Origin of the sequence: Granulicatella sp. zg-ZJ, from assembly GCF_010892355.1 — a bacterium.
GTDB lineage: Bacteria > Bacillota > Bacilli > Lactobacillales > Aerococcaceae > WM01.
Window position 1 is genome coordinate 1 of the sequence record NZ_WNJY01000012.1, and the last position, 55,943, is coordinate 55,943.

41 protein-coding genes and 2 pseudogenes are annotated in these 55,943 nt (G+C 33.8%); 5 read left to right on the plus strand and 38 right to left on the minus strand.

Annotated features, from left to right (window positions below; genetic code table 11):
* The 11 genes from GMA11_RS04685 to gmk form a co-directional block, all read right to left on the minus strand.
* Positions 1 to 616, minus strand: a 616-nt coding sequence (locus tag GMA11_RS04685) for a helix-turn-helix domain-containing protein (RefSeq protein ID WP_163546065.1), incomplete at its 3' end; no start/stop codon positions are given.
* A gap of 119 nt (positions 617 to 735) precedes the next feature.
* Positions 736 to 1,695 carry an ABC transporter permease gene (locus GMA11_RS04690; RefSeq protein ID WP_163546066.1) on the minus strand — a complete coding sequence of 320 codons (960 nt, stop codon included), beginning with the start codon at positions 1,693 to 1,695 and terminating at the stop codon, positions 736 to 738.
* Positions 1,696 to 1,699: 4 nt separating this feature from the next.
* Positions 1,700 to 2,767, minus strand: a complete 1,068-nt coding sequence (locus GMA11_RS04695; protein WP_163546067.1) for an ABC transporter permease — start codon at positions 2,765 to 2,767, stop codon at positions 1,700 to 1,702.
* Positions 2,760 to 4,316: an ABC transporter ATP-binding protein gene (locus tag GMA11_RS04700; RefSeq protein ID WP_163546068.1), complete on the minus strand. Its 1,557-nt coding sequence runs from the start codon at positions 4,314 to 4,316 to the stop codon at positions 2,760 to 2,762. Before GMA11_RS04700 ends, GMA11_RS04695 begins: the two co-directional genes overlap by 8 nt.
* Positions 4,317 to 4,405: 89 nt before the next feature.
* Positions 4,406 to 5,512 (minus strand): BMP family protein, encoded by a 1,107-nt coding sequence (locus tag GMA11_RS04705; protein ID WP_163546069.1) that lies wholly within the window; start codon positions 5,510 to 5,512, stop codon positions 4,406 to 4,408.
* Positions 5,513 to 5,829: 317 nt separating this feature from the next.
* Positions 5,830 to 6,273 carry a hypothetical protein gene (locus GMA11_RS04710; RefSeq protein WP_163546070.1) on the minus strand — a complete coding sequence of 148 codons (444 nt, stop codon included), beginning with the start codon at positions 6,271 to 6,273 and terminating at the stop codon, positions 5,830 to 5,832.
* 59 nt (positions 6,274 to 6,332) lie between these two features.
* Positions 6,333 to 7,100 carry an SDR family oxidoreductase gene (locus GMA11_RS04715; RefSeq protein WP_163546071.1) on the minus strand — a complete coding sequence of 256 codons (768 nt, stop codon included), beginning with the start codon at positions 7,098 to 7,100 and terminating at the stop codon, positions 6,333 to 6,335.
* The gene (gene rnz / locus GMA11_RS04720; RefSeq protein ID WP_163546072.1) at positions 7,093 to 8,025 is read right to left on the minus strand and encodes a ribonuclease Z; all 933 of its coding nucleotides are present in this window, start codon (positions 8,023 to 8,025) and stop codon (positions 7,093 to 7,095) included. The genes GMA11_RS04715 and rnz overlap by 8 nt, the downstream gene beginning before the upstream one ends.
* Positions 8,026 to 8,054: 29 nt before the next feature.
* Positions 8,055 to 9,362, minus strand: coding sequence for a GTPase ObgE (obgE, locus tag GMA11_RS04725; RefSeq protein ID WP_163546073.1), 1,308 nt, complete (start codon positions 9,360 to 9,362; stop codon positions 8,055 to 8,057).
* 110 nt (positions 9,363 to 9,472) lie between these two features.
* Positions 9,473 to 9,688, minus strand: a complete 216-nt coding sequence (rpoZ, locus tag GMA11_RS04730; RefSeq protein WP_163546074.1) for a DNA-directed RNA polymerase subunit omega — start codon at positions 9,686 to 9,688, stop codon at positions 9,473 to 9,475.
* A 17-nt stretch (positions 9,689 to 9,705) separates the two neighbouring features.
* Positions 9,706 to 10,311, minus strand: a complete 606-nt coding sequence (gene gmk / locus GMA11_RS04735) for a guanylate kinase (protein WP_163546075.1) — start codon at positions 10,309 to 10,311, stop codon at positions 9,706 to 9,708.
* 180 nt (positions 10,312 to 10,491) lie between these two features.
* Here gmk and relB point away from each other — a divergent pair, with 180 nt between their 5' ends.
* On the plus strand, positions 10,492 to 10,716 hold the full coding sequence (relB, locus tag GMA11_RS04740; RefSeq protein ID WP_163546076.1) for a type II toxin-antitoxin system RelB family antitoxin: 225 nt from the start codon (positions 10,492 to 10,494) through the stop codon (positions 10,714 to 10,716).
* Positions 10,716 to 10,979, plus strand: a complete 264-nt coding sequence (locus tag GMA11_RS04745) for a type II toxin-antitoxin system RelE/ParE family toxin (protein ID WP_163546077.1) — start codon at positions 10,716 to 10,718, stop codon at positions 10,977 to 10,979. Before relB ends, GMA11_RS04745 begins: the two co-directional genes overlap by 1 nt.
* 67 nt (positions 10,980 to 11,046) lie before the next feature.
* Here the strand turns inward: GMA11_RS04745 and GMA11_RS04750 are convergent, their stop codons facing one another.
* The 18 genes and pseudogenes from GMA11_RS04750 to uvrB form a co-directional block, all read right to left on the minus strand.
* On the minus strand, positions 11,047 to 11,673 hold the full coding sequence (locus GMA11_RS04750; protein WP_163546078.1) for a V-type ATP synthase subunit D: 627 nt from the start codon (positions 11,671 to 11,673) through the stop codon (positions 11,047 to 11,049).
* A gap of 4 nt (positions 11,674 to 11,677) precedes the next feature.
* Positions 11,678 to 13,051, minus strand: a complete 1,374-nt coding sequence (locus tag GMA11_RS04755; RefSeq protein ID WP_163546079.1) for a V-type ATP synthase subunit B — start codon at positions 13,049 to 13,051, stop codon at positions 11,678 to 11,680.
* Positions 13,044 to 14,828, minus strand: coding sequence for a V-type ATP synthase subunit A (locus tag GMA11_RS04760; protein ID WP_163546080.1), 1,785 nt, complete (start codon positions 14,826 to 14,828; stop codon positions 13,044 to 13,046). The genes GMA11_RS04755 and GMA11_RS04760 overlap by 8 nt, the downstream gene beginning before the upstream one ends.
* An 833-nt stretch (positions 14,829 to 15,661) precedes the next feature.
* Positions 15,662 to 15,973, minus strand: a complete 312-nt coding sequence (locus GMA11_RS04765; protein ID WP_163546081.1) for a V-type ATP synthase subunit F — start codon at positions 15,971 to 15,973, stop codon at positions 15,662 to 15,664.
* A complete protein-coding gene (locus tag GMA11_RS04770; RefSeq protein WP_163546082.1) occupies positions 15,963 to 16,949 on the minus strand; it encodes a V-type ATPase subunit in 987 nt (328 codons plus the stop codon). Before GMA11_RS04770 ends, GMA11_RS04765 begins: the two co-directional genes overlap by 11 nt.
* Positions 16,950 to 16,965: 16 nt before the next feature.
* A complete protein-coding gene (locus GMA11_RS04775; RefSeq protein WP_163546083.1) occupies positions 16,966 to 17,529 on the minus strand; it encodes a hypothetical protein in 564 nt (187 codons plus the stop codon).
* 11 nt (positions 17,530 to 17,540) lie between these two features.
* Complete coding sequence (locus tag GMA11_RS04780; RefSeq protein WP_163546084.1) at positions 17,541 to 18,011, minus strand: V-type ATP synthase subunit K; 471 nt, start codon at positions 18,009 to 18,011, stop codon at positions 17,541 to 17,543.
* Position 18,012: 1 nt separating this feature from the next.
* Positions 18,013 to 19,929, minus strand: a complete 1,917-nt coding sequence (locus GMA11_RS04785) for a V-type ATP synthase subunit I (protein ID WP_163546085.1) — start codon at positions 19,927 to 19,929, stop codon at positions 18,013 to 18,015.
* Complete coding sequence (locus GMA11_RS04790) at positions 19,916 to 20,242, minus strand: hypothetical protein (RefSeq protein WP_163546086.1); 327 nt, start codon at positions 20,240 to 20,242, stop codon at positions 19,916 to 19,918. The genes GMA11_RS04785 and GMA11_RS04790 overlap by 14 nt, the downstream gene beginning before the upstream one ends.
* A gap of 124 nt (positions 20,243 to 20,366) precedes the next feature.
* Positions 20,367 to 20,777 (minus strand): OsmC family protein, encoded by a 411-nt coding sequence (locus GMA11_RS04795; RefSeq protein WP_163546087.1) that lies wholly within the window; start codon positions 20,775 to 20,777, stop codon positions 20,367 to 20,369.
* A gap of 145 nt (positions 20,778 to 20,922) precedes the next feature.
* The gene (locus GMA11_RS04800; RefSeq protein WP_163546088.1) at positions 20,923 to 25,734 is read right to left on the minus strand and encodes a discoidin domain-containing protein; all 4,812 of its coding nucleotides are present in this window, start codon (positions 25,732 to 25,734) and stop codon (positions 20,923 to 20,925) included.
* 13 nt (positions 25,735 to 25,747) lie between these two features.
* Positions 25,748 to 27,511, minus strand: a complete 1,764-nt coding sequence (locus tag GMA11_RS04805; RefSeq protein WP_370516574.1) for a discoidin domain-containing protein — start codon at positions 27,509 to 27,511, stop codon at positions 25,748 to 25,750.
* Positions 27,512 to 27,903: 392 nt separating this feature from the next.
* Positions 27,904 to 30,228 (minus strand): annotated as a pseudogene (locus tag GMA11_RS09500) (glycoside hydrolase family 20 zincin-like fold domain-containing protein).
* Positions 30,229 to 30,692: 464 nt separating this feature from the next.
* Entirely contained in the window at positions 30,693 to 31,502 is an 810-nt protein-coding gene (locus GMA11_RS09505) for an LPXTG cell wall anchor domain-containing protein (protein WP_163546105.1), read from the minus strand.
* A gap of 27 nt (positions 31,503 to 31,529) precedes the next feature.
* Positions 31,530 to 36,209: pseudogene (locus GMA11_RS04820) on the minus strand (endo-alpha-N-acetylgalactosaminidase family protein); the annotation flags it as partial.
* A 356-nt stretch (positions 36,210 to 36,565) separates the two neighbouring features.
* Entirely contained in the window at positions 36,566 to 36,796 is a 231-nt protein-coding gene (gene nrdH / locus GMA11_RS04825; protein ID WP_163546091.1) for a glutaredoxin-like protein NrdH, read from the minus strand.
* A gap of 95 nt (positions 36,797 to 36,891) precedes the next feature.
* Positions 36,892 to 37,539: a YitT family protein gene (locus GMA11_RS04830; RefSeq protein WP_163546092.1), complete on the minus strand. Its 648-nt coding sequence runs from the start codon at positions 37,537 to 37,539 to the stop codon at positions 36,892 to 36,894.
* On the minus strand, positions 37,536 to 39,518 hold the full coding sequence (gene uvrB / locus GMA11_RS04835) for an excinuclease ABC subunit UvrB (RefSeq protein WP_163546093.1): 1,983 nt from the start codon (positions 39,516 to 39,518) through the stop codon (positions 37,536 to 37,538). Before uvrB ends, GMA11_RS04830 begins: the two co-directional genes overlap by 4 nt.
* A 148-nt stretch (positions 39,519 to 39,666) precedes the next feature.
* Here uvrB and def point away from each other — a divergent pair, with 148 nt between their 5' ends.
* The gene (def, locus tag GMA11_RS04840) at positions 39,667 to 40,227 is read left to right on the plus strand and encodes a peptide deformylase (RefSeq protein ID WP_163546094.1); all 561 of its coding nucleotides are present in this window, start codon (positions 39,667 to 39,669) and stop codon (positions 40,225 to 40,227) included.
* A gap of 192 nt (positions 40,228 to 40,419) precedes the next feature.
* Here the strand turns inward: def and GMA11_RS04845 are convergent, their stop codons facing one another.
* The 5 genes from GMA11_RS04845 to glgB are packed head-to-tail and all read right to left on the minus strand — an operon-like array spanning position 40,420 to position 48,383.
* A complete protein-coding gene (locus GMA11_RS04845; RefSeq protein WP_163546095.1) occupies positions 40,420 to 42,819 on the minus strand; it encodes a glycogen/starch/alpha-glucan phosphorylase in 2,400 nt (799 codons plus the stop codon).
* Positions 42,820 to 42,832: 13 nt separating this feature from the next.
* Positions 42,833 to 44,260: a glycogen synthase GlgA gene (glgA, locus tag GMA11_RS04850; RefSeq protein WP_163546096.1), complete on the minus strand. Its 1,428-nt coding sequence runs from the start codon at positions 44,258 to 44,260 to the stop codon at positions 42,833 to 42,835.
* Positions 44,261 to 44,269: 9 nt separating this feature from the next.
* Positions 44,270 to 45,319, minus strand: a complete 1,050-nt coding sequence (locus GMA11_RS04855) for a glucose-1-phosphate adenylyltransferase subunit GlgD (protein WP_163546097.1) — start codon at positions 45,317 to 45,319, stop codon at positions 44,270 to 44,272.
* The gene (locus GMA11_RS04860) at positions 45,319 to 46,449 is read right to left on the minus strand and encodes a glucose-1-phosphate adenylyltransferase (RefSeq protein WP_163546098.1); all 1,131 of its coding nucleotides are present in this window, start codon (positions 46,447 to 46,449) and stop codon (positions 45,319 to 45,321) included. The genes GMA11_RS04855 and GMA11_RS04860 overlap by 1 nt, the downstream gene beginning before the upstream one ends.
* Positions 46,446 to 48,383: a 1,4-alpha-glucan branching protein GlgB gene (gene glgB, locus GMA11_RS04865; RefSeq protein WP_163546106.1), complete on the minus strand. Its 1,938-nt coding sequence runs from the start codon at positions 48,381 to 48,383 to the stop codon at positions 46,446 to 46,448. The genes GMA11_RS04860 and glgB overlap by 4 nt, the downstream gene beginning before the upstream one ends.
* Before the next feature lie 344 nt (positions 48,384 to 48,727).
* Here glgB and GMA11_RS04870 point away from each other — a divergent pair, with 344 nt between their 5' ends.
* Positions 48,728 to 49,309, plus strand: a complete 582-nt coding sequence (locus GMA11_RS04870; protein WP_163546099.1) for a hypothetical protein — start codon at positions 48,728 to 48,730, stop codon at positions 49,307 to 49,309.
* 38 nt (positions 49,310 to 49,347) lie between these two features.
* On the opposite strand, the gene pulA is transcribed toward GMA11_RS04870, so the two are convergent.
* The 4 genes from pulA to gndA all read right to left on the minus strand — a co-directional run bounded on the left by pulA (position 49,348) and on the right by gndA (position 54,870).
* Positions 49,348 to 51,351, minus strand: a complete 2,004-nt coding sequence (gene pulA, locus GMA11_RS04875) for a type I pullulanase (protein WP_163546100.1) — start codon at positions 51,349 to 51,351, stop codon at positions 49,348 to 49,350.
* A gap of 95 nt (positions 51,352 to 51,446) precedes the next feature.
* Positions 51,447 to 52,400, minus strand: coding sequence for a class 1b ribonucleoside-diphosphate reductase subunit beta (nrdF, locus tag GMA11_RS04880; protein ID WP_163546101.1), 954 nt, complete (start codon positions 52,398 to 52,400; stop codon positions 51,447 to 51,449).
* 113 nt (positions 52,401 to 52,513) lie between these two features.
* Positions 52,514 to 53,125, minus strand: a complete 612-nt coding sequence (locus GMA11_RS04885; RefSeq protein WP_163546102.1) for a class I SAM-dependent methyltransferase — start codon at positions 53,123 to 53,125, stop codon at positions 52,514 to 52,516.
* 311 nt (positions 53,126 to 53,436) lie between these two features.
* Entirely contained in the window at positions 53,437 to 54,870 is a 1,434-nt protein-coding gene (gene gndA / locus GMA11_RS04890; RefSeq protein WP_163546103.1) for an NADP-dependent phosphogluconate dehydrogenase, read from the minus strand.
* 141 nt (positions 54,871 to 55,011) lie between these two features.
* Here gndA and yaaA point away from each other — a divergent pair, with 141 nt between their 5' ends.
* On the plus strand, positions 55,012 to 55,725 hold the full coding sequence (gene yaaA, locus GMA11_RS04895) for a peroxide stress protein YaaA (RefSeq protein WP_163546104.1): 714 nt from the start codon (positions 55,012 to 55,014) through the stop codon (positions 55,723 to 55,725).
* The last annotated feature ends 218 nt before the right edge of the window (positions 55,726 to 55,943 follow it).

A 55,943-nucleotide genomic window follows, 5' to 3' on the forward strand; every position in this document is an offset into this window, starting at 1 on the left:
CAAAGTAGTCTAATAGCGTGCTGGATTTACGGTCGTGTACAACGTCAATCAGTTGATGAGTCAGTGCATCACAATAGATAAAACTCATGGCACTATCAGAAGATTTTACTGACTTGAATTCATCAAAACATAGGTGTTGAGGTAATTGCGTGTTGTGATTTACTTTTAAAGTAGATGAGACTTTATCTACAATACGTCTGACCGTATGTACAGATACATTGTGTTGTTTAGCGATGTACGTTTCTGAAATGGTTTCTGCTAAAGTGTCCATTATCTTTTGTTTTAAACGGTTCGTGATAAAACAATACTTATCCACAATAGGTGTTTCAGCTGTAAATGATGATTGACAGGATTTACAATAAAAACGTTGTTTAGTGAGTGATAAATAGGCGTTTAGTCCTGAAATTTGGCATAAAGACAGTCGTGATTGACGTGTTCCATTTTTTACAATGCCATTGGTTGCGTGACAATTTGGGCAACAATCTGGTGTATAGGTTAATTTACCGTATAAGACTAATGATTTTTTATGTCGAATGACATATTCTGATATGTTTTCATGATCAAATGTGATGTTTTTATCCTTTAATTGTAGTAAGATTTCTGTTATATTAGACATAGGAAATTTCTCCTTATTATTTGGTCGTACTTTTAATTTAAGAGAAAATTGCCTTTTTGTCTACATAAAATTAGGGTTGGTGGCTTATGCCATCAACCCTAAAAATTATACAGCCTTTATTATTTCGATTTAATATAATTTTTTCCGATTGCGGCAGGTGCTTCAGATTTACCAATGAATAACACTAATACAATGATAGTAACAATGTATGGTGTGATTTTCAAATAAATAGACGGAATATCTGAAATGACTGGAATAGCTGTTCCTACAATACTTAAACTTTGTGCTAAGCCAAAGAATAGTGATGAAAACATAGCACCAATTGGATTCCACTTACCGAAAATCATGGCTGCCATTGCCATAAATCCTTGTCCAGCAATAGTTGCTGCCGAAAAGTTTCTTGTGATAGATTGTGATACAACAGCACCGCCAATACCTCCTAAAAAACCAGAAAGTAAAACAGCATAGTATTTCATAGAGGATACATGAATACCTAATGTATCTGCAGCTTGTGGATACTCCCCTACTGCTCTTAGTCGTAAACCAAATCTTGTTTTAAATAAAATAAACCAAGAAACACATGCTACTAAAATAGCAATATAGGCAACGACATACGTATTTTTAAAGAAAATAGGTCCGATAACAGGTATATCTTCTAAAATCGGGAATGAAAATAATCCAAATGATTCTGTGATAATATCTGTTTGTCCTTTATCTTCATATAAAAGTCTTGTTAGCACAACACATAATGCTGGTGCAATTAAGTTTAAGACTGTTCCAGAAATAACGTGATCGGCTCTTAAATTTACTGTAGCAATAGCATGAATAATCGCAAATAATAATCCTGCTATTCCTCCGACTAATAGTCCAATCCACGGCGTAGCTGCACCGAATGATTCAGCACACTCTAAATTAAAGACAATAGAAGCAAAAGAGCCAACAACCATAATTCCTTCTAATCCAACGTTCACAACACCGCTACGTTCGGAGAATGTTCCACCTAAAGCTGTAAAAATTAGAGGTGACGCATACAATAAAGTAGATCCAACAATCAATGTCAATATTTGTGTAATAGTCATATTATTATGCCTCCTCGCTTTGTTTCCATTTTATTTTATCAAGTATAAAACGAATAATATAGTTTGCACCAACGAAGAAAATAATAATAGCTGTAATAACAGTTACTAATTCAGCAGGTACATTTGTCATTAAAGACATTTCTGAACTTCCTGATTCAAAAATACCGAATAATGCTGCTGATAAAATAATACCTAGTGGATTCCCTAATGCCAATAAGGAAACGGACATACCTGTAAATCCAATCGCAGGAGAAACACCATTTTGTAAGAAGATGTTTTCAAATTGCCCTAAGCCCTCCATAACACCTGCAAGACCTGCAAGACATCCACTAATAAACATCGCACGAATAATATTTTTCTTTGCATTCATACCTGCATATTCAGCAGCAAATGGGTTTAATCCAACAGCACGTAATTCTAATCCTAATGTTGTACGTTTTAACATAATATGTACCAAAAGTGCCATGAAAACAGAAATAATGATACCTAAATGAACTGTTGAATTATCCGTTAATTCTGTTAAGACATCCCAACGTAAACTTGCCGCTTGCGGAATGGTGTTTGTTTTATCAGCTGCTGGGTTTGTCATTACATTACGAATTAAGAAGTCATTTACGTATAAAATAACATAGTTTAACATAATAGTTGTTATCACTTCACTAGCATTGAAATAAGCTTTTAAAATACCAGCAATACCAGCCCATACAGCGCCAGCAATCATACCTGTTACAATACATAGTGGCAATAGCATATATTGAGGTAATGTTGGGAATGATAAGGCAACCCAAACAGATGTCAACCAACCAGCTAATGCTTGTCCAGACAATCCAATATTAAAGAATCCTGCTTTATAAGCAACAGAAAATCCTAATGCTGTTAAAATAAGTGGAGCCATAGAACGTAATGTTTGTCCTATTCCATAAGATGTACCTAATGCTCCTCCAAATAGATATTGATAAGCTTCAATAGGATCTTTTCCAATCAATGCAATAATAATTGCACCAAATACCAAACCTAGTAAAACGGATAAAAATGGTACAAGTAGGTTTTGAAATTTTTTATGACTATTCATGAGAACCTCCTCCTACTTCTTTGTCTGCTTTTTCAACAGATGAACCTGCAATCAACAATCCTAATTCTCTTACAGTGGTTTCTTCTGGTTTTACAATCGCTACAATTCTACCGTCATACATAACAGCAATTCTATCTGCAACGTTCATAATTTCATCTAATTCAAAACTCATTAACAACACTGCTTTGCCATGTGTACGTTGACTAATCAAACGTTTATGAATAAATTCGATTGCACCAACGTCTAATCCACGAGTTGGTTGTGCTGCAATCAATAAGTCCGGGTTTCTATCAATTTCACGTGCAATAATTGCTTTTTGTTGATTTCCTCCAGATAAAGCAGATGCATTCACTTTTTCACTAGGTGTACGTACGTCAAACTCATTGATTAAGTGCATAGCGTACGTTGAAATAATTTTATCGTTTAAAAAACCACGTTTACTAAATGGTTTTTGATAATAAGTTTGAAGAATAATATTTTCTTCTACCGTCATGTCCAATACTAATCCGTGTTTATGTCTATCTTCTGGAATATGACCTAAACCAGTTTCCGTAATTTGTCTTGGTGTGTGATTTGTAATATCTTTACCATTCAACATTACGGTTCCTTGTGTTGATTTTGTTAATCCAGCAATAGCTTGAATAAGTTCTGTTTGTCCATTACCGTCAACACCTGCAATACCGACAACTTCTCCAGCGTGAATTGTTAAGTCAACACCTTTCACGATTGGTAAGCCACGAGATTCATTAACATGTAAATTTTTAATTTCTAAAACAGGGTGTTGTGGGTTAGCAGGTGCTTTATCTGTTTTAAAGGAAACAGCACGCCCTACCATCATATCTGCCAATTCTTGAGAAGACACTTTATCCACATCAACAGTATCAATATGTTCTCCACGACGAATAACAGTACATTTATCTGCCACGGCACGAATTTCATCTAATTTATGCGTAATGATAACAACAGATTTTCCCTCTGCTGCTAAACCTTTAATAATTTTAATCAGTTCATCAATCTCTTGAGGTGTCAAAACAGCGGTCGGCTCATCAAAAATCAAAATATCTGCACCACGGTACAATGTTTTTAAAATTTCAACACGTTGTTCCATACCTACTGTAATATCTCTTACAAGAGCGTCTGGATTGATATCTAAATTATATTGTTTTGATAATGCCAAAATTTCTTCACGTGCTTTTTTTATATTCACAACACCGGCTTGTGTTGGCTCAGTTCCTAAAATAATATTTTCTGTTACTGTGAATTTTTTTACCAACATGAAATGCTGATGCACCATACCGATTTTTAATTTTGTTGCTTTTGTTGGAGAGGTAATTTTAACAGTTTCACCATTGATGAGGATTTCTCCGCTTGTTGGTTGTAATAATCCACATAACATATTCATAAGTGTCGATTTACCCGCACCATTTTCACCTAATAAAGCATGGATTTCACCTTTTTTAACTTTTAAGTTAATATTTTTATTGGCTGTGAAATCACCAAACTTCTTTGTTATGTTTCGCATCTCAATAACATAGTTTGATTCGGACATTTATGTCATTCCTTTCAACTTTTCACCTTTTATAAAAAGACCCACTCAACACACAATATTGAGTGGGTGTTACTATTATTTATATAAGATTATTTTTTTAAAAATTCATCTAATTCTGCTTCAGTAGCAGGTGCTTTTACTTTGCCATCAATGATATCTTGTTTAGCTTTTTTCACTGCATCTTTAACATCAGCACTTAATTGACCGTCTGTTAAATCTACACCACCGTCAGCTAAAGTATAGCGTGTTAAACCACTCTTGAATCCGTCTTTTTCTGTTGCTTCTGCAAATTTCACAACAGCTTCACCAACTTTTTTCAATGTTGATGTTAAAGTAACAGATTTTTCTTCGCCTGATTTTGTTTTGTATTTACCTTGTTCATGTTGGTCTAAGTCAACACCGATAACCCATAATTGTTTAGAATCGTCAGCTTGCATTAAATCAGTTGCAGCAGTAAACACACCTAAACCTGATGCTCCAGCAGCTCCGTAGATAACGTCTGCACCATTAGCAAACATTGTGTTAGCGATTGTTTTACCAGTTCCTGCATCTTGGAATGAACCAACGTATTGTCTATCAATTGTAATATCTTTGTTAACAGATTTTGCACCAGCAACAAATCCAGCTTCAAAACGAATTAAAGTTTCTGTTTTCACACCACCGATATATCCAATGTGATTTGTTTTTGTTGTTTTAGCTGCAGCAATACCTGCTAAGTATGCAGATTCATTTTCAGCAAATAAGATAGATGCACCATTTGTATATTGATCTTTAATTACACTATCAACTGTAACAAAATGACTATCTTTGTTTTCTTCTGTTGCTTTATTTGCTGCTTCTTGTAAAGTGAAACCTACCGCAAAAATTAAATCATATTTTGCTGATACAGCTTTTTTAAAGTTTGTTGCATAGTCTTTTTCACCAGAAGATTGAATGTAGTTATAACCTTCTGCGCCTTTTTCACGACCATGTTCTTTACCCCATGCTTGCATTGCTGTCCAAGCACTTTGGTTAAATGATTTATCGTCAACACCACCAGAGTCAGTTACCATAACAATTGAGAATTTTTTCGCTGCTTTTTCACCAGCAGTTGTTTTCTCCATTGAATTAGAAGCAGATTTATTACCACATGCTGCTAATAATAAGACCGCAGCTGCACTCATTGTAACCAATCCTAAAACTTTTCTTTTTGACATATATAAATACCCTCCTCGATATGATGTTCCATAAGAACAATTCTATTTTAACATATAAACACGAAAAATAAAACAAATTTTATTCTTTTTTTACGGTTTCAGACAATAAATTGTATTTTAAAATGAAAAAAACATGAAAAATAAAGTTATTTTTTCAAAAAAACGAACAATTAATTTTTTTTGGTCTATATTTTATAAAAAAAGCCATAATTATACCAACTATCAGTTTTATCAATCGTAAGAAAGATAAAATCAGTTATTAAAAAATACAATTTTATAAATACAAAAAGGCAAGGTTAAAAACCTCACCTTTCTTTTTATACATGATAAATATCTTTTACTGTTTTTTCAGAATCTACAACAATGTATAAATGTCCGTTAGATGCAACTACTGATGATTGATATTTATTATCCATACCATCTTCATCTAATGCTTTATAAGGGAAATAAACAGTGTCTGCATCATTTGTATCAAATACAATATCCATTTTTTCAATATCTTGATATGTACGTACACGTCCAAACATACCTTGTTCTAATCCGCCAAGATTGATATCTTTTGTGTTAACATGATCAGCTTCTGGATATACTTCAATTCTAAAAGAACCACATGGATGAATTTTTTGGAAATCACTTTCGCCAATACGTCCAAAACTTGTTGTGATTTGTTTAATCCATAAATCTCCAATCGTTCTTCTTTCGACTGTCCAAGTTTCACCATTTCTAAAATAAAATTTTAAATGTGTCATTTCTTTAGCCATAATAAACTCCTTCATCGTTTTTATTGTTCAATTTATTATATAATAAATTGAAATGATTGTCATTTTTTATTGAACAATTTCAAAACTAATCTATCCGACACTGTTGGCAATACTTCATAAAGAACCGCTGCTACCGCCATACTAAATGGTAAATTGATTTCTCGTGTAGGTCTAAAAATTCTTCGACTTATCTTCCGAGCAACATCTTTTGCTGTGAGCATGGTATTTGCTACTGCTTTTTGATATTGTCCTGTTTTATCCGCAATATCAAAAAATCCTGTATCAATAGGTCCGGGATTAACCGTCGTCACAAAAATACCATGTTTTTTTGCTTCTAATCGAAGAGCATTCGCATATCCTCTTAGTCCAAATTTCGTTGCTGAATAAATAGATGACTTGGGTGTTGCCATTTTACTCGCTTGAGAAGCGACAAAAATAATATGTCCTTTACCTTGTTTATATAATTTAGGTAATAAAGCATTCGTCAATACAATCGGTGACAAAATATTTACAGAAAACATATGCTCTACTGTATTATCTGTAAATAAATGAGCTTCTTCAAAAATACCATAACCCGCATTATGAATGATGATGTCAATTTGTTCTGGTAACGCATTTAAACACATTTGTCTATCTTGTTCTTTCGATAAATCACAAACAATGTAATCAACAGTTACTGTATCACTTGTAAACGTATCTTTTAATTCTTTTAATATTGGTTCTTTTCGACCAACTAGTATAAAATGTGTTGGTTCTTGTGTTAATTCTTCAACCAGCGCCTGTCCTAATCCACCAGTTGCTCCTGTTAATAAAATCGTTCTAGTCATGATTAAAAGGCACCTCAATTTCTAATAAATCATGGACAACTTTTGTATTTGCAAAAATGGCTTGTGCATCTTTTTGAAGTTTTTTAACATCTTGTCCTAAATATCTTGAACTAATATGTGTTAAATAAAGTTGTTTTACATTTGCTTTTACAGCAATTTCTGCTGCCTGTTGACAAGTGGCATGGAAATAATTATGAGCTAATTTTTCTTCGCCTTTTCCAAATGTCGATTCATGTACTAAAACATCAGCATGTTGACAAAATGAAATATGGGATGACACAAAACGTGTATCTCCAAAAATAACGACTTCTCTTCCTTTTTTTTGCTCACCAATAAAGTCCTTACCATTGATCACTGTACCGTCCTCTAATGTTACAATTTCACCTTTTTTAATACGACCAAAAATAGGCCCATTAGGAATATTGTACTGTTTCAATTTCTCAATTTGTAATTCACCAGGATAATCAGCTTCAATAACACGATAGCCATAAGACTGTATTCCATGTTGTAATGTCATATACTTTACAGCAATTTTATCATCTTGATAAGCAACTCCTTCTTGCTCGAGCTCAACAAAATGTAATGGATACTTCAAATGACAATGTGAAATTTTTAAAGAGGTTAAGACAAAATCTTTAATACCGACTGGTCCATAAATCGTTAAAGATTCTTCTCCTCCTTGAAACGCACGACTACTTAATAATCCAGGTAATCCATAAATGTGATCTCCATGTAAATGTGTAACAAATATTTTAGTAATTTTTCTAGGACGAATACTCGTATGTAAAATAGTATGTTGGGTAGCTTCTCCACAATCAAATAACCATACTTCATTTCGTTCATCTAACATTTTTAAAGCGATAGATGATACATTTCTATTTTTTGAAGGGACGCCTGCACCAGTTCCTAAAAACTGTAAATACATATGACCAACTCCTTTCTAACTGTATGACCTTAATCGACAAACTCAAACTCAAAAGATTTAATACGTACGGTATCTCCACTTACTGCACCTTTTTCACGTAATGCTTCATCAATCCCCATACTTCTCAACTGACGTGCAAAACGCATAATACTTTCATCATGTGAAAAATTAGTCATATCAAATAATTTTTCTAATTTTTCTCCACTTAATACCCAGATTGCGTCATCATCTCGTGTAATCGTAAACGGTTGTTCTTGTTCCAATGTATAAACAATATTTTCTTCAAGTACAACCTCATCTTCAAATAATGGGAATGGATCTGTTTCTTCTAATAAGCTGTATGTTTTAAGTAATAATTCCTCAACACCTTTTGATTGCCATGCAGAAATTTCCACAATATCAATCTGCTTATCAGGATATATTTCATTTAGTTTTTGTTTAAAGACGATTAAATTTTCTTGTGCTTGTGGCATATCCATTTTATTTGCCACGATAATTGTTGGACGTTCTAATAAACGTAATTGATAAGTAGACAGCTCATGGTTAATCTTTTCATAATCATCAAAAGGATCTCTTCCTTCAATACTTGCCATATCAATCACATGTAAAATAACACGTGTACGTTCAATATGTTTTAAAAATTGAATACCTAACCCAACCCCAGATGAAGCTCCCTCAATCAATCCGGGTAAATCTGCCATAACAAATTGTTCTGATGTGTGTGGAACACTGACCATACCTAAGTTTGGTACAATTGTCGTAAAATGATATTCGGCTATTTTAGGTTTAGCACTACTTACAACAGATAATAAAGTCGATTTCCCAACTGATGGAAAACCTACCAACCCAACATCAGCTAGCACTTTTAACTCTAAAATAACTTCTAATTCTTCTCCTGGTTCACCATTTTCAGCAACTTCTGGAGCAGGATTTTTATGTGTTGCAAAACGTTTATTTCCACGTCCACCACGTCCACCTTTGGCAATGACAACTTCTTGATTTTTTTCAGTCATATCTGCAATGACAGTATTTGTTTGTGCATTTCTAACAATGGTTCCCGCTGGAACATTGACATAAGTATCTTTTGCACCTTTACCAAACATGCTTTTACTCATTCCATTTTCGCCATTTTTACCTTTAAAAATACGATTATATCTAAAATCCATCAATGTTCTAAGTCCTTCGTCGACACGAAAAATAACACTACCGCCATTTCCACCATCTCCACCAGCTGGTCCACCGTCTGGAACATATTTTTCACGACGAAACGCCACCATACCGTCTCCGCCTTTTCCAGCTTTTACAAAGACTTTTGCATAATCTAAAAACATGGACATTGTATTCCTCCTCTACCTTATATACGCACTATTACTCTAGCATATTTTTTAAAAATTCACAAAAAGAAAGCGAGTATAACAGAATCGTTTCCTCGCTACTTTTAAGACTATTAAACTTCTTCTGGTGTTGTCAGCGGGTCAATCGTTAACTCACCTGCTACAACTTCTTCTAAAGCACGACCTACATTTTTATATGAATCGTAATCTTCTAAAGCACCGTCTTCATGACGGTCTAGTTCATGAGCTCGTTTACTAGAAACGATAACTAGTGAGTATTTTGAATCAATTTTATCTAATAATTTATCAATAGATGGATATAACATCATAATGATTTGCCTCCTACTTATTTACTATGCCACTCGTCAAAAACACGAGTCACTTTTAAATGTTCACTTTGAATAATTGCTTTCACTTTATCAACAGCTGATTGAACATCATCGTTGATAACAGCATAATCATAATGTTTCATTAAAGCAAGTTCTTCTTTTGCTTTTTTAATACGTTTTTCAATAATAGGAGCATCGTCTGTTCCTCTACCAATTAAACGTCGTTCTAACTCTTCTAAATCAGGTGGTGTTAGAAAAATAAATACACCTTCTGGCATTTTACTTCTTACTTGTATAGCACCATTGACTTCTATTTCTAAAAAGACATCTTTGCCTTTTTCTAACATTTCTTCTACATAATCAACGGGAGTCCCATAATAGTTCCCAACGTATTCGGCATATTCTAACATTTTGCCATCTTTAATCATTTGTTCAAACTCTTCTTTTGTTCTAAATAAATAATCAACACCGTCTACTTCTCCCTCACGACACTGTCTTGTTGTCGCTGAAATAGAGTAAATCAGTGCATCGTTTTGAGTTTGTTCAAATATTTTTTGTCGAACAGTTCCTTTTCCAACACCTGACGGTCCAGAAAGAACAATCAACAATCCACGTTCTGCCATATTTTATTTCCACCTAATATTATAATCTTCTTTCTAATATAACATAAATTAGCAAAGTTATCTATTGTTTTCATAAAAATATTAAGATATTTTATTTCTTGTTCGGCGTAACTAGAATAAGAAAATTGATATTCCTAAAAATAATGTGTTACAATGTAACACATATACAAAGGAGATAACATGAGTACAATTACCGTTCGATTAAATAAAGAAGAGGAAACATTTTTTAAAAATTATGCACAAATTCAAGGACAAAGTTTGTCTAGCTTGTTTAAGAGAGCTTTAGAAACAGTGATTGAAGATGAATATGATTTAAAATTATATAAACAATCATTCCAAGAATATTTGGAAAACTCTGAAACATTATCACATGCTAATTTCAAGAAAGAATTAGGATTTGAATAATGTATCATATTCACTATTCAAAAAAAGCACAAAATCAAATCAAAAAAATAGATAGACAGATTCAACGACTTTTATTTGCATGGATTGATAAGCATTTAGAAGGTACAAATAATCCTAGACAACACGGGAAAGGTTTAACTGGAGATAAGTCACGGGAATGGCGCTATCGTATTGGATATTATCGATTGATTTGTGATATTCAAGAAAATACTTTGATTATTTTAGCACTTGAATTTGGACATAGAAAAGATATTTATCATTGAGTTATCCGTTTAGTATCAACTTATTAAATAAAAAGTCATCAGGCACTAAAAAGTACCTGGTGACTTTTTATTTATCTTTTACTTTCATCATACGAATGATATTACTACGTTCATTTTCTTCAAGTTTCATTTGAATATATGCAATAGTTTCTTCAAGTTGTGGAATAATTAAATGTTCTAATGCATTTACACGACGGCGTGTCTTTTCGATTTCATCTGCGAGTAGCTGACATGTTTTTTCAACTTCTGTTAAACGTAATAATGCTTTTGTTGTATCTGTTAACTCATCAATCGCTTTATCCATATCACTATTTGAGTTTAATAAACCATATTGAAATGTATTTTTTTGATGAACATCTTCAGGAAATTGTACATGTAACTTAGGTACTGTAACGCTCATAATATTTTGCTCATCTATTTGTAAGGATACTTCTTGTGTTGGTAAAGCAAACGCTTCTTCAATAAAAGCTTCGTGTAATAATGATTTAGCTAAAACAAAAGATTGCATTCCCTTTGTTAAACGCATTTCAACATCTTGTCTTAATGTATGATTTTCTTTGATGAGAAGGATAAAACGACGCATAAGTTCATCTTGTTTATCTTTTAATAATTTATGTCCACGAGTAGATGTTTTTAATCTTTTTTTCAAGACAGACAATTCCATACGGGTTGGTTTAACGTTTAAACGTGTCATGTCATCACTCCTCGGAAAGATACTTATCTAACATATTATCTTTAATACGTTTTAACTCTGTTCTAGGTAAAATAGATAGTAATTCCCAACCAAGTGCTAGTGTATCAAAAATAGAACGGTTTTTATAAAATCCTTGATTGACATATTCTTCCTCAAAACGTGTTGTAAATTCAACGTATAATTTATCCGTTTTAGATAAAGCTGATTCACCTAATACAACAGCTAACTCTTTTACTTGTTTTCCTTGAGCATAGGCAGCAAATAATTGGTTCATTGTTGCGGCATGATCTTCTCTTGTTTTTCCTTCTCCGGTTCCTTTATCTTTTAAACGTGATAAAGACGGTAAAACATTGATTGGAGGTTTTATACCTGCATTGTATAAATCTCTTGATAAAATAATCTGTCCCTCTGTAATATATCCCGTCAAGTCTGGAATTGGGTGTGTAATATCGTCTTCAGGCATTGTTAAAATTGGAATTTGGGTAACAGAACCTTTTTTTCCAATAAGGCGTCCTGCTCTTTCGTATAAAGTGGATAAATTAGTATACAAATAACCAGGATACCCTCTTCGTCCAGGTACTTCACGGCGTGCAGCAGACACTTCACGTAATGCTTCACAATAATTGGTCATATCTGTCATGATAACTAATACGTGCATATCTTTTTCAAAAGCTAAATATTCTGCTGCTGTTAATGCCATTTTTGGTGTTGCAATACGTTCAATAGCAGGGTCATTGGCTAAATTGATAAACATAACAGAACGCTCAATAGCACCTGTTTTTCTAAAATCTTCCATAAAGTATTCTGCTTCTTCAAAAGTAATACCCATAGCAGCAAAAACTACCGCAAATTTTTCATCGGAATTTAGGACAGTCGCTTGACGAGCGATTTGTGCGGCAAGTTCTTTATGAGGCAAACCCGATCCGGAAAAGACGGGTAATTTTTGTCCACGTACTAGTGTATTTAAGTGGTCAATAGACGAAATTCCTGTTTGAATAAATTCATCCGGATAATCACGGCAAATCGGATTAATTGCTTGTCCGTTAATATCTAAAAATTTTTCAGGAATAATATTTGGACCACCATCTTTCACTTGACCCATTCCATCAAAAATACGGCCAACCATATCTTCTGATACAGCAAGTTCTAATGGTTTTCCTTTAAATCTAACTTTTGTATCTCGCAAGTTAATACCACTTGGACTGTCGAATAACTGGACTAACGCTTTGTCATAGTGTACTTCTAAGACTTGTCCACGTCTAACAGTGCCATCTTGTAGCTGAATATCTACTAATTCATCAAATTTAACACCTTCTACGTGTTCAACAGCCATTAAAGGTCCTACGACTTCGCTAACTGTTTTATATTCTTTAATCACGCTCTGTCATACCTCCTTTAGCCATTACGTCTTGTAGTGTTTGTGGAATATTTTCTTTTAATACATGTAGTGTCTTTAGTTCAGTTTCTGGTACATATTTTGCACGTGCAATTCTATCACGAACGTGTACCGTGCCATCTACAATTTCATCGTAGTAGGCACCTAATGACAATGCTTTACGTGCTTCTTTTTCAAATGTAATGATTAAATCTAGCATAGTTGCTTGCTTTCTATAAGAAGTAAATGTGTCTACTTCATCAAAAGCATTTTGTTGTAGATAGTCTTCTCTAATCATACGAGCAATTAACATAGTAATTTTATCTTTGTCTGCTAATGAATCTAATCCAACCAACCTTACAATTTCTTCCAACTCTGATTCTTCTTGCAATACTTTCATGGCATGTATAACGTGCTCTGACCAATTTAATGATAATGCACTGTCTAAATAATGCCCAACTTCATCCAAATATAGTGAATAAGATGTTAACCAGTTCATTGACGGAAAATGTCGTTTTTGTGCTAGTAAGGCATCTAATCCCCAAAAGACTTTCACGATACGTAATGTATTTTGGGTGACCGGTTCAGAAATATCTCCTCCAGGAGGTGACACGGCACCAATCGCTGTGACGGAACCTATACGTTCTTTTCCACCTAACGTCACGACTTTCCCTGCACGTTCATAGTATTCGGCAATACGGCTACCTAAATAAGCAGGATACCCTTCATCTCCGGGCATTTCTTCTAATCGTCCCGACATTTCACGCAATGCTTCTGCCCAACGTGATGTTGAGTCTGCCATAATCGCTACATTATACCCCATATCTCTAAAATATTCTGCAATGGTAATACCTGTATAAATGGATGCTTCACGTGCTGCCACAGGCATATTAGATGTATTGGCAATCAAAATAGTACGATTCATAATAGACTTTTCTGTATTTGGGTCAATCAATTCTGGGAATTCATTCAAAACGTCTGTCATTTCATTTCCACGTTCACCACATCCAACATAAACGACAATATCAACATTTGCCCATTTGGCGATTTGGTGCTGTACAACTGTTTTTCCTGCTCCAAAAGGTCCTGGAACGGCTGCTCCTCCTCCTTTTGTAACAGGGAAAAATGTATCTATGACACGTTGTCCAGTTAACATCGGTTCATTTGGATTCATTTTACGTTTAAATGGTCTACCACGTCGAACAGGCCATTTTTGTAACATTGTAAAACTTTCAATCCCTTTTTCTGTTCGTAATGTGTACACTGTATCGTTTAATGTAACTTCTCCTGATTCAACAGATGTGATAACACCCTTTTTCCCATATGGAACCATAATACGATGTTCAATCACTTCTGTTTCTTGAACCGTTCCGATAATATCTCCTGATTCAACAGTATCTCCAACAGATACACTAGGTGAAAAGACCCATTTCTTTTCACGACTTAATGGTTTAATGTCTACACCACGAAGTAAAAAATCACTTTGTGTTTTTTCATGATATGTATCTAAAGGACGTTGAATACCGTCAAACATTTGTGACAATATTCCAGGTCCTAATTCAACAGATAATGCCTCTCCTGTTGTTTCAACAGGTTCACCCGGACCTATTCCTGACGTTTCTTCATAAACTTGGATAGAAGCAACGTCTTTTCTCATTTCAATAATCTCGCCAATCAATCCAATATGTCCTACTTTACAAATATCTTGGATATTTGCATCTTCCATACCAGACGCCATGACTAATGGCCCTGACACTTTTATAATTGTTCCTGATTTCACAACATTAGTCCTTTCTTTCTTAATAGCGACAGTCGTTACAGCTTTGCTGTTTTACGAATGTCGTATCAGGGAGTTTCGCTCCGTGATTTCCTTACATTTTTGTTTCGCTCCGTCCCATTGCGATAGTCGTTCTAGCTTTGCTAGTTACGAATATCGTACTAGGGAGCTTTGCTCCGTAGCTTCCTTAGCGTTGCTTCCTACGGCTTTCTACGGTTTGGTACTCCGAGTGCTTGTTAAATCTCTTCGAGATTTTTTTGTTACACTCGTCCGTCCCATTGCGATAGTCGTTCTAGCGTCGCTAGTTACGAATATCGTACTAGGGAGCCTTGCTCCATAGCTTACTTAGCGTTGCTTCCTACGGCTTTCTGTGGTTTGGTACTCCGAGTGCTTGTTAAATCTCTTCGAGATTTTTTTGTTGCACTCGTCCGTCCCATTGCGACAGTCGTTCTAGCTTTGCTAGTTACGAATATCGTACTAGGGAGCTTTGCTCCGTAGCTTCCTCAGCGTTGCTTCCTACGGCTTTCTATGGTTTGGTACTCCGAGTGCTTGTTAAATCTCTTCGAGATTTTTTTGTTGCACTCGTCCGTCCCATCTTGTATCCGTACGTCAGCGTTGCTTCCTACGGCTTTCTATGGTTTGGTACTCACTCGACGGTTGCATTTTTTCAAAATGCATTTTTGTCTCGCTCCGTCCCATCTTGTATCCGTACGTCAGCGTTGCTTCCTACGGCTTTCTGTGGTTTGGTACTCACTCGACGGTTGCATTTTTTCAAAATGCATTTTTGTCTCGCTCCGTCCCATCTTGTATCCGTACGTCAGCGTTGCTTCCTACGGCTACAAGATATTCTGTCCGATAGCTTTTTCTACGTTTTCTTGTATATTGTTTAATCCGATGTTTAAGCTGCCTTTGTAATTCGGTATTAAAATAACTGCTGGGATAGATTTGTTTCGGTAATAAGCAATAACTTCTGGAATTATTTGCGCAATTTGTTCTGTTACATAGATAATGCCGTAATGTTGATTGGCCAATGTTTGAATGGTTTCTCTAGCTTCTTGTGGTTGTCTGCAAAAGAATGTATCAAAACCAATCATTTTAAACGGCATAATAGAATCTTTATCACCAACTACTGCAATTTTATAAGCCATAATAGATTGGTCGCATCCTTTCTTTTAACACGGCTTCGTCCATGTCATTATCTTTTCCTGTTAGAATTAGACGTAAATTTTTAATTTCCATTTCTTTGTAATACATATAAGATAAAACAGGTAACATACCAAATGCTTGATAAGGTGCATTTGATAAATAGTAATGTGCAATACTATCTCTTGCTTTTTCGACATCAATAGATGAACACGTATCGACTGAAAAAATATCTGGTAAAACAGTCGAAAAATCTTTTTCACGATACATAGCAAATAAGTCACTTAATCGATTACTCATCGCTAACTCGACAATGATGTTTATATCCATACTACCTGTTTGAGATAAAATCGACAGCAAAAAACTACGGCTCACTTTTTTATGAAGTGTTCTTAATACACAATTCAAATTGTATAAATCCGCCCAAGCCGTTACAATTTTTTTGACTTCAGGTTGTTCCAAATCATCAACAATATGTTTTAAATGAATAAAGTAAGCTCTATCCATTAAAATATCCAAAGCTTGAATTTGTCCGTATTCTTTGTAATGAGCAATCGCATGATACACTTCGTCTACCATTATTTTTGGTAATACATCTGACGTACCTGTTTTTGCCAATTGCTCTAAAGCATCTTTTTCATAACGCCCAATAGGTATTAACAATGGCATTAACGACATATTGGCAATATGGGTTTTTAACAAAATTTTTAAATTGTGGTACGTATATACCAATGTAAACACGTCAAGCACTTCTTGTTTAGGTGTTTCTTGTTTTAACTGAGCATACGTATCCGTTAAAATTGACATTAACTGTTCTTCAAACTGTTCTGTTAATTCACTATAAATCGTTGATTTTAATTGATTGAATGCATGATTCAACGATTGAGCTTTTAATAAAGTATCGAAGGTTTCCTTAGACAATAATTGATTTTCTTTTATACGAACAAAAGTATTTAAACTTGCGTATACTGTATCATTCATCCTATCTCCCCCTACTCTATTTTTTATCATCTAGTAATGTAGCTAACTGTCCTACATAATCTTGTTTTAAATCAGATAATAGTTGATGAGATAAATAATTATAGACAATGCCTTCCGATTCTAATACAAAACCATATGCATTTTTGATTGTTTCATCTGATTTTTTAATAAAATCAGGTAATACAAAATCATGTGCTACACGTTCTCCTAAAGATAATCGATATTGTTTTGTTGAATCAAGTGTTTGAATGACGCTATCAAAAAATTGCTGATAGTGTGTAGATGACCAATTAGCCATAACATTTTCGGCTTCTTCAAATAAAGATAGTAACGCCTCTTGTTTTGCTTTTAAAATCATATTTCGTTTATGATTGATGATTTTTTGTTCCTCTATGCTATAAGCAAGTGTTTCTTTTGCATCAATCTCTTGCATTGCTTTGTCTTTTTTTGATACATACATATCATGTTCTTTCTCAAAGCGATTATTTTCTGATACTTGATGCTCTGATAACTGTTTTAATAATTCTTTTTCTTTTCTCTGTAAGATATGCTGTGTAAATTGTTTTATATCATTCATCATATTGCACCAATTTATATTACTAAAAACATAGCAATAACAAATCCTAAAATAGCGTACATTTCAACCATTCCGGCATAAATAGCACCTTTCATGAAATGTTCTTCATTTTTTGCTAAAATTTGAATACCAGCAGTTGCCACACGTCCTTGAGCAATAGCAGATGTTAAACCGGTAAAGCCAACAACAGCACCTGCAATCAATAATTTAAATGCTGAATCGTAAGTAAGTGTTCCTAATCTGAAATAAATCATTAAACCAATAACAAATCCATAAAATCCTTGCGTACCGGGTAATAACTGTAATACCATTGATTTACCGAATTTTTCTGGTTGTTCTTTTGATAAAGCTGCAGCAGCTTCACCTGTCATCCCAACACCTTTAGCAGATCCTGTCCCACTAAAAATGATAGCTAAAGCAATCCCTAAACATGCTAATGTAAAACTTCCCGCTTGTGATTGCATAAATGTTAAAAATGCGTCCATATTATTTTTCCTCCGAATATCTTTCTTTTAAATCATTATATTTTTCATAGGTTTTTAAAGGTTTAATGGCACGACCGCCACCTTCATAAAATTTTCCAAAAAATTCGACAAACTGTAAACGTATGCCATGTACATAAGCACCTAATAAGGATAGCCCAAAGTTAAGGGCATGTAGTAAAACAAACAAAACAATGCCGATTGTAAAACGAGCAGGAACTGGTAGTAACGAAATAATTAAATTAAACGCTGAACCGATACTTGCTCCGGCAGCACAAAGTGCCATTAAACGTGTATAACTTGATAAATCACCAATATAGCTACTTGCTCCATATAATTTATAAACACCTGAACCGATACCTAAAATTTTATTTTTTGTTCCTAAAGCTGTACTCAAAACAATCCCAATAGCATTTATTAACAAAGTATACTGTCCGATTGTTGCTAACCATGTCAGTGATGTCGTTTGACTTAATGCATACATCACTAAACCAAGGAGTAACCCTACCCAACACAATCCATCAGAAAAAGCAGCACTATATTGTTTTGCTTTTAATTGAGTACGTGTGTTTACTAAAAGACCAAAAATCAGTTGAATAACACCAAATACAACGGATATGATCAATATCGTAATAGGATCTGATGACGCCGATAAAAGATGAAATGGTAATTCTAGTCCGAAAAATGACCCAAAAATCAGTCCCCACAACATCGTTGGATACGACAAAATATGAAATAATTTAATATTTTTTTTCGTTGATTTAGGTAAAGAAAGTTTTATTAAAGCATATAGTGTACCTAAAAACATCACTAATCCATAGCCAATATCTGCCACCATCATACCAAAAAAGACAGCGTAAAATGGTGCTAGTAATGGTGTAGGGTCAATTTCTGAATATTTTGGAACACTGTACATTTCTGTCAATAATTCAAATGGTTCGACTAAAGGATGATTTTTTAACACAATAGGAATCTCTTTTTCGTCTACATTTTCTGTATTTTCTAAAAAAACATACGCTCCTTGGGGCAATGTTTTGGCTATAAGAGATTGAAGTATAGAACTTTTTTCTTCTGAAATCCAGCCAGTTAATCCACTAATATGTTGACTTGTCGAAAAATAAGCAGATGCTTTTTGGCATAAATATTTTGTATAGGTATATTCTTCTAACAGTAATAAATCAGTATAAAATTGACTTAATGCTTCTTTTTCCGCAATCAGTCGATACCGTTTTTCATTTATTGCTTCTTGTAAAAGTTCTGTTTCTATCAACATATCTTTTGGTAATTGTTCAAATGGATAATCAAATTTTTCAAATTGCACACTTGATAATACATCATTCGCTTCATTCACCAACGTTTTATCAATATAGGCAATCAGACCAATATCATGCGTATCACGATACAACACATCAACAAATAAATGCTCATGATGTAATAGTGTATCTAAAAAATCATTTGTTTTTGTTTGTGGAATAACACCAACAAATGTATGTAAATACGTTAATTTTCTCATGTCCTTAGGCAATAATGGCAAAGATTGCCATTTTTTTAATAAGTCATGCTTATCTTTGTTATCCCACATTTGCTTTTGTAACAATTTTTCTTTTTCATCAATGTTTAGTACTTGTGTCAAAATATCTCGTTTGTCTACATCAACCATTTGTTGTTCAAGTTCAGATAATGTAAGTGAAAAACGTGTCTTTTTTATTTTTTTAGGCACAAATGGCCCTAATACTGATTGAGCATGACGAATATGTGTTAAAAGTTGTTCGTATTGATGTTCGTCATCATTTACTGTTTTTGTGACAAAATTTGTATCAATAGGTTCAAAATGTTGTAATTCTTGTACTGTTTTTAACAGTAAAGACCGATATTCATCTTCAACTAAAATGGTCCATTTTTGCATTTTAGATACTGCCATAGCGTGTTTGAACCTCCTCTAAAATACGTTGTACGAACATGTCTTTATGATGATGAATTTTTTCTTGCAACTCATGTATCTCTTGTTCTATTTCTTTTTCTGTTTCAATGCGTTTTTGTGTTAGTTTTTCTTGATAGTGTGCTGAAACATGTTGCTGATAATCAGAAATCTCTTGTTCAATGCTTTCTTTAAAATCAAAAATCTTAGCATCAATATCACGAGATATATCTTCCATTTTCACTTTGTATTCAGACACTAAACTTGCAACGTCATTTTCGACACTTTGAATTGCTTGTTCTGAAAGATTACTCATATCCTACACCTCCATTACGTGCATTATAACATTCTCTTTTTACATTTCCTAGACTGTTATCCCCTATGTATATGATGTGTTATAAATAGGAAGAAACAGAGTTAAAATGAGAATTTTTTAATGTTCATTCAGCAATTTGAACACTTAATTGAACGGTTTTTGCATCTTTGATTAACTTGGATACAGGACATCGTTGATGTGCCGATTCAACAATATCAGTAGCTATATCAAGTGGTAATGTCCAAATCGTTGCAACGGCTTTTATATCAAAGAAAAAACCAACACCATTTGATTCTCTGTGTAAATCAACAGTCACATCTACTTTAGATTTTATATGTGCATACCCTCGTGCTGTCAATAAAGATTGTATTGTAGCATTTAAACATGTTGACCAAGACAGAGCTATCAACTGTTCTGGATTAAACCCCAAGTCATTGTCAAGTGGGTGTGACACTTTTATTTTTTCAGGGAAATCAGATAGAGAAACTAATCCGTTAATACCGTCCGTATTCGTTGCTGTTGTTGTATATAACATATTCTACTCCTATTCTATGTTCTTATTCTATTGTACTTTAAAAAAGTGTGAAAGCATAGGAAAACACTATGAAATTCTCTATTATGAGAATAAAAAAAGGCAAACCTACAAAAATGTAGATTCACCTCTTTTTTATGACATTAAACTATTTTGTTTTTTTACGTAATAGATAAACACTAGCACTTAAACATAGCATCAAACCAATTGTTTGCCATACAAAGTCATGACTTGTTCCTGTATTTGGTAAATCGTGTTTATCATATACAAGAGCATAAACAGAGAAATGCGTTGTATAGAAAACAATACCGCCTGATACATCTTCAAAAGGTACATCTTCTTTCACTTGATTATCTTTAATATAATGTACTTTTTGAATGTGATGACGCGTTGGGACAAAGACTTTTGTTTCTCCAGTAATCTGTTCAATTTGTTGTGTTTTTTTGTTGAATACATATATGTCATAAGCAATATGTGGTTGAGAACTTAAAGCAGGGATAGCTTCTCTTTCTTTTACGACTAAAACATGTTTTGCTCTATCATATTGAAGATTAATGGCTTGAATACCTGTTTTTTCATCAATCAACACATGTTCATTTTGTTTCCCTTTGTCAAACTCACTTGGCAACGGACGTACTACTCTCGTACGGCGTGTTGTCGTTGAGGTTGGTTGCGTACTTTGTCCAGATTGTGATGTTGTGACATCTTGACTTGTTATTGTTGTGACAGGACTTTCACTTTGTGTTGTTTGAGTCGTTGTACTTGTGGTCACCTCACCAGCTGGACGGGTCGTTGTCGTTTCATCATTTGGACGGCTTGTTTCTGTTGTCGTCGTTGTTTGAGTGGTTGTGCTTTGCGTTGTTGTTTCTGTTGTTGTTTGAGTAGTCGTTTGGGTCGTTGTTGTTTGAGTTGTCGTTTGACTACTTTCAGTACTTTGAGTCGTTGTCGTTTCTGTAGTTGTACTATCTGATGTTGTTGATGTCGTTGATGTTGTCGCAGGTGGCGTTGGTTGTTCTGTTGGGCTTTCATCTTTTAAGATAAGATGATTAACAGCCGTGTTTAACGCCTCAACTGCTGCATCAATTTGTTCTCTTGTTGCCTGCTCATCATCTAATACAGTTTGTGCTTCTTGTTTACGTGCCATTAGGTCTTGCCAAGATAAATCAGTATAATCTTCTTGTACATAACTATCATTAACATCTGCAACTAAGTCACGTAGCACTTTTTTCATATCATGCTCGTATAAAGAAAATTCAGCTGCTGAACCAAATCCAGCTTCACCCTCTAATACTTCAAGTTTGATATATCGTGCAAGAGAAGGTGCAAATGAGGCAAATTGTTTTGCTTTATCTGGACTAAATCTACCTTCGTATATAGTTGTATAGTCATCAGATTCATTTGTTTTCACAGATAATCTAAAGTGTTTAATATCACCGTTTGTACCATTTTGTCTAGCTACATAACCAAGTTTATCAATCTCTATTTCTTTTTGCATATCTATTAAAATAGTTGCTGGTAAGTCTTGTTTAGCTGGACTCCATTTTGTATGCCAAATGGTATTTAAATCATTGTCAAATGCATTTTGAATACGTCCGTCTTCATTTTCATTATCAGAAGACACCGTAAAGTTCGTTGGATCAATCGGATCATCTTCTTCAGGTGTTGCTTTTGAAATAATTAAATCATCTAATAAACCGTTTAAAGCATGTGTTTTACTACCTACTCTTGAAGCAGGAACAACAAGTGTCGCAAATTTATTGCCAGTTTGTCCTCTTCCTAAAGTATCTGTTAACACATCATTTACATAAAGTTCCGTTTTGTTTTGGTATCCTTTTATCATGACATGTACCCATTCATTTTTTGGTAAGGTATACTCGAATGAATGATCATATCCTTCAAGTGAAATACCCATTTTACCAGTTTCTTTTTGAACTGCTTTTATGGCTACTTTATCAGATTCTAATACAATTTGTTCACCTTCTGCATCAGGGTTTACTTTTACCCAAAATGACACAACATTGTTTGGACCGATATGTTGAATTGGTGTATTAAAGTAACTTGTACCACCATTTAATTTTAAAGCTTTTCCTTTTTTGCCGTCTGCGTACTCCACATTTTCTGCATCTGTTCCATGATACGCATTTCCTGATGTATCATTTAAATTTTGTTTATTGAATGTATATTTTTCAATCGTATCTGTTTTTGATGCAACATCATAATACGGATTATGGTTTGCAGGCTCGCCTATTTGTGTAAGTGCTTGTGTAAAGGTATTGTAATTGCCAATATCTCTGTTTCCCCACAATTTTGTAGCAAGCGTTGGTAAAGCTGCTTGGAAACGTTTATAGACATCGTATTCTGTAATACCGTTCGCTTCTAAGTCAATTTTATCATTCCAAATCGCAAAGGCACCACCTAACATTTGCTCAGATCCTGCTGGAATGGTAACAGAACCCATTTTATTTGGTTCCCATGTTTGATATAAGTTTTGTGTATTTAAGAAGTCATTATAATAGCCTGCACCCGGAACAATATATAAAGGGCCGTCTAATGTGTTGATAAGTTGATAGCCTGCTTTATACATCGCACTAGGATTTGCCCAGCCTGTATTCCAAATATTCATTTGAACATTTTCAGAACGAACAGGTGTTTGTCCTGATTTGGCTGTTAAACTACCCCATAATCTTGGTGTTTTATGTTTTTCATGTGCAAAGGCAAGTAAATCGTCTGTGAATTTTCTAAAACTTTCGTTATTTCCTTCAAATTCATCTACCCCAACATGTATCACGTCTGTATCTCCAAATGTGGCATTATCTCCGTCTAAATATTCATTCCAAACATCTTTTACGAATTGTAAAGCAGCCGGATTGCTTACTTCTAAATGGTCTACCCAACGTCTAACGGCATGATTGGTCATTGTTAAATCAGGTCTTACTTTTGTAAAAGCTAAGGCATGGGCAGGTGTATCAAATTCTGGAACAACTTGTATACCTTTGCGTTTTGCTTCTTGGATAAACGCTTTAAACTCTGCTTTTGTATAGAATAAATCTTTACTCGTTAAGTCTTGTTTATTCAGCCCGTTATTACCGCCTTCTTTAATATTAGACTCTAAACGGAATGCTGAATACGCACCGTAAGGGTTATCTGTTGTTTGGTAACGTTCGACATTGATGAAATTATCATTTAAATGCACGTGTAAGTCATTCATTTTGTACCAAGCCATAAGTTTTAATGTATTTCTTAAATGCTCCATACTAATCATTTTACGACCAACATCTAATACAAATCCACGAACAGCGTATTTTGGATAATCTCTAGCAAGTCCTTTTGGTATTTGTGTAGATTGTTTCAAAAGTTGTAAAAGCGTTTGTGTAGACCAAAAAGCACCTTTGACATGGCTAGCTTCTACACGAATAGCATCATCAATATTCATGAAATAGCCTTCTTCTTTTAAGCCACTATTTTGTGGATTTAAAGAAAAATAAATATCTCCTGCTTGGGTATCTGTCCCTTCCACAATATCAATAGGTTTGCCAGTCAATTCTGTATAACTTTCTTTAAAACTATTCACAACCTCTTGTAAGGCTTGTCTATCAGTAGGATTTACAACAATACGCGTGCTATCCGTTACAGAAAACTCACCTGTGTGACCTTTCCATTCTGCAATCGCAGGAACAACAGTCGGTTTTGCATTATCTGTTTCTTCAACTGTATATTGTCCCGGTACCGTAACAGGAATAGCTGCTGTTTCAATACTGTCTGTACCATTAGAGATTTTGTAGTTTACCACAACAGGTGTATCAACTAATGGTTTGTGTATCGTTAAATCTCTGTCAATAACTTGTTCCAAATCTGCACCAATAAAGGAAACTGTATATCCATTTGGTACTTCTGGTAATGTCCACGTTGTCATGTCTGAAGTAATGTCGGGTATTTGTAAGCCGTTGGCAACATCTTGAAGTGTTACTTGTTTTTCAGGTATAATACGTTCACTATATGCCTCTAGTTCCATAATCGAAACAGTTGCCCAGTTAATTGGTGAATCACTTGTTCGATTTGGAGCACTTGGATTGAATTGATTGATTTGAACTTTAATATAGCGTGCTTGATGTTTTTGATCCAAATTTATCGTTTCTCTAAAGGAGTCTGGTGCCGTTGTAATATGTTTGGCTTCTGTCCAATCTTGTCCATTTTCAGAAACAAGTATTGTGTAATCTTGAGCATTTTTACGCTCCCATTCTAACACGACTGAACCTACTGTTTTGACGTCACCTAAATCGACTTGTAACCATTTTTGGTTTTGTCCAACGGTACTCGCCCATCTTGTATCCACATTACCGTCTGTTGCTTTATTTGCTGCTAAACTATTAGCTTCATTTCCATTTGATGTAGCGTCTTTGTGTAATGCTAAATTCGGCAATGTCATTTCTGAAATCACTTGAAATTCGTACGCAGAAACAGACGCCCAATTTATTTCTCCTCCGTCATAATTGGTCACAACCAATCGTACATAGCGTGCTGTTTGCTCTGTATTTAATCGAACAGTTGTGTCTAATTCAACATAAGTATCATCGTTTTTTTCATAAACCGGTGTATAATCTGTTCCGTTATGAGATGCTTCGATACGAAATCCTTTTACATTTTGTCTTTCCCAAGCGATACGACATTCTTGAAATGCTCTTTCTTGACCTAAATCAACTGTTAATATTTTATCTGTTGTCCCTCTATTTGTTGACCAACGAGATTGATTAGCCTTGACGCTTTCTTCTCTATTGATAATACCGTCAACAGCTTTATCAGCACCCCAATAGTTTGTTTCTGAATCATTTGTCGTCGCCTGTGCATTTAGTGCAATATTAACTTTTTGTGTGATTGTTTCTGTTGCCATAGCGTGATAACCACTAATCCCGACTAAAAATGCTACCATAGACAAAATGCTTAAACCTTTTTTCATTTGCATATTTTTTCGCCCCTTACTTTTTACGACGTGTATAAAGTATCCATAGTCCAATACCTAGTAATAATAAACCAGCACCTAAACCTACTTGTAACCAGTGGTTTTGTTCACCTGTATTCGGTAATCCTTTTGATTGTTCTTTTTGACGATTATTTTGTGTACTGTTTTTATCTGTTACTTGTTGTGAAGAGCCACTAATAAAGTGTACTCTTTGTTTTGTCATTGTTGCATCTGCAATTTCTTTTGGTACAACACTTGTACTTACAGATGTGCTTGTGTTTTCTGTTTTTTCTTGTTTTGTCGTTGTTGTGAGTGTGGTTGTTTCTGTCTGACTTGTTTCAGTTTGACTTGTTGTTGTGGTCGTTGTTGCTTCATCTTTTGGTTGTTCCACAGGTACTTCGTCCGGTTTATTCTCATCTGGTTTATTTTCGTCCGGTTTATTTTCTTCTGGTTCAACCGGTTTAGATGATGTATACACCACACCGTATTTACTAAAGTGTGTTGCTAGGAATACAACTTTGTTTTCTTCACGCATTATGTCAAATGATAAACTTTCTTTTTCGTCTTGCTCATTGATATATACGATTTCTGCCACTGTTTTATTTTCGTTTATGTTTAATGTGACTTTAGCTGGTTGTGTAACTGCCACTTTTTCAGTCGTTCCTTTTTTCACGAAATAAATGTCATATAAATCGTACTCTTTATTCGTTTGATCTAAAGTAGGACTTGTCGTTGGTACAACCTTCATCTCTAAGTCTTTGATAGTATCTGCATCTACCATTTTCACTGTCACATCTTCTGAGATAAATAGATGATATTTTTTTAATTGATTGACTTTATCTTGTAATGCTTGTACCATTTGTGCAATTTGTTCTGCTGTTGCCTCATCATCTTGCAACACACGATTTGCCTCTGTCACTTTTTCTTTTAAGGCAGGGAACCCCTCTGCATAATCGTTTTCGTTTAAAGTCGCAATTTCTTTTAACAAGTTTTGTAATGGTAAACGATTGATGCCATTAGTGGTATACATTTCATAAATGACTGGTCGATTATTTTCTTGCCATGTTAGTTTTACAGTAACAATATCACCTTTATCTTTTAAGTTAAATGTATTGATACCACCTGTTAATTCGCCAATCTCTTGCCAGTCACCCGCACGATTTTGAACACTTACTTTCGCATGAGATACTTCGTCATTTTGAATAACAGTTAAAGCATTATGGAAAGCTGTTTCTGATAAATGATAGAGTAACTCTCCTCCATCTTGTGAACCTCTAAAAGCTGTATTTAAACGATTGTCTACCATATTTTCTGGTCTATCGGCATTTCTTACAGCCGGTGTTACGTCAAAAGTCGGATTATTGGATACTTTTAATTCTTCACGGTCATTTAACACAATCTCATTAAAACGTACCCATTTATCATCACCACTTTTATTTTTCGTTAACATCACTTTAATGTAACGAACAGGTAAATGATTGACATTAGAGGATTTACCTAAAACTTGGACTTCTCTATCTGGATAAACACCTTCAATTTCTAAATCATTTTCAGTATCTCCCAATGTTAAAACATCTGTAAAATCTGTACCATTTTCAGAAACTGAAATTTTACCATGGCGAATATAGTCATGTTCTGAGTCAGATACAATTTGTTTGATTTTGTCTAAAGTAATCGTTTGACCTAAATCGTACACAACGTATTTCCCTGCTAATTGACTATTTTTAAACCATGCTTTAGTATTCCAATCTCCGTCAAATGCAGCTAAAGGATTTTCCATATCCGTAAAGTTTGTATCTTTCACTTTCAATGGTAGAACATCATTTGTTTCGACGTTAAATTGTTGAATATCAAATGTTACTGGATTATCTGTTGTATTTTTTATCACAATATAACGTGCATTTGGAACAGTTTCCAATGTATATGGTTTTAAATCATCTCTATTTGTTCCTGCATAAATTGGTAATTGACTAGTGTGTTCAATAGACACTCGTTTTAAAGAGCGAATACGTTGTAAATCCAATCCAATGTATTCATTTGGTTGTAATGTCACTTGTGTTGTTGGATTTAATGTAAATGTTTGTGGTGTTTGTTTTGCCGGTAATTCTTTTAAACTATCAACATTCGTTTCAATAAGCTGTTGATTGGCTAATGTTGTCACACTAATTTCTCTCATGGCAGCCCATTTTTCTGTACTATCACCATTTCTCAAACGAATATAACGTGCTTTTATATTTTGTTGTGTAGCATCGTATCGAACATCTTTTTGATTGTAAAGCGTATCTGTAAAAGGTTGATACGTCACACCATCAACTGAATATTCAAGTACCGCATTTTTAAAAATATCGTCATTAGATGTTGTTCCTTGTAAAAAGGCAATGTCACCAATACGGTACACCTCATGTAAATCAACGCCTAAATAGGCATCACGAGGTAATGAATCTCCCGCAACACTGTACCAAACGAATGTATTTGGATTATTATCAAGCATATTTGCTTCACTACCACTATAAATACTATTGAAATGAGATGATTTAACTAGCGTAGGTGTTTCTGGAGCAGATTGTGTGTCATCATGTTGTGGCAATACAATTCGTTTCACTTTATCTGCCATTTTCTCTTTTAAAAACTGCATAAATGGCGTTAAACGTTTTGCACCTGCTTCTACTTTATCTACACTACTAATATTTTGTACAGTATGTGTTTTTGATAATTCTTCTTGTGTTGCAGCTTTAGAATATGCCAACCATGCTTTTTCTGTATCGTTATCTTCTAAAGCAATCGCACTTTCAATAAAAGACTGACTTGCTTGTGCAATATTGGCGAGTGTGTTTACCCACGGTGTCATTTCTTCTTTTAATCCTTCATTTTCAGCACCATTTAAAAAATCTTGTGTTGCTTGATACAATACTTGATATTTTTGTATCAAAGATGTACCTACTTCTTTGATAGATGTTCCATTTTCTACTGCTTGTTGATAAGATGCAATCAAATCTTTAAATGCTTCTGATTCCTCCATGACTAAACCATGTCCACTTGGAGATACATCTTGTAAATGTCTTGTAATTTCTAATAAAGCATCTGTTTGGTTTTTTTCAATATATGCCATACCGTCATGCCACACATCATCAGAAGAAAAATGGTGTGTATTCCAACCGTAGTTAATTGTAGCAAAAACACCAACTTTACTTGCTTGTGCTTGTTGCATTGGATTGGTCACTAAACCAGCTAAATCAGTAACACCTGTTTCTAATAATGTACCAGCTGGGCCCATTAGTAAACGGCTTTTTTTATAATCATTTACAGGCCAGTTCAACCAAAAATACGGTGCTCTACCTGGGTGTCCATCTGTTGTAGAAGATGTTTTAAAACGATTGATTGTTTGATTCGTTACTCTATTAACAACTGTTTCACCTGTCCAGAAAAATTGAATATTATCCGGTGCTTCATTCAGTTTTTTCATTTCTGAAAAATTTCCTTGGAAAGATGTATTATAGCCAGCCGGACAAAATAGAATATCTTCTACATCTCCTTTATCTTTTGCCCATTGACTAATATCATTTAATAAACGTAATAATTGATTGCGATCAATAGAACCAACATCATCGGCTAAAATACCAAATTGACGTACCCCCGTTGTATACAGTTGTTCAAATTTATTGATTAAATAACCATAATTCTCTTCATACTGTGAAAAATTAAAGCGAGCCCCACTCATAAATGGATGAATTGTCCAAACAAACCGTGTTTTTGTTAATTTACCCACTTCTACTAATTCACGTATTTGTGCTAATTTTTCTTCTGGATATAGAGTTTTCCATTGTTGACTATGATAAATGTCATCTTTTGGTGCAAAAATATATGTATTAGCCTTAAATTGACCTGCAAATGCATTAAAGATTGACGATTTTCATGAGACCATGGAATACCGTAATACCCCTCAATAAACCCACGATATTTCACATCTGCATAATCGGAAATTGTAAGATAACGAAGCGTTTGGTTTGTTGCTTGTGTTAATATTTGATGTAATGTTGTCAAACCAAAATACGCTGCATCTTTATGTTTTCCAATAATATGAACACCTGTTGCGTTAATGTTTAATGAATAAGCATCCCAATGACTAAACAAGTTTTCTTGTGTATCCGTTATTTCAACATTTAATGATATACCATTGTCTACTTTTTGAGTTACTTCTTGAAAAGCAATATGATGTGCTGTCAATAACTGACGTGCATAAGCTTTCGTTTCTTCATCAATTCCATTTCCAAAATAAAGCGAAATCGTCTGATTACTTAATGATAAATTTTCTTCTTGATAAGTGATGCCTTGTACTGTTGGATAGAATTGATATGCGTTTTCTGTTGCATGTATTGTTGTTGCTCCAATGATGCAAAGGAACATCACACACATGGCACTTATCCATTTTATGATTTTATTCATTTTTTCCTCCCTTTTATACCACCATGCTCCCAATCCAAATATGATAAAACGCATTCCGACAAACACATAAAAAGTGTTGCGTTGAAACGTATTTGGTAAATGGTTATTACATGTGTATCATTGACGTGTCCTATTTAAAGACTGTAATACTAACGGTTATTCTGTATGAATGATATTATTCGTTCTAAGTGAATGATTTCTTTAGTCAATAAAAGATATTTAAATTTTATTAATTGATTTATATATTAGCTATATTCCTTAATAAAATACTAATCACTTTAATTGTATACGGTTACATATTTTTGTTATATTGTTTATTTTAATTTAAATCGCTAAAGAATTTGTTTGTATTTTTATGGTTGTTTTGACAATGTATCCGATATGAGATAATACATAAGGTAACACTATGAACAATACCATTTCTAATTCTATATAATGTTTCTTTCATATGCGCTCTATATCAAAAGAGATAACCAATCACACAAGACGCTATCTTGTGTGATTGATATTCTTTACTACTATTCTGCTTTTCGTTTTTTAGATACGATACTCATTACTGTACCAACAATAGTGCCAATAAGTCCAATAGTAATCATTGAAGTAGACGCATCCCCTGTATTCGGTAAATGTTTCCCTACTGGTTTTTCCCCTTGTTGACTTGGTGATTCTTTATCAGATGCTGTTGTGTGACGAATAGAAATAGAAATACGAGGTTTTTCTTGTCTAACACTAGATTCAGCATCAGCATTTTCACTTGGACGTTTTTGTGTTGTTGTCGTCACTTTTTCTGTTTGTGTTGCTGATACCTGAGAACTTGTTGTTTCTGTATTTGTTTGTGTTGTTGTTTCCGTAGTCATCTCAGTTGTGGATGATGTACTTGTCATTGTTGCCGTTGTAGTTGTAGTTGTAGTTGTTGAACTTTCATCTTTTGGTATTGGTTTATATGCAATTGCATAATGACTAAAGTGTTCAACATGGAAAGTAACACTTGTTTTCTCTTCATTCATCGTAAACGGTACTTCTTCAAGTGTGCGTTTATCGGTTTCTGAAACATGATACACATGCTCAACTTCTCTTGTTACTGGAATAGTTACATCTGCTGATTCTTTAATTTGTTTTTTCTCTCCATTTTTATCGACAAAATACATGTCATAAAGATCATGATCTTCTGGTTTTAAGTCAACGACTTCACTTGCCAAATGTTTCACAACAAATGCATATACATCATTTGCTAAACCAGATACAGGAATACGAACAGTTGCCTCTGTATCTTTGTCATCATCTTCAAATATTGCTACTTTTCCATCCTCAATGATTGTCACATGCATACCATTCGTCACAAAATCAGGAATAGATTCTAATTTCGTTAATGCTTCGACTAAGTAATTCAATGTTGCTGGTGTTAATAACTGATGTTCTTTCGCATAAGCAAATACTTCTTTAATACGATTCACTTTATCTTCTACACCATATAAGGTTCCCGCTTTTTCAAGTGCTTCTGTATAAGGTGTTTCATCAAGTATTGGTTTTTCTTTTTCAGGAAGTAAGAAGTACAGTTCTGCTGCTGATTGGAATGTATTTTCAGAATCTCCATAAGATGATGTCCCCGTTAAAACAATTTTTTTCGCTTTAATGGTTTCACCAAATTCTAACCATTTTTCTTCAGCATTATTCGCCCAATTTTCCGCTGAATAAGTATGCTCTTGACCTTTATCATCTGTCACAACAAGTGTCGCATTTCTTAAAATACCATTACTTCCTGATTGACGTGGAGTATAAACAAAACCTGTAATATCTTTAGGTTCTTTTAATACAATTGTCACAGGTCTATTGATCGCCACTTCACTCCATGGCGTATGCCATATTGTTGATAAATCTCCGTCAAATGCACGCATAATGTCTTCGCCACTTTGTGAAGGAGCATCTGCACTTTCAATATCTTCTGGTGTAATCACTGTTTCTTCCGGTTCAAGAGCATTGTACACATCATCCACTTTCGCAATAACAGCACGTGCCTCATCAAGCGTAATTGTTTCAGGCACTAAATTCAATGCAAATAACGCTTCTTTATAAGCATTTAATGTTTCTACTGTATAACCTTCTGGAATTGGTAAATGTTCTTTCAAATAATTATCAATGAGCATTTTTCCTGTTAATTCGATTTCTTCAATCATCAAATTATCTAACATAAAGTCATTATATCCTTTAAAGTTAACAGCTTTTCCTGCATCGCCTCTTGTATCTCCTGCTGTACTTGTTGATAAAATACCAATCCATGTGTTTTCAGATTCATCTCCTGTTACAAGGAATGATGCATGTTTTGCGGTATCACTATTTACCCATGTATTCTCCAGTGGTGTTTGTTTTTCTAACGTATTTGGATTTTCATAAGCTCTATTTCCTACAACAAAGGCATACGTATTATCGCTACCACTTTCATAGTCAAATGACACACGATATGTTTTACCAGCTTCAAATCTAAAGTTTTGTGGAATGGTTTGATATACCAATTTATTCCGTCCACTCAACCCATTTGTTTTTAATGACCAATTTCCCTCAATAACATCAGAGATTTTTTTATCATTCCAACCTCTTTGTGTATATGGTTCATGTTTTTCAGATAAGTGTGTACGATTATCTTCAACATTTTCGACACCGCCAATGACAAATGGGAAAATACCTTGTGCAACATTTTCAAAATCTTGTTTAAAGACGGTTTTTGATGTTGAATCATGTGATTCATTATACATAGTAGATTGATTTTCAAAAATACGAATATCATCAAAATAAGTTGCCCCATCTCCAGTTTCTTTTGATAATGTTAATGTCACATTATCGACATTATCTCCAGTTGTAAAGTAAACGTACATATTTTGGAATAAACTTTTATTATCTATTGTTGCATTTTGTGACAATGTATTGTGTGCGTAAGCTTTAACATAGTTAGAAGCAATAGAATGTTTCGTGTAATTTTCAATTTCTTTTTCTCCTGTGTTCACACGAATAAAGGCTTTAGCATCACTTCTATTGTCTACGCCTACATATGCCGCATAAGTTGTATTTGGTTTTAGTCCTGTTAAACGTTGTGTTAAAGAAACTGTTTCTTGATTTCCTGACAAGCGCAACATTGGATTATCTCCTTGAGAACGTACAATTTCAGCAGATGCTGTATCTCCAGAAATTGTCCATTGACTTAATGAACCACTATTAAACCCTTGATCGACAAGATGCATGCCACTACTCCAAGAAACGTCTATATTTTGTTGTGGCGTACGATATAGTACATACGGTTGATTTGATAATTCATCTAATTGAATAGCACCATTTTGTACAGGAATTTGTTTTTCTTCTACTTTTCCTAAGTCTGTTAGTTTATATAAATAAACATGACTTACTTGCCAATCATCTGGTAATTGCCACTGTGTTGCACCTGATTGTGTATTGAAGTAGTACATTTTTTGTTTTTCTTGTGGCAATGGTTGCCCATTTGCGTCCCAATTCCAAGGTACCAAATATGCAGAACCATCTTGAATCATACGTCCATTTAATGAAACGGTACGTTGTCTATACTCAGCACTAGAAACATTATTTGATTTTCTGTTAATAACGAGCTGATTATTTTGTGGATCCGTTAATGTTACAGACATTTCTGGTGTATAAGAATAGGTAGAGCCATTATCAGTCATGGACACAGGTTGTCCTAAAGTCATATTCGATACAGTAAAATGTTGGAAATATTTTGTCATGACATCATTGGCAAATAAGTTTGTAATATATCCTCTATAATCACTTCTTCCTTGCCAACCTTCAAAATCTTTCATGCTGTATCCACCAAGTAATGGATAGTTGGCAGCACCACCATAAGAAGGATAATCTCCTACCCATGAATCTTTTTGATGATTACGAATAAATCTTACAATATCACTATTGATACCTTTTAAGCGATATCCACCATACGTTAAGTCGGCTGCCCAATGTTGAAATGTTGAGTCATATTCACCTGCATAACCCCATTCAAAACTAGCTCTCCAACCTAATTCATTGATTTCTTTTGCCAACATATGTGTTGCCCATGCATTATTATCTCCAGATTGTCCATTACCCCAAACATCCACATAAATAAAATCTAGACCTTCTCCAAGAACATTTTTCAAATCTTTGAAACGATTAGCACGTCCATTTGCCATATCATAAGCAGCGTTGATATTGATACCTTGATCTAGCCAGTTCCAGCCATAACTATATTCACCGCTAGCTGTTTTCATCAATCTATCTTCTGAAAAGTAAAGAGATTCTGGATATGTTTCTGATGCATTGACGTGTATCCCTAATTTCGCACCAAATGGTTTTGCTTCGGCAATCAATGTTTTAAAATCTTCTGCTCCACCAATACGTTTTCCAATATCTGCATAATTCAAATGACCTGAGTCATGACCTTCACTACCATATCCTTTTAATAAAATAGATTGTCCTAAACCGTCTGTATGTAAAGCAATTTTTTTAATACCATCCAGTGTCATTAAAAATGGATTTTGTGCTTGAGATCCAAAGTTCATAGCGATACGATATGCTACCAAATCTGGCACACTTTCATATCCTACTGGATTATTCATAATATCACGATAAGCAATGGCTCCATCTTACCAATCAACAACTTGGTCGTTATTTCTATCTTTTGTGACAACTATTTTTGCACTTGGCAACACAAAAGTACGTTCATGATATACTTTGTTATCATGTGCTTTTTGATAAATGAATGGTGAACTACCAATACCGATATATGCTTGTGAGTCAGCATTATGTTTTGAAACACGCAAACGTGTATAATCATTACCGCCACCACCAGAACTATATTGTGAATTACTCCATACACCAGCAGCTAAATGATTGTCTGATACAAAACCATACATAAATCCTCTTTCAAAATCTTCTGCTGTTTTTAATTCTGATGGACGATAGTACACATCACCTTTTTCATGTGTATTGACAGACATTCTAGCTCCTGAGAAACTAGATTGTGCATTCTCACTTGATACAGAAACAAAGTACCCCGGTATATCAATCGTTTGAATAAGTTTTCTAACATCATCTATTTGTTGCTCTGGAACAACTTCATAATGATTCTCAATATCAATCACATCATAGTGAACAATATTATTCTCTACTTTTATTTGAACTTTAATAACAGCATCAATCAAATCTGCTTCTGATTTCAGTGTCATCGTATAAATAGCTTTGTCATTATCCACTTTAGAATAAGCTACTTGTGGTGTTATGTCATGCCCGTTGATACGTACTGTATTTGTTGCTGTTACTTGTCCTTGTAATCGCTCATCTCCCAATTTATATTCACGAATACGTGGAAATGCTTGATCTACTTTTACATCAAGCGTACCAGATGTTAATGTATCATAATTTGCTTGATTATCCACTTCAGTAATAGATGTTCCTGCTGGGACATTTCCATTATCTGATTGTGTAGATACATTTTCTTGATTGTCTGTTACAATGGCTACCTTAGTCACTTGATCACCAAATTTACCGACTTTTAACGCAACTTTTCGACTATCTTGTAAAGCATCTAACACATTCTGTGGCACAACTTCTGTGTTAATAACAGCGTTTCCATTTACAGTTGCATTTAATTGTCCATCATGTTTTAAGCTGACAACTAATTCATTTCTTGAATTTTTAGCAGGTGCTGCAATCCTTGAACCTTGATACCATCTATCAACGCCAGGTGCTTTATACTGCCAAAACCATCCTTCTTTATCATATCCAACAAAAATATGATTATTAGCATCTTTATGGCGTAATAACACACCAAAACGACCATGACCTGTTTCTGATTCTTCAACAAAAGTTAGCCCCACTGTAACGTTTCCCTCTTCATCAACTTGCAACCCTTGTTTTTCAAAAACAGCCATATTCGTACCGTTATCGTTCCCATTAACCGCTTCCAATACATTGTAACGAATACCTTCCTGTTCTTTTACAGTTGCTTTTCCTTTAATTGCAGATGTAGAAACCCATTCTAAATAGTGATTCTCCTCATTCGAGGTTGTAGTTGGTTGTGTCATTTCAACTCCCACTGCTTGATAATTTTGTATTAGCGTTACCGATGCTAAAACCATAGAACATAAACTAAGAGTAAAAAGTGTTCGAGTATACTTTTTAGTTTTTAAAGTGTTCACCATATTTTTCCCTCCTTTTTAAACGTTTACACTTTCAAAAACAATAATTCATAAACCCCCTCCTTTTATGTTAAAAAACACAATTTTTATTCTCTATATTATTATATTATATAATATAGTAAATTTGTCAAATATTTTTTGAACAAATAAAAAGAGTTTAATCAAAAAATAAATGATTAAACTCTTTTTATAACTATTTACACAACCTGTTCTAATCGGTCTGGTCTAAATCCTGAAAAAGGCTCTTCTCCGTCAATTACAACAACTGGTAATGACGAAAATCCAAGATCTTTTACTTCTGCCATTGCTTCGTCACTTTCCATAACATCTTTCACGATAAAATCAACTTGATGTTCTTCTAAAAACTGTTTTGTAAATTGACATTGCATGCAATTTGGTTTTGAATAAACAATAATAGATTTACCCATTATAATTCTCCAATCTTTCTTCGATACTGTTACATCATACATGAAATTATCAAAATATGCAACTAAATGATATTCACATATACTAAATATTGTGTTTACTGTATTCTAATACGTTTTATAAAATGAGTTTGTTCAAGTTTATCTCTTACCCAACTTGCAATTTTTGCATACATCAAAATCGAGATAATTGTGCCTTCTCGAATGGGTAATGCCTCTTGTAATATAAAACACACAATAACAGCAAAACCAACTAAACAGACGTCATACCACTGTCTAAAACGACGAAAATTAAAATTCCCTTTCTCACACAACACTAATCCTAATGCTTCAATCGGTGAACTCACACAATTTAAAGCAATCATACATCCAACAGAAATTGCAGCAATGATGTAACCAATAACTGCCAGTATTAGTTGAAAAGGATAATGTGTTATCGTTATATGGGACAGCACATAGGTTAATATCATGGAAATAGATGTGCCTAATACAAAAGATACCGGAATTTGTAAAAACTGACGTACCCTAAAATTTTTTCTTAAAATGAGGATTTGTAAAAAAACACACATCATATTTGTCACCGTTGTCATTGTTCCTATATCATAACCAGTCAAATACGACCATGATAAATTAAAAGCATCAATACTCCCTAATCCAATATCTGCTTTAACGCTGAAACTAACTCCTATTCCTAAAAACACAACTGATAGAATCGTTAGTAAAAAATTAACGATGTTTTCCCTCATATTTTATACTCCGCTTGCAATTCTAAAATAATATCTCTCAATGTTGCTGCTTTTTCAAAGTTCAATTCTTTTGCAGCTTGTTTCATTTCTAATTCTAAGTGATGAATGCTCTCTTTTCTTTCTGCTTTAGTCATTTCTTTGTAAGACTTCGTATGCTCCACTTCTTTTTCAGCCACTTGCGTAATCGCAATTAAGTCGCGGATGTCTTTTTTAATCGTTTTTGGCACAATACCGTGCTCTTGATTGTAAGCTTGTTGAATACTTCGTCGACGATTCGTTTCATCAATGGCACGTTGCATCGAATCCGTTATTTTATCTGCATACATAATCACCTTTCCTTCAGCGTTACGTGCAGCACGTCCAATCGTTTGCACAAGGGAACGTTCACTTCTTAAAAATCCTTCTTTATCGGCATCTAAAATCGCTACTAAGGTCACTTCGGGTACATCTAATCCCTCACGCAACAAGTTAATACCAACTAAAACATCAAATGTTCCAACACGCAAATCTCGAATAATTTCTGTTCGTTCTAGTGTATGAATATCACTATGCAAATATTTCACTTTAATACCAATATCTTTTAAATAATCCGTTAAATCTTCTGACATTTTTTTTGTTAATGTCGTAATAAAAACACGTCCACCTTTTTCGATTTGTTCGTTAATTTCACTCACTAAATCATCAATTTGTCCTTTGATTTTTCTCACTTCAACTGGTGGATCTAGTAATCCTGTTGGACGAATAATCTGTTCGGTAACAGTCGGTGTTTGTGCCAATTCATACGGCCCTGGTGTTGCTGAAATATAGATAATTTGATTTACTCTGTCTTCAAATTCCTCTAATCGCAGTGGACGATTATCAACTGCACTTGGCAATCGGAATCCATATTCAACTAAGCGTTCTTTTCTGGCTCTATCACCATTATACATACCTCGAACTTGCGACATTGTAATGTGCGATTCATCAATAACAATCAAATAATCATCTGGGAAAAAGTCTAATAATGTATAAGGAGGTTCTCCCGGTTGACGACCATCCATATGTCTGGAATAATTTTCAATACCATTGCAATAACCCATTTCAAGCAACATTTCAATATCATAGTTTGTACGTTGTTCCAATCGTTGTGCTTCTAATAATTTATTGTCGGCACGAAGTTCACTCAAGCGTTCCTCTAACTCTTCTCGAATAGAGTCAATCGCTTTTAAGGTTTGTTCTTCACTTGAAACAAAATGTGCCGCTGGAAAAATGGCAACATGAGAACGGGTCGCTTTGACATCGCCTGTTAGCACGTCTATTTCTTGAATACGATCAATTTCATCTCCAAAAAAGGACACACGAATGGCTTGAGAATCTCTTGATGCCATAAAAATATCGACACTGTCACCTCTTACACGAAATGTTCCGGGTCTAAAGTCAAAATCATTACGTGTAAATTGCATGTCAATCAAACGATGTAATACGTCATCGCGTTCAATAATTTGTCCCTCACGCAACGACAATACGAATTTTTTATATTCTTCTGGATTAACCAATCCATAAATACACGATACAGACGCAACAATAATAACGTCTTTCCGCTCAACTAAAGCACTTGTTGCCGAATGACGTAGTTTATTGATTTCATCATTGACGCTCGATTCTTTTTCAATATATGTATCGCTAGAAGGAACATACGCTTCTGGTTGATAATAATCATAATAACTCACAAAATATTCAACTGCATTATTTGGAAAAAATTCTTTTAATTCACTATATAACTGTCCCGCTAATGTTTTATTATGTGCCAATACTAAAGTTGGCTTATTTACTTCTTTAATAACATTAGCAATCGTAAATGTTTTTCCTGTTCCTGTGGCACCTAATAGTGTTTGTGCCATTTTCCCTTGTTGGATACCTGCGACTAATTCTTTAATCGCTTGTGGCTGATCGCCACTTGGTTGATAGGGAGAAACTACTTCAAAAACATGCTCACCCATTTCTTCTCTCCTAACTTATCTTTATTCAGTAACATCTTATCATACAATCCATAGAATGACTATTTTCTTGTATGGCAAAATAATAGACAAATTTTTTATTTTTTAATATGATAATACTATCAATATAAATTAGAAATGAGCGAATAGAATGTTACTAATGAAAGATATTATCCGTGAAGGACATCCAACGTTAAGAGAAAAAGCAGCACCTCTTTCTTTTCCACTAACACAAGAAGAAAAAGACATCGCAAAAGAAATGCTTGCGTTTTTACACAATAGCCAAAATGAAGAAATTGCTGAAAAATATGAATTACGTGCAGGTGTTGGACTAGCAGCACCACAAATCAATGTATCTAAACAAATGATTGCACTTCTTGTTCCAGGAGAATACGAAGATGATCCGTTTATTTTAGATATGGTTATGATTAACCCTAAAATTATAAAACACTCTGTCCAACAAACATGTTTAAAAACTGGAGAAGGTTGCCTATCTGTTGACCGTGAAGTACCCGGTTATGTCCCTCGCTTTTCAAAAATCACACTAGAGTATTTTGATATAGACGGTAATAAGCAAAGCATGGTACTAAAAGGATTCCCTGCCATTGTCGTACAACACGAAATCGACCACTTAAATGGGATTATGTTTTATGACCGTATCAATGAAACAGAGCCATTTAAAGAATTAGAAAATATGACAATTATTGACTAATGAACAACCCTGACACAACACTTTTAAAGAGTTGTGTCAGGGTTGTTTTTCTAAAAAAGCATGAAATCAATCTGTTTAATGAGTTGATTTCATGCCTTTTTGAGTATAATCAAATCTGTTCATTAAAATAGATATTGACTTTTAGGCTAGTTCCAAAAATATTACTTATTTCTTTTCACTAACACTATATGATTAACGTTGGCGTTTGTATGGCTTTAAATTCCAAATTTCATCAACATAACGTAAAATCGTATAGTCAGATGAGAATGGCCCCGCATTAGCAACATTTTGCAAGGACATTCTTGTCCAACGTTCTTTATCTTTGTAGGCTCTATCCACTTCTTCTTGTGTCATGACATAACTTTCAAAGTCTTGTAGGACAAAATACTCATCATTGTAAGTGACAAGCGAGTCAAAAATCTCTTGACCTTCATGTGCTGTATGTGGCACTGTACCGTCCAATAATGCGTTTAGGACACGGTGAACTTTTGGATTGGTTTCATAAATATGACGTGCATTATATGAGCCATTTTCATAAAAGGCTTCAACTTCACGATTAGACATACCAAATGTAAAGAAGTTTTCTGCACCTACATAGTCACGAATTTCAACATTGGCTCCGTCCAATGTCCCAATCGTTACGGCACCATTTAACATCAATTTCATATTACTTGTTCCAGATGCTTCTTTTCCAGCTAATGAAATTTGCTCAGATAAATCTGCCGCTGGAATAATCAATTCTGCTAGTGAAACACCATAATTTTCAACAAAGACAATTTTTAATAAATGATTCACATCTATGTCATTATTAACAAGATCTGCCAGAGCATTGATAAATTTAATAATAGATTTAGCATATGTATAACTTGGTGCTGCTTTTGCTCCAAAAATAAAGACCCTAGGTACATAATCAATATTTGGATTTTCTTTAATCGTTAAATAACGTAATAAAATATGCAGAGCATTTAATAATTGACGTTTGTACGCATGTAGACGTTTAATTTGTACATCAAAAATAGCATCTATTGGTAATTCAATACCTTTTTCCTCAAGAACATATTTAGCAAAACGTTCTTTATTTAAACGTTTAACATCTTGCAAGGCATGCAATACATCATTATCATCTTGATATGCTTTTAATAATTTTAATTCGGTATGATTAAAATGCCACTGGGTACCAATGGTTTTATCAAGTAATTCTGTCAAATCTGGATTGGCAAGTTGCAACCAACGTCTTTGTGTAATACCATTTGTTTTATTGTTAAACTTCCATGGGTACATTTCATAAAAATCTTTTAATGTAGCATTTTTTAAAATATCCGTATGTAGTTTTGCTACACCATTGACACTATGGCTACCAATAATAGCTAAATTTGCCATTTTAATTTGGCCGTCTAAAACAATAGCTGTGCGTGTTGTTAATTCAATGCCATAAATAGCTGTTTTCTTTTCAAAATGACGACGATTAATTTCTAAAATAATTTGATAAATACGTGGCAATAATGTTTCAACCATGTCACAAGACCAACGTTCCATGGCTTCTTGTAAAATTGTATGGTTCGTGTAACTAATTGTATTTTTCGTAATTTCCCACGCTTGTTCCCAGGATAAATGCTCTTCATCTAATAAAATACGCATCAATTCTGGAATACATAACGTTGGATGTGTATCATTGATATGAATGGCAATTTTATCTGGAAAAGCACGCCATGGTAAATTCAAGTGTTTAAAATAACGTACAATGCTTTGTACACCAGCACTTGAGAAGAAATATTCTTGTTTTAAACGCAGTAATTGCCCGTCATAATTCGAATCATCTGGGTACAATACTTCAGTAATTTTCTTAATTTCTTCTCGTTCTTTTTCTAAGTTAAAATGCTCTTCTTCACCATAAGGAATTTCAGCAGACCACAAACGTAAATTATTCACCACACCATTTTGATACCCGACTTGTGCAACATCATACGGTACAGCTAAAATATTTAACGTATCTTCATACTGAGGTTCTAATTGTCCTTGATGATTTGGTACAAGATTTACTCGTCCACCAAATCGAACAATAACGGATTTATTTTCTTTTCTAACTTCCCATAAATTACCATTACGTAACCAGTTTTCAGGTAATTCTACTTGATATCCGTCAACAAATTTTTGTTTAAACAAGCCATAACGATAGCGAATACCACAGCCGTGTCCCGGCGAACCTGTTGAGGCAATCGAATCCATAAAACAAGATGCTAGTCTTCCTAAGCCTCCATTTCCTAAAGCTGGGTCTACTTCTGCTTTTGCTAAATCATCTAAATTTAAGTTTAAATCTTGCAATCCTTTTTCTACCGTTTTTAATAAACCTAAATTCAATAAATTATTTTTTAGCATACGTCCTGGTAAAAATTCCATAGAAAAATAATAAACTTGTTTTTGTTTATTTTTTTCATAACGTTGATTTGTTTTTACCCAATTTTCATTAATAATAGACTTTATAATATCCGATAAAATATATAATTGCTCTACATTAGATCCTTGTGTGTAATCATAGGCATACACATCAATGAACCTTTTTTTGTATAAAGTAACAAATTGTTCGATATTCATTCTCTACTCCTTTTTAATGTTTTTGATACAACTCAATATAGGCTTTTGCAGGAAAGACCCAATCAAATGTTTGTGACATAGCTTGTTTAACTAACTGTTGCCATTTATCTGGTTCATTAAAATAAAGAGAAAGTGCTTGATAAATGACATCTAATAAAACGTACTCGGAAAAATCATAAAAACTAAATCCAGTACCTTCACCTGTAAATTGATTATATGGTATCACTGTATCTTTTAATCCACCGGTTTCATGTACAAGAGGTAATGTACCATATCTTAATGCAATCAGTTGAGATAAGCCACAAGGCTCAAAAGCAGACGGCATTAAAAATATATCGCTTCCTGCATAAATACGCTGTGCTAAACTTACATCAAATGTAATCAATGCTCTACATTTGTGTGGATATTTATTTGCAAGATGAATAAACGCCTCTTCAAAAACGGCATCTCCAGTACCTAAAATGACGACTTGTACATCTTGTTGTAAGACTTCTTCTAATGTTTGTGCAACAAGTTGAAATCCTTTTTGATCGGTTAAACGTGAAACAGCACTCAATAAAGGAACATCTTCTCGAATAGGTAAGCCTAGTTCTTGTTGTAAACTCGTTTTATTTTTTGTTTTATTTTTCAATGATTGACTTGAAAAATGATACGGAATATGTGTATCCGTTTCAGGATTGTTTAGTTCATAGTCAATCCCATTTAAAATACCGGTAACTTTCCAAGAATTATGGCGTAACACATCATCTAACCCTTCGCCGAATTCACTTGTCATGATTTCTTTGGCATAGGTTGGACTAACTGTTGTGACAACATCAGAAAAGTTAATGCCTGCTTTTAAATAGTTGAGACTATCATAGTATTTTCCACCATCATCTGTCAACATTGTATAGTATGTATCAAAGATACTTTCTAACACAATCGGATCATAAATACCTTGGAATCTTAAATTATGAATGGTTAATACTTTTTTGATGTCTTTAAATGCATCTACCCAATGGTATTTATCCACTAATAAAGCAGGTATCATAGCTGTATGCCAATCATTAACATGTAAAACATCGGGTATAAAATCAATTTTTTGCATCATTTCAATAACAGCTAGTGAAAAATAACCAAAGCGCTCTCCGTCATCCCACTCTCCGTATAGTGTACCACGATCAAAATAATCTAAATTATCAATAAAATAATAGGTAACGCCATCCATGTATAAGGTTTTAACACCAACATAGCAATCTTTTTGCCCAACTTTTATTGTAAACCATAATAAGTCTTTTATCTTATCTTTATAAACTTGTTTTATATGTGTATAAAATGGTGTGACAACACGAATGTCAATTCCTTGTTTTGCAAGCTCTTTTGGTAAAGCATACGCAACATCTGCTAATCCACCTGATTTTGAAAATGGCACAACTTCTGAACTGGCAAATAATACCTTCATATTCTCCTCCTATACACGACGTTCTTCATTTTCACCAATAATGTCATTTTTAGTAATCAATAAAATATTGTCCGGTGTCCCTTTAATCACTGCGCCTTTCCCAACTTGAACACCTTTATCTAAAATAGCATATTCAATAGAGGCACCTTTTCCAATATGACATCCTTGTAAAATAATTGTATTTTTCACATGAGCATCTTTTTCAACTTCAACACGTCTAGACAGTAAACTACGTTCAACATGTCCACGTACCACACAATCTGTGGCAATCAAACTATTTAATACAATGGCATCGTCTGTAAAAAATGACGGTGCTCCATTTCTTGTTTTTGTGACAACTGGATTAGATGCATAAAATAGTGATTTAAATTTTTGGCTATCCAGCATATCCATATTGGCATGGAAATAATCTGACAAGTCATTGATAATGGCTGTATAGCCTAAATGAATGTATGTATTGACAGTTTCTTTTGCTGAATAATGACGAATTAGCTCATCTACTTCTACAAATAATTTTTCTTTCACCGCCAGACTAATCATTTCATATAATTTTGGTGTTGATAACAAATATTTATTTAAATTACGGTGTCCTTCATCAAAAATTTGTGTAATATCGCAGCCAGATTCGATATGCTCTTGTTTCACATCTTCTAAATTTACATTGGCAATCACTTTACTTCCTGAAATAAACACATATCCTACATGTGAACGTTTCACAAATTCAATTAAATCTTCATAAAAATCTTCGTATCCAACTTCTTCTCCTAGTGAATATTTATAAAATTGTTGTGAAAAAGTAAAAATACCACCATTAACATGTGAATCGAATCCCCATGAACTACCGCTTCTCACATGGTCATAAATAGAACGACCAGATTTTCCGATAAATAAAGCAACAGATTTAACACCAGCTTCACTTACAGAAGATAAAGGAAAATCAATAATACGAAAACGGCTGGCAAAAGGTAATGCTGCAATCGGTCTTTTTAAGGTCAACGCACGTAGTGAATCAGACTGTTCGGTTAATGATAGAACGGCACAAATATCATTTTTTCTCATTAGTTTAATCCTCCAATTTTTTCATCATATCCAATAACGGCAATATTTGATTGTGTTCCAACAACTCTTGCATTATCTGAAATAACCGCATTTTCTCCAATAATCGCATAGTCAATCACAACATTTTTACCGATTTTTACATTTCCCATAATTAAACTATTATTGACTGTTGCCCCCTCACTAATAGTGACATTATTCGATAAAATCGAATGATTCACATTTCCCTCTACAATACAACCGTCAGAAATCATGGCATTTTTTACTTTAGCATGCTCTCCAATAAAATGTGGCAGAGCATTGATATTATTTGAAAAGATACGCCATTCTCTATCTCGAATATTTAATTCATGATTTTCTTCTAAAAATTCCATATTTGCTTCCCATAATGATTCAATGGTACCAACGTCTTTCCAATAACCATTAAAGCGATAAGCAAATACATTCTCATGATTGATTAAATATTGAGGAATAACATTTTTTCCAAAATCTTCCATTTCTCCTTGTTCATCATTTAGCAATAATTGACGAAGTTTTTTCCAATCGAAAATATAAATGCCCATAGATGCTAAATTGCTTTTTGGTTCTTTTGGTTTTTCTTCAAATTCGATAATACGACTATCTGAATCGGTATTCATAATCCCAAAACGTGAGGCTTCTTCTAATGGTACTGGAATAACAGCAACTGTTAAGCTAGCATTATTGGCTTTATGAAATTCAAGCATTTTTTGATAATTCATTTTATAAATATGATCACCGGATAAAATCAAAATATACTCTGGATTGAGTTGGTCAATATAGTCAATATTTTGAACAATCGCATGCGCCGTTCCAGCGAAAAATTGTGTTCCTTTTGAGCTAGAATACGGTTGTAAAATGGTTGCTCCACCGTAACGTCCTTCCATTCCCCAAGCTTTTCCGCTACCGATATGTTCATTTAGTGATAAAGGTTGATATTGGGTAATGACACCAACATTATCAATATCTGAATTAGCACAATTACTCATCGCAAAGTCAATAATACGATAACGCCCTCCAAATGGTACAGCTGGTTTAGCAATATGTGCCGTTAGTTTACCAAGTCTTGTACCTTGTCCTCCGGCTAATATCATCGCAATCATTTCTTTTTTCATACAGTTAACTCCTTCATTTCTTTTTTTATATATACTCTTTTAGGTTTAATATATAGTGCCGCTAAACTCGGTACGACACATTCAAAAGAATACGGTTGATTTTGATAAGGGATTTTTTCTGTTTGATAAATGGATTTTGTATGCGTCCAAGTACCACCATACTCTTTTGCTTCTGTATTCAATAATATTTCATACTGTCCCTCATAAGGAACACCTACACGATATGTTAATCGTTCTATTGGCAAGAAGTTAGCAATCATAATTAGAAAATCTCGTTTTTGTTTTCCATGTCTAATAAAACTAATAATGGACTCGTCTATATTATCTGCATCTAAAACCGTTATACCGTCCGATTTAGTATCTACTTCATACAATGCCTTTTGTGATTGATACAGATGATTAATTGTTTTAATAAAATATTGATACTCTTGATTAAACGGACGTTGTAAATCAATCCATTCTAATTGAGAATAGAAACGCCATTCTAAAAATTGACCTAGTTCATATCCCATAAAATTCAATTTTTTACCTGGATGAGCTATCATATAGGCTTGTAAAAGTCTTAATGTCGCAAATTGTTTGTACCTATCGCCTTTTATTTTACCTAACATTGAATTTTTTCCATGGACGACTTCGTCATGTGATAATGGCAATATAAACTGATCATGAAACATATACATAAATGAAAAAGTCATCAAGCGATAATAATCTTTTCTAACATACGTATCTGTTTCAATATAGGCTAATGTATCATTCATCCAACCCATATTCCACTTAAATAAAAACCCTAGACCTCCGTGATATACAGGTCGTGTTACTCCATCAAATGATGTACTTTCTTCGGCAATCATCAATGTTGTTGGATAATAGCGATAAATAATCGTATTTAGTTGTTTTAAAAAGTCAATGCCTTCTAAATTACGATTATCTCCATATTTATTTGTTTTCCAACTTAAATTATCAAAATCTAAATAAAGAATATTTGATACAGCATCTACACGAATACCGTCGACGTGGCACACATCTAACCAAAATAGCGCATTAGAAATTAAAAAACTTTGTACTTGTGGTTTACCTAAATCAAAATTAAGCGTTCCCCACCCTTGATTATTTGCCCTGTCTTCATCACTATACTCATACGTTGGTGTCCCATCATAATAGGCAAGTGCATAAGCGTTTCGACAAAAATGTCCCGGAACCCAATCCATAATAATACCAATACCTTGTTGATGTGCATATTCTACAAAATCTCTAAATGCATCTAAATCTCCAAAGATTGATGCCACAGCATAATAACCCGTAACTTGATATCCCCAACTTTCTTCAAGCGGATGCTCCATAAGTGGCATAAACTCAATATGCGTATATCCCATGTCTTTGACGTAAGGCACAAGATATTTTTTGAAGTCATCAAATGAATATAAAGTACCGTCTAAATGCCGTTTCCAAGAACCTGCATGTATCTCATATATATTCAAAGGTTTTTCTAAAATATCTTTCCTTTTTTTATTTGCCTGCCATAGACCATCTTTCCATTTTTTAGGTGCAACATCATATACAATAGACGCGTCTTTTGGTGGTCTTTCAAATTTTTTAGCAAATGGATCAATTTTGTAAATAGTATTTCCTTGCTCATCTTCAATCACATATTTATAACAATCTCCCGATTTTGCTTTTTCAGATAAAGATAACCATATACCCGTTTCTTCTAAACACGTCATACGCTCATAAGTCCAATCATTAAAATCCCCTACTAAATAAACATGTTTGGCATGTGGAGCCCATACAGCAAAAGAAACGTAAACGGTTTCATTTCTTTTCACAAAATGATTCCCTAAAAAACGATAACTTGCATATTGTTGTCCAATATTAAATAAATAAATATCATCTTTCCATTCTTGATATAAATTTTTCGTAATATTTCCCTCCTTCATCATTAGAGTGCATATTCATCAATTTAATAAAGTTTCTATCTTCGAGATAAATTTGTTTAAACCAAAGAAAGAAAACGCTTTATGTTTGATATTATTATACCATATTTTTACTTCATCTGGTGATTTTTTTTGATGTTTTTTCAATATTTTTGCCTATTATGAATTGTTATAATACAGACTATAACAGCTTCATAAAACAGCTAACTAAAACTTTTATTTTTATAAATAGATAAAACTTTATCTCTTCTTAAAATTCTGTTATAATACAATTATAAATTTTTAAGAAGGTGATTCCATTGTATTTTAAAGAAAGTTATTTCATATCATAAAAAAGGAGTATTCTTATGAAAAAATATAAATATATCACATCAATCTTCTTCACATTTATCGTCATTTGTATTATCACTGCTTGTTCACCAAAACAAGATAGTACAAACATCAAACCTCTTGCAGAAGGATTTCCTTATACTGGAACCTATAAAGCAACAACATCAAAAAGTACCCTATCGGCTATTCATTTTGAAAATGACAAAATGATTCTATCACTTGATATGAACAATCATGCTTCTAAAAACGATGTGATTAGAAGCAATATTTCAACAAATATTCGTAATCAATTTAGTCAAATACTTGATAAAAATGGAAAACTAAATAAAAAAGCAACGATAACAGATGATTTAAAACAAGAACCAAAAGCACCTACACTACGTGCTTACTACGAACAAGATTTACCAAATTATCAAGCAAAATATGGAAATATGTATCTTGAATTTTCACATCCAACTGTTACAAAAGCACATGGAAATGATACCGACTGGGTTGTGCAATTGCATGTAGAAGAAAACGATGAACGTCAGATTTTGATTATAGAACGCATTGATGATACATCATTTAAAGACAATACAGGAACTATTTATAAAAAATAATGTAAAATGGAGCGATATGATGACGCCATCATATCGCTCTATCTTTCTTTTTTTAACACAAGCGTGCTCAATGGTGGCACTGTAATGCCTTTAGAGCCAACAATCCATTTTTTCACAGAAATGGATTCACTGCTTATCAACAATGTATATGTTCCATGTGGTAAATATAAGTCTTTTCCATAAAAATTAGCACTATGAATAATAAATAAATCTTTGACACAATACGCAATGATTTGCTCATCACTTTTAATCACCTTAACCATTTCTTTTATTGTATCAAAGTCTGTTGTGGCAAAAAAAGGATGCTCTTTTCTAAAGTGTACTAAGGAGGTTACATACTCGATATTATCTTGATAAACAAACGCTCTATCCCAATCCATTTGATTGATGATATCTGGCGAACAATACGAATTTTCAATGCCCGATTTGGTACGCATAAACTCTTGTCCTGCATGTAAAAATGGTATCCCAAATGTTAATAAAACCATGCTTGTCGCAAGACGATGTCGCTTGAGGCGAATGGTATCGTTTTCTGATGTATTGTGCAACGTTAAATAATCCCACAGCGTGTAATTATCGTGTACTTCGACGTATTGTACCATTTGATTCATGTGTGTATAAGGTGCTGTTCCCAAAATCTGATTGAAGATAATCCCCTCAAATCCCAGTTGCCCCGATACAAAAGATTTTACATTATCTCGAAATTTATCGTTAAAAAAAGCAATATCTGAAATCAAATGTGCATTAGCTTGCATTGCTTTTTGAGGGGTAGGCAAAGTACCCATATCCCACCCTTCACCTAAAATGATGATATGAGGATTGATTGCTTTTAACCGTCTTGATACGTCTTGCATCGTTTGAATATCTAACATCCCCATTAAGTCAAACCTAAACCCATCTATTTGATAAGTTTGTGCCCAATAAGATACACTATCAACGATATACTTTCTAGCCATTTTTCTCTCACTGGCAAAATCATTGCCAACACCTGTCCCGTCGGTTAACACACCATATTCATCACGTCTAAAAAAATAAAATGGTACGATTTTTTCAAAACTATGTTCTTTGATGTGATACACATGATTATAAACCACATCCATAATGACACGTAACCCCTCTTGATGACACTTATCAATAAACGCTTGACACTCTAAAATTCGTGTCATAGGGTCATACGGATTAGTACTATAACTGCCCTCGGGCACATTAAAATGCAGCGGGTCATATCCCCAATTATATGAACGCCACGGTTGTGTTTCATCAACGGATTGTGCACTATAATCAGCCATGGGCATCATTTGAACATGTGTGACACCTAGTGATGTCATGTAATCAATACCTGTTTTTTGTAAATGACTTGTATGCGTATTGTGCTCTGTCAGTCCAAGAAACATGCCTTTATGCTGTATACCACTATCTATATGGCTGCTCATATCTCTTACGTGCATTTCATAAATGATAGGTACATCAACAGGTGGTAAAGGCACCTTGCTTGCTGTTGGTACTGTTACAATAACACCTCGTTCGCCATTCACAGTTACGGCTTTTGTATAGGGGTCAACTACTTCATGATAATCTGTGTGTCGATAAATACCATACATATACGTTTGATGTAAACAATTTCCAAGGAATGTGTATGTGTATACTCCTCTTTCTTGGTTTATCATCTCATACGGGACATCATCTAATAATAAATATACTTGTGTTGCTCCAGGTGCCCATAGTTTAAATTCTGTTTGCTCGGGTGTATACGTATATCCTAATATTCCGTCATAATAAAAATAGTCATCAAATAAAGGTAAACGTGCAATATGACGAAATAAAACAGGTATTTTTTCTCCATTTACGATAGCAAAAATAGGTGTATCCAATGGTAGAGGAAGATTTGTTTGATAGGTATAAGAAGTTGATGTTTGTGATACGAGTGTTATCATCACATCACATGATAAACTTATTTCCAAAATATCGACTTGGGGTGTATCACATACCACTGTTATCCTATCAATATCGTCCATAAAGGCTTGTAAATATTGATTTGTCATTCTATTCTTTCCTTTAATCTTGTGATACGTTCACTATAACATAAACAAAACGGTAAGTCGACAATACCTGTCAACTTACCGTTTTAATATTTGGATTACCAATTTATATAATCTTCATCTTCCATCGCTTCTACTTCACCTAATAAATAGCCATTTCCAACTTGTGAGAAGAAGTCGTGATTACTTGTTCCTGTTGAGATACCATTCATGACAATCGGATCAACATCTTCTGCTGTATCTGGAAACAGTGGATCAAATCCTAGATTTTGTAATGCTTTGTTGGCATTATAACGAATAAAGACTTTTACTTTTTCTGTCCAACCAATTTGATCGTATAACATTTGTGTGTATTTAATTTCATTTGAATACAACTGATATGTTAATTGGAATACCCAATTTTTCAATGTTTCTTGTTCTTCTTCACTTAATTCATTATACGCTAATTGGAATTTATAGCCAATATATGTTCCATGAACAGATTCATCACGAATAATCAGCTTAATGATTTCTGCGACATTCGCTAGTTTATTGTTTCCTAAATAATATAATGGTGCAAAGAAACCTGAATAAAATAAGAAAGATTCTAGTAACACACTCGCTACTTTTCTCTCTAACGGAGAACCATTTTGATAAATACCGTTAATAATTTCTGCTTTCTTTTGTAAAAATTCATTTGAGTTTGTCCAAGCAAAAATTTCTTCAATTTCTGCTTTTGTATTCAACGTACTAAAGATTGACGAATAACTTTTCGCATGAACAGACTCCATAAATTGAATATTGTTATAAACGGCTTCTTCGTGTTGTGTACGCACATCTTTTTTCAAAGATTCCACACCGTCTTGTGATTGTAACGTATCTAATAAAGTCAATCCACCAAACACTTTCGCAACCATATCTCTTTCTGCGTCAGTTAACGTACGCCAATCGTCTAAATCATTTGATAATGGAATACGTGTATCTAACCAAAATTGCTCGGTTAATTTCTCCCACGTTAATTTATCAATCATATCTTCAATACTATTCCAGTTAATTGCAATATATGGATTCATTCATACTTCCTCCTAAATACCTATGCTAATACTCTACTATGATTGGTTCTTTTTTGCAAGGAAAATAAACAACATATCAACATGCTAAAAAGAATACATACCATATATAGTAGTTATCCCTTTAATTGACTACACAAAATCCAATACCCTTTATCACGGTTTAATAATGTCACATTGCCAAAAACATCTTCCATTTTTTTCTGTGCACTAGGTGCTCCTTGTTTTTTTTGAATGACAATTACAATATAACCATTAGGTTTTAAATACGATATACTTTCTTCAAGAATATGATGCACAACTTTTTTTCCTGCACGAATAGGTGGATTAGAAACAATCATATCAAATTGCTCTGTTATCGCTTCGTACACATTAGATTGTAGCACTTTTGCATGATTGACTTTATTTTCATGTATATTTTTTTCTGTTAGATGAACCGCACGTTCGTTTATGTCCACCATTGTCACAAAAGCATCTGAATAGGCTTTTGCTAGTGTTAATCCAATGGGACCATATCCACAACCAACATCTAAAATAGCGGGATTTTTAGGCAGTATCATATCTTGTTTAATGGTTTCAAGTAGTGTACGAGAACCAAAGTCTAAACCTGTTTTTGAAAACACACCGTGATCTGTCCATATAGATAATGTTTGATTTGCCACAACAATCGTATGTTTTTGTTCATCGGTCTTACTTGTAGGTGTGTGGCTATAATAATATTCTGACATGTGATACATCCTTTCTCGTCTTATCATCTTGCTTATTATATAGAAAAACACGTGATTAAACAATTGAAATCATCTTCTTTTGTAGATTATAGTAACATATACTAATACTTAAAGAAATAATGAAAAGAACGATTATTTTCTCTAAAGAAAAATATATTTTATACCATAGAACCTTTAGTCAATCAAGATACGCAAGTACTCGTTGACTTACTCTATCAATTTTACGAACGTGATAGAACTACAATATTTTAAGACAAGATGTCGTTTTATATAATCAAAAACAACCGACAGAGAAGTCGGTTGTTTTTGGATTATACTTCTAATTCATTATCTTTTAACCACTCATAGTGGAATGTGCCGTCTTTATCAACACGTTTATATGTATGTGCACCGAAGTAGTCACGTTGTGCTTGAATTAAATTAGCAGGTAATACTGGTGTACGATATGCATCAAAATATGTAATCGCTGCTGAGAATGTTGGTACTGGTATACCGTTTCTAACAGCTAACGAAACAACATCACGAACAGATTGATGATATTCTTTTGTAATGTTTAAGAAATAATCATCTAATAATAAGTTCGTTAAATCAGGATTTTTTGTGTAGGCATCTGTAATTTTTTGTAAAAATTGTGCACGAATGATACAACCCGCTCTAAAGATTTTGGCAATATCACCATATTGTAAGCTCCAGCCAAACTCATCACTGGCAATACGCATTTGGGCAAATCCTTGTGCATAGCTCATAATTTTACTAAAGTATAAGGCACGGCGAATGCTTTCAATCCATTTTTCTTTATCTTCTTTAGAAATACTTTCTTTTTCAACAGTCGGTAAAAGAGTTGATGCTGTTTCACGTTCTTCTTTAAATGTTGAAATATATCTAGCAAAAACAGATTCTGTAATCAAGGATAATGGTACACCTAAATCTAATGCATTTTGTGATGTCCATTTACCTGTTCCTTTATTACCGGCACTATCTACAATCACATCAACCATTGGTTTTCCTGTTTGAGCATCGTATTTTGTTAAAATATCAGCTGTAATTTCCATTAAATAACTATCTAACTCGCCTTGATTCCATTCTTTAAAAATAGAGGCAATCTCTTCGATAGATAAACCTAATAAATGACGTAATAAATCATAGGATTCAGCAATTAACTGCATATCGCCATATTCGATACCATTATGAACCATTTTCACATAATGACCTGCTCCATTTTCGCCAATATATGTGACACAAGGCTCTCCGTCTTTGGCTTTTGCTGCAATTTCTCGTAAAATAGGTGCTACTAAATCATATGCTTCTTTTTGTCCTCCTGGCATAATCGCAGGTCCTTTCAAAGCACCTTCTTCTCCTCCAGAAACACCTGTTCCGATAAAGTTAATACCAGAGCTTGCCAATTCTTCATTGCGACGCATTGTATCTTTAAAGAATGTATTTCCTCCGTCAATTAAAATATCGCCTTTATCTAAATGTGGTAATAATGATTGAATGGTTAAATCTGTTGGTTTTCCTGCTTGTACCATTAACAAAATACGTCTTGGCTTTTCCAATGAATCAACAAATTCTTCAATCGAATAAGTTGGTACTAATTTTTTATCTGGATGTTCAGCAATAACAGCGTCTGTTTTTGACGTTGTACGGTTAAAAATAGATACCGTATATCCTCTACTTTCAATGTTTAATGCTAAATTTTTTCCCATGACGGCCATGCCGACAACACCAATTTGTTGCTTAGTCAAAATTCATTCCTCTTTTCATGAAAATGTATAGACAAATAGTAACAAATCTTGATGTGTCATTCAAGTAAATCGCTTATAAAGATTGCAATAAAATGAAAAAAACACTATACTTTTTTATACTAAGATGTTAAAGGAGTTTTTATGAAAATACTTATTCCAACGGCTAAAGAATTATTACCTACTTTACCAAGTACACAAAGACCTCCACTTTCTAATCAAACACAAGACATTTTATCTGTCTTACAAGAAAAAACAGTGGAAGAACTGGCAACATTTTTTCACATATCCTATGATCGTGCCGCTGTTGAGCATAATCGAATTCAATCATTTCATACAGCACCTTGTTATCGTGCTATTACCTTATTTAACGGATTGATGTATCGCCAAATCAATCGTCAGAACTTATCAGAAAAAGAAATAGCGTATCTTGATAAACATGTGTATATAACATCCGCTTTATATGGTATCATTCCTGCTACAGCACCTATTGTTGAGCATCGTTTTGATTTTGCACACGCCTTACAAGTCAATGGTAAAACGCTAAAACAACTATGGAAAGAACATTTTGACGGATTTGCATCATCACATCAACCTATTTTATCGCTATTATCCAGTGAATTTGAACAGATTTTTTCTAAAGAGATATCACAACAATTTTATACATGCTCTTTTTTAAATCATAAACATAAAACACATTCTACAACATCTAAAAAAGGACGTGGAGGCTTAGTCAATACCTTGATAACTAAGCATATTACGGATATTCAAGATATAAAATTATTACAGTTTAATGGTTTTTCTTACTGCGCTGAAAAATCAAGCGACACACATTTTTGCTTTGTTTCTCAGCCATAAAAATACATTACTCACATATTAATCATGTTAAAATGCTTTTTTATCTAAGAAAATCTACTCAAAAAGACTTGACATCAACTCATTAAAAATGGGCTCTATAATAAATCGTGTTGGTGGGAATAATCCACCAACACGATTTTGTATATAAAAGTGGACAAAAAAAGAGAAATACCTGTATGATTAAATCACCACAATTAAACAAGGAGGTATTTCTCATG

What these genes read in the sequence shown, in the direction of transcription:
- obgE (WP_163546073.1), bottom strand. Translation starts at nt 9,362, where the DNA reads ATGTCCATGTTTTTAGATTATGCAAAAGTCTTTGTAAAAGCTGGAAAA.
- GMA11_RS04750 (WP_163546078.1), bottom strand. Translation starts at nt 11,673, where the DNA reads ATGACACGTTTAAACGTTAAACCAACCCGTATGGAATTGTCTGTCTTG.
- gmk (WP_163546075.1), bottom strand. Translation starts at nt 10,311, where the DNA reads ATGGCAGAACGTGGATTGTTGATTGTTCTTTCTGGACCGTCAGGTGTT.
- GMA11_RS04690 (WP_163546066.1), bottom strand. Translation starts at nt 1,695, where the DNA reads ATGACTATTACACAAATATTGACATTGATTGTTGGATCTACTTTATTG.
- GMA11_RS04770 (WP_163546082.1), bottom strand. Translation starts at nt 16,949, where the DNA reads ATGAATGATACAGTATACGCAAGTTTAAATACTTTTGTTCGTATAAAA.
- GMA11_RS04775 (WP_163546083.1), bottom strand. Translation starts at nt 17,529, where the DNA reads ATGATGAATGATATAAAACAATTTACACAGCATATCTTACAGAGAAAA.
- GMA11_RS04800 (WP_163546088.1), bottom strand. Translation starts at nt 25,734, where the DNA reads ATGCAAATGAAAAAAGGTTTAAGCATTTTGTCTATGGTAGCATTTTTA.
- nrdF (WP_163546101.1), bottom strand. Translation starts at nt 52,400, where the DNA reads ATGAATCCATATATTGCAATTAACTGGAATAGTATTGAAGATATGATT.
- GMA11_RS04705 (WP_163546069.1), bottom strand. Translation starts at nt 5,512, where the DNA reads ATGTCAAAAAGAAAAGTTTTAGGATTGGTTACAATGAGTGCAGCTGCG.
- GMA11_RS04695 (WP_163546067.1), bottom strand. Translation starts at nt 2,767, where the DNA reads ATGAATAGTCATAAAAAATTTCAAAACCTACTTGTACCATTTTTATCC.
- GMA11_RS04795 (WP_163546087.1), bottom strand. Translation starts at nt 20,777, where the DNA reads ATGTTATATACAACAACAGCAACGAATACGGACGGTATTAACGGATTA.
- glgA (WP_163546096.1), bottom strand. Translation starts at nt 44,260, where the DNA reads ATGAAGGTATTATTTGCCAGTTCAGAAGTTGTGCCATTTTCAAAATCA.
- GMA11_RS04745 (WP_163546077.1), top strand. Translation starts at nt 10,716, where the DNA reads ATGTATCATATTCACTATTCAAAAAAAGCACAAAATCAAATCAAAAAA.
- pulA (WP_163546100.1), bottom strand. Translation starts at nt 51,351, where the DNA reads ATGACAAATCAATATTTACAAGCCTTTATGGACGATATTGATAGGATA.
- rnz (WP_163546072.1), bottom strand. Translation starts at nt 8,025, where the DNA reads ATGTATTTACAGTTTTTAGGAACTGGTGCAGGCGTCCCTTCAAAAAAT.
- GMA11_RS04885 (WP_163546102.1), bottom strand. Translation starts at nt 53,125, where the DNA reads ATGTCAGAATATTATTATAGCCACACACCTACAAGTAAGACCGATGAA.
- GMA11_RS04785 (WP_163546085.1), bottom strand. Translation starts at nt 19,929, where the DNA reads ATGGCAGTATCTAAAATGCAAAAATGGACCATTTTAGTTGAAGATGAA.
- GMA11_RS04700 (WP_163546068.1), bottom strand. Translation starts at nt 4,316, where the DNA reads ATGTCCGAATCAAACTATGTTATTGAGATGCGAAACATAACAAAGAAG.
- GMA11_RS04870 (WP_163546099.1), top strand. Translation starts at nt 48,728, where the DNA reads ATGAAAAAATATAAATATATCACATCAATCTTCTTCACATTTATCGTC.
- GMA11_RS04830 (WP_163546092.1), bottom strand. Translation starts at nt 37,539, where the DNA reads ATGAGGGAAAACATCGTTAATTTTTTACTAACGATTCTATCAGTTGTG.
- glgB (WP_163546106.1), bottom strand. Translation starts at nt 48,383, where the DNA reads ATGAAGGAGGGAAATATTACGAAAAATTTATATCAAGAATGGAAAGAT.
- def (WP_163546094.1), top strand. Translation starts at nt 39,667, where the DNA reads ATGTTACTAATGAAAGATATTATCCGTGAAGGACATCCAACGTTAAGA.
- uvrB (WP_163546093.1), bottom strand. Translation starts at nt 39,518, where the DNA reads ATGGGTGAGCATGTTTTTGAAGTAGTTTCTCCCTATCAACCAAGTGGC.
- relB (WP_163546076.1), top strand. Translation starts at nt 10,492, where the DNA reads ATGAGTACAATTACCGTTCGATTAAATAAAGAAGAGGAAACATTTTTT.
- GMA11_RS04855 (WP_163546097.1), bottom strand. Translation starts at nt 45,319, where the DNA reads ATGAGAAAAAATGATATTTGTGCCGTTCTATCATTAACCGAACAGTCT.
- rpoZ (WP_163546074.1), bottom strand. Translation starts at nt 9,688, where the DNA reads ATGATGTTATATCCATCTATTGATAAATTATTAGATAAAATTGATTCA.
- GMA11_RS09505 (WP_163546105.1), bottom strand. Translation starts at nt 31,502, where the DNA reads ATGCATGTGACAATCATTGAGGATGGAAAAGTAGCAATATTTGAAGAT.
- nrdH (WP_163546091.1), bottom strand. Translation starts at nt 36,796, where the DNA reads ATGGGTAAATCTATTATTGTTTATTCAAAACCAAATTGCATGCAATGT.
- GMA11_RS04710 (WP_163546070.1), bottom strand. Translation starts at nt 6,273, where the DNA reads ATGGCTAAAGAAATGACACATTTAAAATTTTATTTTAGAAATGGTGAA.
- GMA11_RS04805 (WP_370516574.1), bottom strand. Translation starts at nt 27,511, where the DNA reads ATGGAAAATCCTTTAGCTGCATTTGACGGAGATTGGAATACTAAAGCA.
- GMA11_RS04765 (WP_163546081.1), bottom strand. Translation starts at nt 15,973, where the DNA reads ATGGCTTATAAAATTGCAGTAGTTGGTGATAAAGATTCTATTATGCCG.
- GMA11_RS04860 (WP_163546098.1), bottom strand. Translation starts at nt 46,449, where the DNA reads ATGAAAAAAGAAATGATTGCGATGATATTAGCCGGAGGACAAGGTACA.
- GMA11_RS04845 (WP_163546095.1), bottom strand. Translation starts at nt 42,819, where the DNA reads ATGAATATCGAACAATTTGTTACTTTATACAAAAAAAGGTTCATTGAT.
- yaaA (WP_163546104.1), top strand. Translation starts at nt 55,012, where the DNA reads ATGAAAATACTTATTCCAACGGCTAAAGAATTATTACCTACTTTACCA.
- GMA11_RS04715 (WP_163546071.1), bottom strand. Translation starts at nt 7,100, where the DNA reads ATGACTAGAACGATTTTATTAACAGGAGCAACTGGTGGATTAGGACAG.
- GMA11_RS04790 (WP_163546086.1), bottom strand. Translation starts at nt 20,242, where the DNA reads ATGAGTAATCTTTCAGAACAAGCAATTCAAAGTGTCGAAAATGACGTT.
- GMA11_RS04780 (WP_163546084.1), bottom strand. Translation starts at nt 18,011, where the DNA reads ATGGACGCATTTTTAACATTTATGCAATCACAAGCGGGAAGTTTTACA.